Source organism: Occallatibacter sp. (assembly GCF_049582745.1).
Lineage (GTDB): Bacteria > Acidobacteriota > Terriglobia > Terriglobales > Acidobacteriaceae > Telmatobacter.
The window spans coordinates 1-43446 of the sequence record NZ_JBAUUO010000005.1 but is presented as its reverse complement, the minus strand read 5'-3'; the positions used below and the strand labels follow the sequence as shown (position 1 = coordinate 43446).

28 protein-coding genes and 1 pseudogene are annotated in these 43446 nt (G+C 56.3%); 15 read left to right on the top strand and 14 right to left on the bottom strand.

The genetic code is table 11. From position 1 onward, the window contains the following. Together WCA10_RS00700 and WCA10_RS00695 are read right to left on the bottom strand one after the other, a co-directional pair. Positions 1 to 910 (bottom strand): beta-ketoacyl synthase N-terminal-like domain-containing protein (locus tag WCA10_RS00700; protein ID WP_472820555.1); only part of this gene is annotated, 910 nt, incomplete at its 3' end. Positions 911 to 923: 13 nt separating this feature from the next. Continuing rightward, complete coding sequence (locus tag WCA10_RS00695) at positions 924 to 1712, bottom strand: thioesterase II family protein (RefSeq protein ID WP_472820554.1); 789 nt, start codon at positions 1710 to 1712, stop codon at positions 924 to 926. A 478-nt stretch (positions 1713 to 2190) separates the two neighbouring features. Between WCA10_RS00695 and WCA10_RS00690 the strand changes: the two genes are divergently transcribed. The 6 genes from WCA10_RS00690 to WCA10_RS00665 all read left to right on the top strand — a co-directional run bounded on the left by WCA10_RS00690 (position 2191) and on the right by WCA10_RS00665 (position 18392). After that, positions 2191 to 5559 carry a non-ribosomal peptide synthetase gene (locus WCA10_RS00690; RefSeq protein WP_472820553.1) on the top strand — a complete coding sequence of 1123 codons (3369 nt, stop codon included), beginning with the start codon at positions 2191 to 2193 and terminating at the stop codon, positions 5557 to 5559. A gap of 2 nt (positions 5560 to 5561) precedes the next feature. Beyond that, positions 5562 to 10142 (top strand): type I polyketide synthase, encoded by a 4581-nt coding sequence (locus WCA10_RS00685; RefSeq protein ID WP_472820552.1) that lies wholly within the window; start codon positions 5562 to 5564, stop codon positions 10140 to 10142. 109 nt (positions 10143 to 10251) lie between these two features. Continuing rightward, positions 10252 to 13878, top strand: coding sequence for a CRTAC1 family protein (locus WCA10_RS00680; protein ID WP_472820551.1), 3627 nt, complete (start codon positions 10252 to 10254; stop codon positions 13876 to 13878). After that, on the top strand, positions 13875 to 15671 hold the full coding sequence (locus WCA10_RS00675) for a CRTAC1 family protein (protein WP_472820550.1): 1797 nt from the start codon (positions 13875 to 13877) through the stop codon (positions 15669 to 15671). Before WCA10_RS00680 ends, WCA10_RS00675 begins: the two co-directional genes overlap by 4 nt. Beyond that, positions 15668 to 16564: an RnfABCDGE type electron transport complex subunit D gene (locus tag WCA10_RS00670; RefSeq protein WP_472820549.1), complete on the top strand. Its 897-nt coding sequence runs from the start codon at positions 15668 to 15670 to the stop codon at positions 16562 to 16564. Before WCA10_RS00675 ends, WCA10_RS00670 begins: the two co-directional genes overlap by 4 nt. A gap of 10 nt (positions 16565 to 16574) precedes the next feature. Further along, complete coding sequence (locus WCA10_RS00665) at positions 16575 to 18392, top strand: CRTAC1 family protein (RefSeq protein WP_472820548.1); 1818 nt, start codon at positions 16575 to 16577, stop codon at positions 18390 to 18392. On the opposite strand, the gene WCA10_RS00660 is transcribed toward WCA10_RS00665, so the two are convergent. From WCA10_RS00660 to WCA10_RS00650, 3 genes are read right to left on the bottom strand one after another with little or no spacing between them, the layout of a single operon-like run. Then, entirely contained in the window at positions 18367 to 19941 is a 1575-nt protein-coding gene (locus WCA10_RS00660) for an NAD(P)/FAD-dependent oxidoreductase (RefSeq protein ID WP_472820547.1), read from the bottom strand. The two genes, WCA10_RS00665 and WCA10_RS00660, sit on opposite strands and share 26 nt — an antisense overlap. After that, positions 19938 to 20918, bottom strand: a complete 981-nt coding sequence (locus WCA10_RS00655) for an archaeosine biosynthesis radical SAM protein RaSEA (RefSeq protein ID WP_472820546.1) — start codon at positions 20916 to 20918, stop codon at positions 19938 to 19940. Before WCA10_RS00655 ends, WCA10_RS00660 begins: the two co-directional genes overlap by 4 nt. Beyond that, positions 20911 to 22230, bottom strand: a complete 1320-nt coding sequence (locus tag WCA10_RS00650; RefSeq protein ID WP_472820545.1) for an asparagine synthase-related protein — start codon at positions 22228 to 22230, stop codon at positions 20911 to 20913. Before WCA10_RS00650 ends, WCA10_RS00655 begins: the two co-directional genes overlap by 8 nt. Positions 22231 to 22560: 330 nt before the next feature. Here WCA10_RS00650 and WCA10_RS00645 point away from each other — a divergent pair, with 330 nt between their 5' ends. After that, on the top strand, positions 22561 to 24072 hold the full coding sequence (locus WCA10_RS00645; RefSeq protein WP_472820544.1) for an alginate export family protein: 1512 nt from the start codon (positions 22561 to 22563) through the stop codon (positions 24070 to 24072). A gap of 9 nt (positions 24073 to 24081) precedes the next feature. Here the strand turns inward: WCA10_RS00645 and WCA10_RS00640 are convergent, their stop codons facing one another. From WCA10_RS00640 to WCA10_RS00615, 6 genes are all read right to left on the bottom strand, one after another. Beyond that, the gene (locus tag WCA10_RS00640; RefSeq protein WP_472820543.1) at positions 24082 to 24846 is read right to left on the bottom strand and encodes a DUF169 domain-containing protein; all 765 of its coding nucleotides are present in this window, start codon (positions 24844 to 24846) and stop codon (positions 24082 to 24084) included. 129 nt (positions 24847 to 24975) lie between these two features. Then, complete coding sequence (locus tag WCA10_RS00635) at positions 24976 to 25311, bottom strand: hypothetical protein (RefSeq protein ID WP_472820542.1); 336 nt, start codon at positions 25309 to 25311, stop codon at positions 24976 to 24978. 27 nt (positions 25312 to 25338) lie between these two features. After that, the gene (locus WCA10_RS00630) at positions 25339 to 26430 is read right to left on the bottom strand and encodes an ABC transporter substrate-binding protein (RefSeq protein WP_472820541.1); all 1092 of its coding nucleotides are present in this window, start codon (positions 26428 to 26430) and stop codon (positions 25339 to 25341) included. Beyond that, positions 26420 to 27202: an ABC transporter permease gene (locus tag WCA10_RS00625; protein WP_472820540.1), complete on the bottom strand. Its 783-nt coding sequence runs from the start codon at positions 27200 to 27202 to the stop codon at positions 26420 to 26422. Before WCA10_RS00625 ends, WCA10_RS00630 begins: the two co-directional genes overlap by 11 nt. Further along, the gene (locus WCA10_RS00620) at positions 27199 to 28002 is read right to left on the bottom strand and encodes an ABC transporter ATP-binding protein (protein ID WP_472820539.1); all 804 of its coding nucleotides are present in this window, start codon (positions 28000 to 28002) and stop codon (positions 27199 to 27201) included. Before WCA10_RS00620 ends, WCA10_RS00625 begins: the two co-directional genes overlap by 4 nt. Continuing rightward, the gene (locus WCA10_RS00615; protein ID WP_472820538.1) at positions 28002 to 28763 is read right to left on the bottom strand and encodes an ABC transporter permease; all 762 of its coding nucleotides are present in this window, start codon (positions 28761 to 28763) and stop codon (positions 28002 to 28004) included. The genes WCA10_RS00620 and WCA10_RS00615 overlap by 1 nt, the downstream gene beginning before the upstream one ends. 669 nt (positions 28764 to 29432) lie before the next feature. Between WCA10_RS00615 and WCA10_RS00610 the strand changes: the two genes are divergently transcribed. Further along, positions 29433 to 29858: a hypothetical protein gene (locus WCA10_RS00610; protein WP_472820537.1), complete on the top strand. Its 426-nt coding sequence runs from the start codon at positions 29433 to 29435 to the stop codon at positions 29856 to 29858. A gap of 94 nt (positions 29859 to 29952) precedes the next feature. Here the strand turns inward: WCA10_RS00610 and WCA10_RS00605 are convergent, their stop codons facing one another. The 3 genes and pseudogenes from WCA10_RS00605 to WCA10_RS00595 form a co-directional block, all read right to left on the bottom strand. After that, positions 29953 to 30255 (bottom strand): hypothetical protein, encoded by a 303-nt coding sequence (locus WCA10_RS00605; protein WP_472820536.1) that lies wholly within the window; start codon positions 30253 to 30255, stop codon positions 29953 to 29955. 470 nt (positions 30256 to 30725) lie between these two features. Further along, a pseudogene (locus WCA10_RS00600) lies at positions 30726 to 31948 on the bottom strand (IS4 family transposase). 65 nt (positions 31949 to 32013) lie between these two features. Beyond that, positions 32014 to 33618, bottom strand: coding sequence for a capsule assembly Wzi family protein (locus WCA10_RS00595; protein WP_472820535.1), 1605 nt, complete (start codon positions 33616 to 33618; stop codon positions 32014 to 32016). A 631-nt stretch (positions 33619 to 34249) separates the two neighbouring features. Between WCA10_RS00595 and WCA10_RS00590 the strand changes: the two genes are divergently transcribed. The 7 genes from WCA10_RS00590 to WCA10_RS00560 all read left to right on the top strand — a co-directional run bounded on the left by WCA10_RS00590 (position 34250) and on the right by WCA10_RS00560 (position 43269). Then, a complete protein-coding gene (locus WCA10_RS00590; protein ID WP_472820534.1) occupies positions 34250 to 35104 on the top strand; it encodes a glycosyltransferase in 855 nt (284 codons plus the stop codon). A 532-nt stretch (positions 35105 to 35636) separates the two neighbouring features. After that, complete coding sequence (locus tag WCA10_RS00585) at positions 35637 to 36779, top strand: LegC family aminotransferase (RefSeq protein ID WP_472820533.1); 1143 nt, start codon at positions 35637 to 35639, stop codon at positions 36777 to 36779. A 130-nt stretch (positions 36780 to 36909) separates the two neighbouring features. Next, positions 36910 to 37929, top strand: a complete 1020-nt coding sequence (neuB, locus tag WCA10_RS00580) for an N-acetylneuraminate synthase (RefSeq protein WP_472820532.1) — start codon at positions 36910 to 36912, stop codon at positions 37927 to 37929. 291 nt (positions 37930 to 38220) lie between these two features. Then, positions 38221 to 39384: a UDP-N-acetylglucosamine 2-epimerase gene (neuC, locus tag WCA10_RS00575; protein ID WP_472820531.1), complete on the top strand. Its 1164-nt coding sequence runs from the start codon at positions 38221 to 38223 to the stop codon at positions 39382 to 39384. Further along, positions 39381 to 41042, top strand: a complete 1662-nt coding sequence (locus WCA10_RS00570; protein ID WP_472820530.1) for an ATP-grasp domain-containing protein — start codon at positions 39381 to 39383, stop codon at positions 41040 to 41042. Before neuC ends, WCA10_RS00570 begins: the two co-directional genes overlap by 4 nt. A 672-nt stretch (positions 41043 to 41714) precedes the next feature. Then, complete coding sequence (locus WCA10_RS00565) at positions 41715 to 42770, top strand: nucleotidyltransferase family protein (RefSeq protein ID WP_472820529.1); 1056 nt, start codon at positions 41715 to 41717, stop codon at positions 42768 to 42770. After that, on the top strand, positions 42763 to 43269 hold the full coding sequence (locus WCA10_RS00560; RefSeq protein ID WP_472820528.1) for a cytidylyltransferase domain-containing protein: 507 nt from the start codon (positions 42763 to 42765) through the stop codon (positions 43267 to 43269). The genes WCA10_RS00565 and WCA10_RS00560 overlap by 8 nt, the downstream gene beginning before the upstream one ends. Positions 43270 to 43446: the final 177 nt, after the last annotated feature.

Genomic DNA, 43446 nt, shown 5'->3' with positions numbered 1-43446 from the left:
AACCCCGGATCACCGCCAGAACATGATCCCCATCCGACTGCGCCTCGCTCAGACGCTTCAGCACCACCATGCCGCAACCCTCACCCCGCACGAATCCGTCCGCACCCGCATCGAACGTCTTGCAACGCCCGTCCGACGACATCATGTGGGCCTTCGAAAAGGCAATTCCAATTTCCGGCGAGAGAACAACCGTCGCTCCGCCAGCCAAGGCCATGCGGCACTCCTGCATACGGAGCGACAGACAGGCCGAATGCAGCGCAACCAGGGAAGACGAGCAGGCGGTGTCGATCGACATGTTCGGTCCGTCAAGGCCGAGTATGTATGAAATCCGGCCACCAGCCACACTCCGTGCGACACCTGAGGCAAAGTAGGAATTGAATCGCGACAGATCACCATCGCGATAGCTCAACAGTGCGTATTCATCGCTCGTCAATCCGACGAAAACACCGGTTCGCGAGGAGGACAGATCACGAGGTCCCTGTCCGGCGTTTTCAAGGGCTTCCCAAGCGACTTCTAACAGGAGCCGCTGCTGCGGATCCATGGAAATCGCTTCACGCGGCGATATCCCAAAAAACTCAGGATCAAACTGGTCGACTCCGTCAAGAAATCCTCCCCAGCGAGTGGACATTTTTCCCGGCGCATCTGGATTCGGGTCATAATAGTCCTCGATCTTCCAGCGCGATTCCGGAATCTCGCTAATAAGGTCGCGTCCCTCGAACAGCAGTTTCCAGAAACTTGAAGGATTGTTCGCGCCCGGAAACCGGCATCCCAAACCGATGATGGCGATCGGTTCGTTGCGGCTTCGATCAGAAGCGGCGAGACGCGCCTGCATGTCCTCGAGTGCGAGGTACGCCTGCTTCAATGGCGAGAGCTGTGAAGAGCCGTCCGTGATCGATTCCGAGGAACTCATGTATTCGCTTCCTTCACATTCCACTCAAAGGCCGATCGTGCTCTTCGTGCTGTTGCGTTCCCATAATGTTGATCAACTCGGCGGAGATGAACTCAGGTAGCCGCGACTCGACCAATTGCGGGAAGAAGTGATTTCCGGGCACCATGTGCATGTGGAATTCGCCACGCGTCTGAACCCGCCATTGGTCTAAAGACGACTGGGACACTGTGTGGTCCTGGAGGCCGCCAAACGCGCTGATTCCGCAGTCCAGGGGCAGGCCGGGGCTGTAGGCGCACGTCTCGACCATTGTCACATCTGCGCGCAGGGCTGGCAGCAACAGACTGCGCAACTCTTCATCTTCAACAACTTGCCGAGGTATGGAACCGTACCGCTCCTGCACCTCACGCAAAAACTGAGAGTCTTCGAGGCCGCTCATTGGCGGATGTGGCCAAGGAAGTTGCGGCGCGTGGCACGCAGCGATAAAAAGGTGAGCTGGGCCGGGCGCGCCACGATGCCGGAGTTCCCGCGCCGCTTCGAACGCGATTCTTGCTCCCAAGCTGTGGCCGTAAAACGCAAAGGGTCGATCGATGTGAGCCGCAAGAGCATCTACCAGGTGCGGTATCAGTTCCACCATGGAAGAAAAAGGCTGCTCGCACAATCTGGATTCACGGCCTGGAAGTTGTATATAGCCCAGCTCGATCTCATCTCCGATCCGGTCGTTCCAGCCGCGGAAGGCTGCAGAGCCCCCTCCAGCATGCGCGAACAAAAAAAGCCGAAGAGGGGCGGCCCTTCTACCCTGGCAGAAGATAATCCACGAATTCATAACGGCTAATGGGTACCTCTAAGCAATTTGAATCCCACAAACGTGTGATAGAAATCCCGGCTCGGGTGTAGGTCGAAATCCGAGCCACCCCGAAAGCAAAACCTGCTCTCTTTCGCGCCAAAACTGGGCTGTTTTCTGCATAATATGACGAATGGCATCTTCATCTGGATCGCAAACTTCCGTGTTGCACTCTCTCAAGTTGTCTCTGTAAACTGCCTCCATCAGCCAGCATAATGATTGTTCGAAGAACTCGATCGACGGCGCTCCTGAGATTCAAACGGTGATACGGTTCATGAGTTCCGGAGCCCTAGAACAATCCTGACTTCCGCACTGTCTGGATCGAGTAGTGGCCTCAGAGTGACTGTTGATATCGGCTCTGGCTGGGCGATTTCGACGCGCGGATGTAGAGACTGATTCCTTTTGCCGTAAAAAGGAAGAACAATTTTGACACGTTGAGGGGATTAAGGGGATACCACAATTGTCTGATATCGTCGATTTTCTTTCGCATTTGCGCAGTTTGGACATACGGTTGACAGTTCAGGATGACCGCCTGGCTTGTACGGCCCCCAAGGGAGCCCTCGACGCCGAACTGACTGCGCAGTTGAAGGCAAGAAAGTCCGAGATCATTGAATTTCTTCGCACCAACACTCTAGTCTCAGGGGCCAATGCCCCGATCGTTCCGGTCAGTCGCGACGGATACGTGGTTCCCTCGCTTGCCCAACAGAGGCTGTGGTTCCTGCAAGAGTTTGATCAGAACAGCAACGCATACAACATCCCCGGCGGGCTGCGATTGCGAGGTGTTCTGGATCGTGATGTATTGAACCGCAGTTTCCAGGAAGTCATCCGCCGCCACGAGGTACTCAGGACAAAATTGATCAATGTCGAGGGCGCTCCGAAAGGGCTGGTCCGCTCCGCCGACGATTGGAGCATGGAGGTGCGATCGCTGCTTGAAACGCCCCCAGCTCAACAGGAAGATGAATTGAAACGAATCGCTTTGGCCGAAGCCCGGCGGCGGTTCGACCTGGCGAACGATATTCTCGTCCGCGCCTGCCTGGTTGTGCTTGGCGACGAAGAACACGCCCTTTTGGTTAACATTCATCACATTGCTGCCGACGGCTGGTCCTTGGGCGTGCTTACCTCCGAGCTGACCCAGCTTTACGAGGCATTCCGTAAGAATCAAGGTTCACCCTTGCCGGAACTCTCCATCCAGTACGCAGATTATGCTCATTGGAATCGCCGGCTCGGGGAAAGCGGAGCCTTTCAATCCGAAGTTTCTTACTGGAGAAAACAATTGCATGGGCCGCTTGCTGTGATCGACCTGCCCAAAGATCGGTCCAGGCCTGCGGTGACGAGCTACCGAGGTGCGATAAGCCGGCAAATCCTCGATGCCCATGTTCAGGAATCCATCCGAGCGTTTGCTTTAGCCGGGAAAGTCACGCCGTTTGTCGTCCTTCTGACTGCGTTCAAGATCCTCCTGTTTCGCTACACCGCTCAAAGCGATGTTGTCGTTGGATCTGCGACTGCTGGACGCAGCCGAACGGAATTCGAAAAGCTGATTGGTTTGTTTATCAACAATCTGGTTTTACGGACCGATCTTTCAGGTGATCCAAGCGTCAACGATGCGCTCTTGAGGGTCCGGGATACAGCCGTGAACGCTTTCGCAAACGAGAATGTATCTTTGGACCATCTGGTCGATCTTCTCCAGCCTCATCGAGAACTGAATCGCTCTCCGCTGTTCCAAGTGATGTTTCTCCTGCAGAATTTCTCTGCACCTATGCCGAAGCTGCCTGGTCTTGCCATTGAGCGGCTGGAGTTTGACCCAGGCACATCGCGGTACGACCTGACGCTCGAGGCTATCGAGGAAGAGCAAGGGGGAATTCGACTCAGCTGGGAATACAATACTGATCTTTTCAATGCCTCCACGATCGAACGAATGCAACGGAACTACTTCCACGTTCTCGATCAGATGATGGCGAACCCGCAGCTGCCGATTTCGGAATTGCAGATTGTAAGCCCGGCGGAGCGGCGCCAATTGGTTTCGACGTCCGCAGAGAGGACCGAGTATCCGAACCTCTGCGTTCATGAATGGTTTGCGCAGCAGGCGGCTGTCACGCCCGATGCGACGGCGGTGGTCTGCGGCGGGGAAATGCTCAGCTATCTGGAACTCCACGTGCGCGCTAATCGGCTGGCAAATCGCCTGCGCTCATTGGAGGTTGGTCCCGATGTCCTGGTCGCCGTCTGTCTGCAGCGTTCTGTCGACATGCTCGTTGGAGTTCTGGCTGTTCTGACCGCGGGAGGCGCCTACGTTCCTCTGGACCCCCAGTTTCCTTCAGAGCGGCTGGCGTTCATGCTGGAAGACAGCGGAGCCGCAGTGTTGATCACCGAGGAGTTGCTGCTGGACGTGCTGCCGAATCGCACTCTCCCGGTGATCTGCCTTGATCGCGAACGATCCTCTCTAATGACGGAGAGCCCGGTTTCGCCTGCTACTGGCGTAACGCCCCAGAATCTGGCGTATGTCATCTACACCTCCGGCTCCAGTGGAAAGCCCAAAGGTGTGGAGATTGCGCATCGCTCGGTGGTGAACCTGCTGGAATCCATGCGCCGCCAGCTATCCCTCGAAGCCCATGACCGGCTCTTGGCGGTCACGACCCTGTCGTTCGACATTGCCGGCCTGGAACTGTATCTGCCGCTCGTAAGCGGGGCTCAAGTGATCCTGGCATCTCAGGAGGCAGCCTGGGATGGAACGGTGCTGGCGGCATTACTGCAGCAATCCGGGTCTACGATAATGCAAGCCACGCCGGTGACCTGGCGGGTGCTTCTCGATGCAGGCTGGACAGGCTCGCCCGGGTTGAAGATTCTGTGTGGGGGAGAAGCCCTGCCACCGGATCTATCCAATCGCTTGCTGGCAACTGGATGCGAAGTGTGGAATCTGTACGGTCCGACCGAGACTACAATCTGGTCCACGGCATACCGAGTGGACTCGCGCACCGGTGTGCCACCCATCGGCAAACCCATCGCCAATACAGAAGCCTACGTATTGGACTCGCGCCGCGAACTGACGCCGATCGGTGTGGCTGGCGAGCTTTACCTAGGGGGCGACGGCCTGGCTCGGGGATACCATGGCCGGCCGGAATTGACGAAGGAGAAGTTTGTGGATCATCCCTTCCGCCCTGGAGAAAGTCTCTACAGGACTGGAGATCTGGTGCGCTGGTTGGGAGACGGGAATCTTGAATACCTGGGCCGGATGGATAACCAGGTCAAGCTGCGGGGATTCAGAATCGAACTGGGAGAGATCGAGGTGGTTCTGGAGCAGCAGCATGGGATTCAGCACGCGGTAGTAGTGGTGCATACGGATGATGCAGGGGAGCAGCGGCTGACGGGTTACTATGTGTCGCGAGATGGCGCGGCGATGGATCCGAGTTCCTTGCGCGAAGCTTTGTCGCGCAAGCTGTCCGACTACATGGTGCCCTCCGCGTTCGTCCGCCTGGACGCGCTTCCGCTTACTCCGAACAAGAAGGTTGATCGAAAGGCGCTCGCCGCACGGCCCTTTGAAGTTCCGGTTTCCTCGGTCTACGTTCCACCGCGAAGCGATGCCGAACAGAAAGTCGCTGCCATCTGGCAGGAACTCTTGCGGAGCCAGCGGATCAGCGTCCAGGATAACTTCTTCGATTTGGGAGGGTACTCCTTGCTTGTGGTGCAGCTACAAAGCCGTCTTCGCCGTCAATTTCAGAAAGAAATCTCACTCGTCGAACTGTTTCAGCACCCGACGGTAGCTTCTCAGGCGATGCTGGTTGTGCAGCCGTCCGCTACGCATACCAGCTCTGAACTTGCCATCTCCGAAAGCTAAACATGACAGCTTGGTCTTCGATCGCGATCATCGGGCTCTCCGGCCGCTTCCCGGATGCGCCGAATTTAAAGGCGTTCTGGCGAAACCTGGAACAGGGCGTCGAATCCCTTTCCGAGCTTTCAGATGAAGATCTCCTGGAATCGGGCGTTCCAGCGGACCTTTTTAGAAACCCAAACTACGTCAAAAAAGGAACCTTGCTTGAGAGAGCCGATCTATTTGATGCAGGCTTTTTCGGCTACAATCCACGCGAGGCCGAGATCATCGACCCGCAGCAGCGGATTTTTCTAGAGTGCGCGTGGGAAGCGTTGGAGGATGCGGGTTACGCTGGCGAGCCGGGCGCCAATATCATCGGGGTTTACGCAGGTTCCACGACCAGCAGCTACGCCTTCAGCAATCTGCTCAGAAACCCCTCGGTCTTAGAAGCCGCCGGTCGTTATCAGGTGATGATCGCCAATGACAAAGATTATCTGGCGACGCGCGTCTCCTACAAATTGAATCTCAGCGGTCCTAGCCTGACAATTCAGACAGCCTGCTCGACATCTCTCGTAGCTGTTCAAACAGCTTGCAATGCCATATTGAGCGGACAGTGCGATATTGCACTGGCTGGAGGTGTTTCTGTCGGGTTCCCACAGAAGTCCGGTTATCTCTATTCGGAAGGGATGATTTTCTCTCCCGACGGCCACTGCCGGCCTTTCGATGCCGAGGGCCGCGGCATCCGGGCCGGATTCGGAGCCGGCATCGTCGTTCTCAAGCACCTCGACAAAGCTCTTCGGGACCGGGATTGCATTCGTGCTGTGATTCGCGGGGCTGCCATTAATAACGATGGCGGGGTCAAAATGGGCTACACCACGCCCAGTGTGGAGGGGCAAGCCCGTGCGATCTCCGAAGCCCTGCGGCTTGCCCAAGTCGACCCGGATTCCATCAGCTATGTTGAGGCTCATGGAACCGCGACACCGGTAGGCGATCCGATTGAGATTGCTGCACTGAGCCGTATCTTCCGCGCCTCGACCGATAGGAAGCAGTATTGTGCTATCGGCTCGGTAAAAGGCAATATCGGGCACCTCGATGCGGCGGCGGGCGTCGCCGGATTGATCAAGACAGTTCTGGCGTTAGAGCACAGACGCATTCCGCCCAGCCTGAACTTCCACGAGCCAAACCCGGAGATCGATTTCGGAAACAGTCCGTTTTTCGTGAACGCTTCCTCAGCCGAATGGAAATCCGGGAGTGAACCGCGCCGTGCTGGCGTCAGTTCCTTCGGCATCGGCGGTACGAATGCGCACGTGGTGCTGGAGGAAGCGCCTCCGCGCCAGGAATCGAAAACGAATTGGCCAGCCCAGCTGCTTGTGCTTTCGGGTAAAAGTGCGGCGACTCTTCAGGCCGAGACTGCAAACATGGCCGAGTATCTCGCCGCGAACCCTGCGGTCTCACTGGCAGATGCCTGCTACACGGCGCAAGTGGGTCGCAGAAGGTTCCCATACCGTCGCATTCTGGTTTGCTCCGATCGCGAAGATGCCACCCGGATCCTTTCCAACTCCGATGGACGCAGAATCATCACGAAGTTCGAGGAAGCTGATTTTCGGCCCGTGGTCTTCATGTTTAGCGGGCAAGGCAGCCAACATGCCGGAATGGCACGTGGGCTCTATGACAGTCAGCCCGTATTCCGCTCAACCCTGGATGATTGTGCGGCTTTCCTGCAGGACGAAATCCATTGCGATCTGCGAAAAATTCTGTATTCGGCAGAAGCGAGATCGTCCCTTCTGACCGAGACGCGCTTCGCTCAGCCGGCTTTGTTTGCAATTGAGTATTCGCTTGCACGCATGTGGACGTCGTGGGGTGTGCAACCTGAAAGCATGATCGGCCACAGTATCGGCGAATATGTGGCCGCTTGCTTAGCAGGAGTCTTCACTTTGGAGGACGGCCTACGGCTGGTAGCGGCTCGAGGCCGCCTGATGCAGGAGATGCCCGCTGGCGGAATGATGGCCGTGCGGTTATCGTCGGATGAGTTGCGAGGTTGCATCAATGGCAATCTCGAAGTCTCACTAGCGGCTGTGAACGCTCCCGGTATGTGCACCGTCTCGGGACGATTGGAGGCAATCAGCGAGTTCCGGGCGAGCCTGGAATTGCGCGGTGTGGACTGTCGGCCTCTGCACACCTCGCACGCATTTCATTCCAGCATGATGGACGATGTGCTCCCCCGTTTCCACGAACACGTCTGCAAGTGTCGATTGTCAACGCCGAAAATTCCATTTCTCTCCAATCTCACCGGAAAGTGGATTTTGCCCGAAGAAGCGACAGATGCTGCTTACTGGACCAGCCACCTGCGTCAAACAGTTCGGTTCGCAGACGGAATACATGAGCTAGCATCGGATCCCTCGCGCGTGTTTCTCGAAGTAGGCCCCGGACAAGCGCTTACTGCTCTGGCTCGCGAATGTCTTCGCGGGATTCAGCAAAGCGAGGTATTGGGAACGCTTCCGCATCCGCAAGATCCACAAACCGAGACAGATCACGTTCTCGCAACTGTCGGCAGGTTATGGCTTAGTGGAGTTCCAATTGATTGGGATCGGCTTCACCAAGGCGAAACCCTTCATCGCGTGCCGCTTCCGACATATCCGTTTGAATCCAAGAGATATTGGGTTTTGCCAGAACCGGACGTCCCGAATCCGGCCAAGTCGACTTCAATCGGAAAACAAGAGCGCAGGGCAGAGTTCAAAGATTGGTTCTACTTCCCCTCCTGGCGCAGGTCGGTGCTCCCCACCGCAGTGGTACCCGCGGAAAGCTATGGCCCGTGGCTGATTTTCGCGGATGAAAAAGGGCTCGGCGACTCTTTCATTGAGACGCTCGCAGCACGCAACGAATCGATTGTGAAAGTCCGTCAAGGATCGTCGTTTTCCCGCCGAAGCGATCGAGAATACGCCGTCGACGCTGGCCGGGCCGAGGATTATCGTGCCCTGTTGAACGACATCGCAGCCGGGGGGCTCAATCCGCGTTCCGTGCTATACCTCTGGAACTTCGGAGACTCGAGATCCGGCAAAGGTCGCGCAGGGTTTCACAACCTGCTGCTGCTAGCCCGGTCGCTGGACGGACGGCCGTTCAGCGGCCGCATCGACTGTATCGTCGTATCGTCGGGCATGCATGTGGTCAACGGAAACGAAGCGGTGCATCCCGAGGCTTCGCTCCTGCTCGGACCGTGCAAAGTAATCCCACGCGAATATCCTCACATTGTTTGCCGCAGCATTGATCTTGTCGCGGGTGAAGATCCAGGCTCCGCCGTTCAAGACATCATCATGGAACCGGGAATGCCGCACGCCTCGCGTGCCATAGCCTATCGGTCCGGATATCGCTGGGAGCAGGTCTTCGAGCCCGGCCCCCTGCCGGCACGAACCGTCAAGCATTTGCGGGAACGTGGCGTCTACCTGATTACCGGTGGTATGGGCGGAATCGGTCTCACTCTGGCTGCGCACCTCGCCGAAACAACGCGCGCGCAGATTGCGCTAATCGGCCGAACGCCATTTCCGGATCGTTCTCTCTGGCCCCAGTGGATTCAGGCGCATGACGCAAACGACGAGACCAGCAGAAAGATTCGCGAACTTGAAAGAATTGAATCTCTTGGCGGCCAGGTGCTTCCAGTTGTAGCGGATGTGTGCGATCCGGACTCGATGCGGCAGGCGATCCGGCAGATCCGGGACCACTTCGGCCCGATCAATGGGGCAATCCACGCCGCCGGTATCCTAGACCTTGGCCTGGCGCAGATGAAGACGAAAGCCATGGCCGACCGGGTACTGGACCCGAAGGTGGAGGGAACCCTTATCCTGGATTCGATGTTGAAGGACGAGCCTCTCGATTTTCTGATGCTCTGCTCTTCCGTCAGCGCAATTTACGGCTTCGCAGGATACATCGACTATGCTGCCGGGAACTGTTTCCTCGATGCGTTTGCAATGTCCCGTTTCAAAGGCGGCCGTGCCACTGTCGTTTCAGTTAACTGGGACTCCTGGGGAGAAGTTGGTATGGCCGTCAAGAAACTCCCGGGCAACGATACGACCGGGCAGAATCGTCAGGAATACGACGAAATCGCAATTGCCCCCGCCGAGGGAATCGAGGCATTCCGGCGCGTTCTAGCTTCAGGACTGCCGCAGGTGGCGGTGATCACCCGCGATTTACGCCACCGCCTGGAGGAATCCGAGAACGATCTAGCTTCCTCGGTTAGCTTCCCTGATTCCGCGCCGGATTCGCGCCCCCGGAGCACAGCCGATGCGCTACATGTCCGGCCGAATTTAACGTCTGCTTATGCTGCGCCTGAAACCGACACCCAGAAGTTGATGTCGGAGATTTGGACTGAATCCCTCGGCATTAGCGACATCGGCATCGATGATAATTTCTTCGCGCTGGGAGGCCACTCGCTCCTCGCCACAAGTGTTCTTTCCCGCGTCCGGAACAATTTCCGTGCAACCATTCCCTTACGCGCAATCTTCGATGCGCCCACAATTCGACTGCTGTCCGAGCACCTGGATACCCTTCTCTGGGCCACGTCTCGACCCACGGCATCGCGCCATGAATCCGAAGAGCGCGAGGAAATCGAGCTTTGACTTGCTTGACTTGCTTGCCACGAGGACAATTCAACTTCGTTGCGTGGGTGTCCCTTGCACAATGAATTGATCTTCCATCTTTAGGACCCGAAAAGATTCTTCCCCATTTGTGAACAGACGTTCCCATCTTCGAACTACGGCCGAAGCAGATTCCCTGAAAATAGGACTGGCAATACTTGCGTCCGTCGGGCTTCGGGGAAATCTGCGTGCCAATTCGCACTCGATCAAGAAGCGCCTACGTAACGCAGCACATCGAGTCCCAACTCCTGCGTCATTCCTTCTCGCCATCATTGTCCTGCTTCTCACGGGATGTCGCTCGCACAGCGGCCTGCCCAACCCGTCCTCTGAAGCCTACAAACAATTCGTTTCAACCTTTTATATCGGCCTCTCGGCTCTTCAGGTCGGCAACGACGTGCTTGCCGACAGCAGTCTCCACCAAGCTACGCAGATTGCTCCCGGCGAGCCTGCCGCCTGGGCCGACTGGGGAATCCTGGCCTTGCGCCAGCGCAACTTCGATCCAGCGGCCGAGCGCTTCAATCGCGCCCTCAAGCTCGTTCCGCAGAACAGCGGAATCTATTTCCTGCTCGGCCTTCTCAACAGCGCGCGCGGTGAGTCCCAGGCGGCCATTGACGACTACCGAAAGGCAGTCAGTCTCGACCCCAAAGATCCCCGCGCACTCTATGCCCTCGCGCTTGCCATCGAGCGCCAAGGCGGCGCGGGCAACGAGGATCAGTTTCAAAACCTTATCCAGCAGATCCTCGCGACCAGGCCCGACAATCTCGCCGCGCTCCTCGAATTGAGCCGTATCTCCGCCAAACGTGGAGACTCCACCACACTCCGCTCTGCCATCCAGCGGATCGCCGCCCAGAGCTCTGCCTGGTCACCTGATGTCAGGCAGCAACTCATCGCACTCGAAACCGCAGCTTCGGGCCCTCAGCCCAGTGCGGCTGCGCTGCGCAGTGTCTTTCTGCGTAATGTACTCATGCGCGTCCCCGCCTTCCGCAATAGCCTGGCCGAAATCAGACCCGCAGAGGGTGACGAAGCTCAACCATTTACACAGTTCCTGCTTCTTCCCTCTCCACCGTCGACGCCGGCACCCGCCGACACTGGAATCACATTCAATGCGCAGCCCATACCTGAATTGGGAAGCGGCCACTGGGACTGGATCGGCTCGCTGTCACTTTCCGGAGAAGGCCCGCCTACGGTTGCCGTTGCGAATGCTCATGAAGTGCGGCTCGCGACCGGAGCGAGCTTTCCCTTTCCTGGTGGACCTTCCGCCGTCACGATTACGCCGGAAGGAATACTGTCGGCCGACATCAATTACGATTTCAAAACCGATCTCGTGCTCGCCGGAGCCGGCGGCGTCCGCCTGATGGTGCAGGATAGTCCCACGGCCTTCACCGACATAACTGCGAAGACCAAGCTGCCGAGATCCATCCTCAATGCCGCATATACCGGGGCGTGGGCCGTCGATATCGAAGCCGACGGCGATCTCGACATCGTTTTGGGGCAGACATCCGGCCTCCCTACTGTGCTACGCAACAACGGAGACGGAACGTTTTCTCCCATCCATCCTTTCGCAGAAATCTCCGGCATACGCCAGTTTGTCTGGGCTGACCTCAATGGCGACGGCATCCCCGATGCCGTCTTGCTCGACGGCGCCGGGCATTTGCATGTCTTTTTCAATCAGCGTTCCGGGCGATTCACTGAAGTGTCTGTACCCCCCGAATTTGCTTCGCCCAAGGCGATTACGGCAGCAGACGTGAACAGCGATGGACTGCTCAATCTCGTGAGTGTTCTGCCCGGCGGTGCCATCGCACGGCTTTCGTACGCACCCAACGGACAGGGCTGGATCTCCGCATATCTCGCCGATGTTCCGAATCCGTCCGCCACTCTGACTGGTGATGTCCGGCTTCATGCCGCTGACGTTGACAACAACGGCGCCATCGACCTTGTGCTCGGACGAGTTTCGCCATCTGAATCCGGACTCGCAGGCGCTTTCGTTTGGCTCGCTGACTCATCAGGGAAATTCAACCTAATCAATCATCAAGTCGGTCCATCGCAGGTCTTCGATCTCGCTGACATTCGCGACGATGGCCGGCTCGCATTGCTCGGTCTCACTTCAGACCGCCAACCGCGGGAAGACCTGAATCACGGGACGAAGAATTACGACTGGCAGACGCTTCGTCCACGGGCCAAACAGGCAACCGGCGATCAGCGCGTAAATTCCTTCGGAATCGGCGGCGAAGTTGAAATTCGCTCTGCGCTCCTTACGCAGAAGCTGCCCATCACCGGCCCCCAACTGCACTTCGGACTCGGCGCGCATACTCAAACCGATGTGGCCCGCATCGTCTGGCCTAACGGGACTGTAAGCGCCGAGTTCGCTCTCCGTGCCGACCAGGAGGTGCTCACCGAGCAGCGCCTCAAGGGCTCCTGTCCATTCCTCTTCGCTTGGAACGGCAGAGAGATGAACTTCCTGATGGACACCGTTCCGTGGGGTTCGGCCATTGGTCTTCGCATCAACAGCATTGGCACCGCTGCCATTGGCGCCACCACCGAGTGGTACAAGATTCCCGGCGACCAGATGGTTCCACGGAATGGCTTTTACGACCTGCGCATCACGGGCGAGCTGTGGGAGACTTACTACTACGATTCTCTCTCGCTCATGGTCGTCGATCATCCGCAAGGCACCGCAGTCTTCACAGATGAACGCTATGCCGTTCCGCCCGTCAAGCTCGCGATAACTGCGACCGCCATACCGCATGCGATCGCCAAGGCCACCGACGACAACGGGGATGACGTAACGGAGACCTTGCGCACACTCGACGGAAAGTACGTCGACAACTTTGCTCTGGGCCAATATCAGGGGGTTACTCGCGATCATTTCGTCGAGGTTGATCTCGGCTCTGGCGTCCCTACCTTCGGCCCGCTCTATCTCGTCGCCGAAGGATGGCTGCATCCCTCTGACTCGACCATCAATGTTGCGATCGGGCAAGGACATCATGAGTCGCCGAAACCGTTAAGCCTCTCTGTGCAGGACGCACGAGGTGCATGGCGCGTCGTCAAATCCAATCTTGGGTTTCCCGCCGGCCGCAATAAGACATGCCTCATCGACCTCACTGGAGTCTTCCACGCTGGCGAGCCGAGGCGTCTCCGTCTCAGTACTAACCTGGAGGTCTACTGGGATCAGATCGAGTGGGCCCAAGGCCTGCCCAACACGCCTTTGCAGATCACGCATCTCGCGCCAAACCGCGCGGATCTGCACTATCGCGGCTACTCCACGATTCATAAAGCCGGCGTGTCATCACCGGAAATCCCCGATTACAACCACCTCATGGCCAGCACGCAGATCTGGCGCGACCTGACGGGTTATTACACGCGCTTTGGAGACGTCCGCCCACTGCTCAGCAAGGTCGACGACCGCTACGTCATCATGAATGCCGGAGACGAGTTGGCGCTGCGTTTTCGAGCGCCCGCGCAGCCGCCTTCCGGTTGGGTGCGCGATTACGTGCTCGAAGGCGACGGGTGGGTCAAGGACGGTGACTACAACTCGGTAAATTCGGCAACGGTTCGTCCTCTGCCCTTCCACGCCCGTCGCATCTACGACACACCGCCTCAACCCTTGGAAGACGAATGGGTATATCGTCACCATCCCGAGGATTGGCAGACCTATCAGACGCGTTACGTCGCGTCCGACTACTTTGAGAAAGTATTGCGGAGCTCCTCCAGTCAATGAAACGCGGGCCGATCGCACGAGTCATTCTCTATCTGTTCTTTGCCGGGCTGATTGCGGTCCCGCTTCTCTTGAATCGAAGAGCGTCACGGCGCGAGGCAATGGCTGCGGAAGGCGGAACGAAGACCGCACTTAGCCGGTATGGCTTTTATCTGACGGAGGACTCCCAAAAGGCCGGAGTCAGCTTCATCCACCAGGCTCCGGTACTCGACTCGCAACTTGCCGCCATCATGCCCGAGGTTGCCTCGATGGGCGCGTCTGTTTCGATCGTGGACTACAACCGCGATGGCTGGCCTGACCTCTACGTGACCAACAGCCGCCAGGGCAGCATGAATGCCCTCTACCGCAACAATCACGACGGAACGTTCACCGATGTTGCTTCCCAACTTGGCATTGCCAATGTGAACCAGGCTGGCACCGGTGTATCCATGGGCGCAGTGTGGGGCGACTACGATAACGACGGTTACCCCGATCTGTTCCTCATCAAGTGGGGCAGACCCATGCTGTTCCACAACGACCAGGGACACGGCTTTACTGATATCTCCGCACAAGCGGGACTTCCGCAATGGATCAATGCAAACACCGCACTCTGGTTCGACTACGACGGAGATGGCAAGCTCGACCTCTTTGTCGGCGGCTACTACAACGAGGACATCGATCTATGGCATTTGAAGACCACCAGGATCATGCCCGAGAGCTTCGAGTACGCACAGAATGGTGGTCGCAAATATCTCTTTCATAATCTCGGCAATGGCAAGTTCGATGAAGTCAGCGAGAAGCTTGGCATCAAGAGTCGCCGCTGGGCGCTTGCCTGCGGGGCCGCCGACCTTACTGGAAGTGGCCACCCAGACTTATTCATCGCCAACGACTATGGCGTTTCCGAACTATATGTCAACGATGGCAAGCGCTTCCGCGAGGTGGGCAAAGAGGTTGGCGTCGGTTTCTCGCCCAAGAGCGGCATGAACGTCGCCTTTGGCGACATCTTCAACCAGAATAAATACGCCATCTACGTCTCGAATATCTCCGAGGCCGGAGTCTTGATTCAAGGCAACAATCTCTGGGTACCCCAGGATGGAACTTCCGGTAATTCGCTGCACTATTCCAATATGGCAAATGCGCTCGGCGTCGAACTGGGCGGCTGGAGCTTCGGAGCTCAGTTCGGCGATTTGAATAACGATGGCAACATTGATCTCTTCCTCACCAACGGCTACATCTCGCTCGATCGCAGTCGGAGCTACTGGTACGATTTTGCCAAAGTGGCCACCGGCAACAGCGCCATCATCGGAGACGCCAGGAACTGGCCGGCCTTCGACGGGCGCAGCCTCTCCGGCTACCAGCAAAAGCGCGTCTGGGTTAACGACGGAGCGGGACAGTTCGAGGACGTCGCCCGCAACGTTGGCGTGACGGACACACACGACGGACGTGCCGTCGCTGTTGGAGATCTTTGGAACAATGGAACAGTCGATATAGTCGTTGCAAATCAGAGCGGCCCGCTGCTTATCTACAAGAACCATGTCGACCCGGCTGAGAAGTGGATCGAGTTCCAGCTCGAAGGTACTATGAGTAACCGCGATGCTGTTGGCGCTGAAGTTACGCTTTTCTGGGATGGCAAGGAACAGCTTCAGCAGGTGGCCGCCGGTACAGGGTTTGCCGCCGAGAACGACCTCCGCTTGCACTTCGGCCTTGGCAAAGATCCCCATATCGAGAAGGCCGTCATCCATTGGTCATCCGGAACCATCCAGACGCTCGAACACCTCATGCCAGATCAGCTGTATCAGATCAAGGAGTCGCAATGAGCCAGCCCGTCGCCATCCCCGTGCCGAATCCGCCCCGGACACCGCAATGGAAAAAGTGGGTCTCGCTCGACAACCGTTACGTGCCGCCGCTCTTCATCACACTTATTCTGCTGGCCGGGCAGTTCTCTTACGGAATACTGGAGAGCTATGAGCGGACACTGCTTGCTATTGGTACGTCTATTGCCCTGGAGTTGATTCTCGGTCGCATTTTTCTCGGTAAATGGTTGAACCTGGCCAGCGCATACATCACCGGCATCAGTGTTGGAATCCTTGTGCGTTCTCCCGCTTTCTGGCCCTTCGCTGTCGCAGCCGCGCTCGCGATTACTTCGAAGTATGTGTTGCGCTACAAGGGCCGTCATCTCTGGAACCCGTCCAACTTTGGTATTAGTGTGTTGCTCTTCCTGTTGCCCGCCAGCGTAGCGATGCTCAGCATCCAATGGGGTAACAACATGGCCTCAATGGCGGTGATCTGGGTGCTTGGCTCGATCATCATCTGGCGGCTGCACCGTTTTCACATCAGCGCAACCTATGTCATCTCGTTCCTGGTACTGGCAGTCGTTCGCTCCTGGATCATTCATGAGCCCTGGCTCTCAGAGGTATCTCCCATCACGGGCCCCGAGTATCAGCTCTTCATCTTCTTCATGATTACGGATCCCAAGACCACCGTGCGGTCCAAGAAAGGTCAGTCCATCGTGGCCTTCCTGGTTGCGCTTCTAGAGATGTTTTTCCGTCTCGACCAAAGCATCTACGCCGAGCTCTACGCCCTGTTCTGGGTAGGACCGATCGCACTACTCATCGAGATGTGGCTCGATTTCCGTCGGGCGAAATCCGCGCCGGCCGAAACCCCGGCTTTCGCGACCGCCCCTGGCGCGTCGCAGCAATCCGTGCTCTGAAGGAGTGTTCTTGAACTCTCGGTTCCCGAAACTTGCATTCTGTGTCTTGGTTATTGTTGCGGCGTCGGTGGGCGGCTGCAAATCGAAACAGACTTCCACAGAGAAGCATTCCGCGGCAGCGGAATCAACTCCTGCGCCCCAAGCCCCAGCGCCGCCCGCCGGCGTTGCGCCCGATGCAACTCGCCCGTCGGGTCCGATTCAATTCACCGATATCACTGCGCAGGCCGGAATCCGCTTCGTCCGCAACAGCGGGGCCTTCGGCAAGAAGTATCTCCCCGAGACCATGGGCAGTGGCGTCTGCTTCATCGACTACGACAACGACGGCTGGCAGGATATCCTCTTCGTCAACTCAATGGACTGGCCGGGGCACAAGATTCACAAGTCCTACCCGGCGCTTTATCACAACAACCACGACGGCACCTTCACCGACGTTACTGCCAAGGCCGGACTCGACGTGGAAATGTACGGTATGGGTTGCGCCGTCGGTGATTTCGACAACGACGGCAATGACGATATTTACATCACCGCCCTCGACCACAACCACCTGTTCCACAATCTCGGCAATGGCCGGCTCGCAGACGTGACCGCGCAAGCCGGAGTTGGTTCGTCTGGATTCTCGACGAGCGCTGCCTGGTTCGACTTCGACAACGACGGCAAGCTCGACCTCGTCGTCGATCACTATGTTGATTGGTCCATAGCGAACGACAAGTTCTGCTCCCTCGACGAAAGCCACAAGTCGTACTGCACGCCGGAACTCTACAAGGGCGAAAGCATCACGCTTTATCACAACCTGGGCCATGGGCGCTTCAAAGACGTGACCACCGCGGCCGGTCTCAACGATCCAACGGACAAAGCTCTCGGCATCGCGCTCATTGATTACGACAATGACGGCTGGATGGATCTCTTAATCACAAATGACACACAACCTAACAAGCTTTACCGCAATAATCACAACGGAACCTTCGAAGAAACAGGCGTAGCTACTGGATTAGCTTACAGCGACGCGGGTAAAGCACGTGCCGGTATGGGAACTGATGCCGGCGACTACGACAACTCCGGGCGCCAGAGCCTCGTCATAGGCAATTTCACCAATGAGAGCATCGCCCTCTACCACAACGATGGAGACGGCCTCTTTACCAACGTTGCCTCGAATGAAGGCATCGAGCTCCCATCCGCAAAGTCGCTGACATTTGCAGCCCTCTTCTTCGACTACAACCTCGACGGCCTTCCCGACATCTTCGCCCTCAATGGTCACGTTGCCGACGACATCCGCGTCGTGCAGCCGTCACTCTCTTATGCCGAGCCGCCACTCCTCTTCCGCAATCTTGGCCACGGAAAGTTTGAGGATGTGTCAACGAAGGTCGGGTCCGATCTCCGGGAACCGATTGTCGGGCGTGGTGCTGCCTACGCCGACATCGATAATGACGGAGATCTGGACCTTGTCCTCACGACCAGCAACGGTCCTGCGCGCCTGCTACGCAACGATGGCGCCAACCAGCACGATATGCTTCGCGTGAAGATGATCGGCGCTCGTTCGAATCGGGATGCCATCGGAGCGCGTGTTCTGCTTACAACATCCACCGGTCAGCGCACGAGTGCAATGGTCAAAAGCGGATCGAGCTATCTCTCGCAGAGCGAGCTGCCTCTCACGTTTGGCCTCGGCAAGCCGGATCCGAACAGGCGAATTAGCCTGGAAATCCGTTGGCCCGGCGGTCAAAGGGAAACCATCAGCGATATTCACCCTGACCAGTTCATCACGGTAAAGGAAGGAGCAGGCATGGTTGCGGCACAGCCTATTCAATTCACGGTCGCGCCGGTGAAGAAGTAGCGGCGTTGAAGCCACACCGCTCCAACATCTCCAACACCTCGTCGCGGCTTGCACCCACCTTATGGGCTGCGCGCAACAGGTCCTCCGCATCCACCGGATACCAATTGCGACGCGCGGAGTTTGTCAGTCCCGCTACGTTCACCGGCTCAATCACCCGTCGAATCTCTTCGATGATTGCCTCTGAATCTGCCTCGCTATGGGCGGCGCGCGCCCGCTCCAACACTCGAGTACACGCTGCCCCAAACTGCGGATGATCTTGGAGCAAGAAGGAAGGTGCGAGCTGTGGCCGTCCCAGCCGCCGTGCTGTCTCGGCATAGCTCGCCGCAGCAAAATAGAGCAGAGACACCGCCGAGAACAGCGGAAAGTTTCCAAAATTTGCGTACAGTGCGCCAATCAGCCGCGCCGTAGCCAGGAGTTCCGCCTCAGTCTGCGTCGCATATTCATTGAGCCGGGTCGCGAAGCTCTCCGCCCCCCAATCGTCCTCGAAGATATTGGCCAACCGCGTTACGCCCAGCAACGTTAAGGGAAACCCCGTCGAAAACAGCGGATCGACAAATCCTGCGGCCGAAGGCAGCAACACCCAATTCCGCCCGCTGATTCTCGCACTGCGAAATCCCAGCCGCGGAATATTCCGGAAAGACTGCACTGCCTTTGCATCCTGAAACTGCTCGCGCAATATGGGAATGCGATGCAGCACGCGCTCCCAAGCCGCTTCACCATCTATCAGTCGCAACTCTTTCGCAAGTCCCTCCGTAGCAGCAATGCCCGCGCTGGTCACACCGTTGGAAAAGCGCAGCACCCAGATCCACCCGCCATCGAACACATGGTGGACCGCCGCATCATCCACTGGAAACGGCGGCTCGTCCTCCATTGTGACACCGCCAGTCTGATCAAGCCGGTGCACTCCAGAGAAATGGCTGTACAGCGCCGCTGTCGCGGGGGCGCCTGGCAGTTCAAGCTCCCCCAATCCCAGGGCACGATGAAGAAACCCGCGCGGTCCGGTCGCATCCACCACAAACCGCGCCGAAAACTCGATTACGCAACCGTGGCGCGTGCCGGTCAACCGAACATCCAGTCCCTCCTCGGCAATCGCTCGTAGCTCCACTTCGTCCAGATAAACGACGCCCAAACGCTGCGCTTCTTCCGCCAGGTACGCATCGAAGTCCGCCCGATACCAGTGCATGTCGGCGATCGCATCATGAGGACTTGCCGCGACCAGGAGCTGACTTTCTCGAGCGACCGGCCCTGCGTGTCCTGGCGCGTGATAAAAGAAGCTGAACCCTCTCTTCAATCCGCACGCCAGCTCCGGATGATTCTCCCGCCAGCTTCCCCATTTGCTCAGGGTGCGTATATTCGCGAGGTTATAGCGTGTTGCAAGTTCCTCCAGCAGCAGATTCGATAGAGGCGTCGAGGACTCTCCGATGACGACGCGGGGATGTCGCCCGCGCTCCAGGAGAATCACGCGCAGCCCAAGCCGCTGTGCGATCATCGCCATGAGCGACCCTGCAAAGCCAGACCCAATCACCGCGACGTCAAAGCGTTCCTTCAATCCGCCTCCCGAGATCGATCGCCGCACGCATCGCAATGCACTCCATCCGTCAAAGCCTGCAACAGGTTGATCTCCCTCATGCGCTGCACGCGCGCCTCAAAGCAGTGCACGCACTCCCGGCCTCGCTTCACATCCCAAAGATCTGTAAACACCCGCCCACGTCGCAGCCCCAACCCGTATGCCGCCGCATCCTCCAGTATTTTCAACTCGGGAGCGACGAACATCCCAGCCTCGGCCAGCGCTTCCATCGCGCCGTTGCCACCCCGCGTCGGAATCAGGGTCGCCGCAGTTGCAGCGCAATCAAACGCAAAATCCAGCGACCGCTTTGCCCAAAGTAGCGATTCTTCCACTTTCATGAATGGCGGCTGCACCAGGATAAATACGCGCAAGTCGATCGCGTAACTGCGCAAAAAAAGCGCAGCTTCACCAAACTGTTCCAGCGTCATCCGCTTGTTCAACTTCTCCAGTACATCCTGGTGAGCGGTCTCCAGCCCCATCGCCACTTCCAGCCGTCCTCGAAGAAAGTCGCGAAACGCAATACAGCGCCGGTTCACAAACGCCGGGTGGCACTCCACAATCACGCGCTCAAAACCGCGCACGCGGGACGCAATCGCCTCATAATCCTCTGGAGGAATCGCGCTTGGATCGAAGAAGCTGCCGCTGTTGTACAACTTCACGGAGCGCGCCGGCTCCAGGCGATTCAGTGCAAACTCAATCTGCTTCGGAATCGCTCCCACGGGCACTGATTTCGTCAGCGTGTTGCGCCACAGATCGCACATCGTGCAGCGAAATGGGCACTCGCGGTTGGTCAGAAAGATGGTAGCTACACGCTCAACCTGCCCGTCCGCACCACATTCTTCTTCCACGAAAAAGGCATATGGCTCATGAGCAGTCACCGCATTGCGCATTGGCCGCCGAAGCAGAATCCACTCGTCGCGGTTTGCTGCGCTCTCCGGAAAGACCGGCATCTCAAACATAAAGCGAAAGGAACTTCCGTCGATACTCTGCCTCTTGCCAAGGCAGCCGGCTTCGCAAGGCATCCTTTGCAATCGCTCCATGCTGAAAGCGTCGCTTCGGAAACACCGGCATCTTGAAGCCTGTGACCGCCGCGATTCCGCGCGATACGATGTCGCCTTTGAGCGCGTAGAGCTTCTCCACGCTGTATTCCGTCAGACTGATGAACGGGATCGCCTCTGCAACCGAAATGACATCCGGCCGCGTGTAGGGACTGAAGCCTGCAAAACCAAAATGATGAGCCGGAGCATAGGTCCGTGTATACGATCTGCTCAATCCTCCGCTGTATGTCAACGAATGCTTGATCTTGCCAACGCCCCAGCCTTCCTGGTAGAGCATGGGGTTGTTCACCACGCTGCGGATCGTCAGTTCCGGATTCTCCTCAATCGGATAGTCCTTCAGGTTCTCATCGCCGCCGTCTCCATCAATCAGGTACTTCCAGTCCGGGTACCGCTCGCGAATACCGCGGCAAAGCGCCACTGCCATCGTGGCCGATTCCACATCCAGCGACTTATAATCCTCCACGATTCGAATTGTCTCTTCCATGTTCAATGCCGCAACGTCTACTTCGATGAGTTCCAGGAACAGTCCCAATCCCAAAGAATCGAGGAATGCCCGCGCCTGCTCTACGTCCGGTCCGCGGCCCAAATCAAGCACAAACGCCTTCAGCCGGCTCGGACTCATCCCCAGCTTCTGCATCACGAAATATGTTGTCAGGAACACGCTGCCGCTATCGATTCCGCCCGAAAAGCAAATGCCGATCGGGTCCTGCGTCGGCACTCGCTGCAGCCACTGCGAAATCTCTTCCGCCAGCGCTCCGATATAGGCTTTTCCGATCTCATCCAGATTTGCCGGCAAAGAGCCGGATACCGGCGTGAAGAATCGCGTGTAGGTTGGATCGGGATCCGGACATCCCACTAATTGCAACTCCACGATGTAATGTGCTGGGACCATGCGGGTGTAACTCGGATGAAACTGTCCCGCGAGTCCTTCGCTCCTTAGCCAGTCGCAGATCGCGTCAATGCGTTGCGCCACAACCAGCACTGGTCCCTCCTGCCGCTTAGCCAGGAAATAACGCATAGGCCGGTCGAGCGACCGCGCCATCCTCACTGTCTTGCCATCGCGCACTACCAGCGCAAACGATCCGTGGATTCCACGCACGGACTCCGGAATACCTGAATGCAGTCGCACACGCGCTTCGTCCACCGTCAGATTGAATAGCTGATTCGCGTCCGGATCGACGAGGTCAACCACCCGTTCTACATAGTGATCCATCGTTAGAGCCCCCAAGGGATTCTTCCGTCTTCAGTTTACCCGCAGCAGCAGGACGATTTGCGCCGGTCAAGGGCCGCCCGGCCACTCCTTTCCTCACACGTCGTGCACCGCGCCAGGCACTTGTCTGTCCACCCTTCGGATGAGTCACGACTCCACCGAACCTCTCATGCCGACCGCACCTCTTTCTCTCTACAGTAAAAAGCGCCATCACATAGGCAGAAATGCACGCAGATAGATTAGTCGCAATCTAAGCGGCGAATCCTTGAACACAGGATGGCCACGTTTTCCCCGAGTAATCGTGCCGCATATTCTTTGGAGGTCCAGACTGCTATGAATCCCTTCCGGACGGGCGCTGGTTGCGCGCGCCGTATCTTTCTATCCACTGCGTGCTTGCCGTTGGCTGTCCTCGTAGCTTTGGCTGTTCCTCGTGCCGTGGCACAATCCGCATCGGCCTCCAAGTCTCCTGTCACTGTCTTTGTCTACGACCGGACCCGGATGGATGCATGGCAATGGTTCGCTGCACCGCCGTACGCGAACAGCTATGCCTACGTACAGACCTTACAGCGGCTGGGAATGTCACAGCATCTCCATCGCTGGGACTGGGAACTCGAACTTTCGCAGCCGAGCGTTCTGGACGCGCCCGATAACGCCGTTTCGCCGGTAACCGCTCAGGGCCAGTTGGGTCTGGGCGGAACCTATTATGCATCGAACGGCAACAACTCTTATCCTGCCGCCGCGTTTCTCAAACAGGGATTCGCGCGGTTCGACGGCGAAGGTAAAAACCTTCGCGTGGGCCGCTTCGAGTTCTTTGATGGCGAGGAGACGAAACCCAAAAACCCCGCTCTAGCCTGGCTGCAGAGCAGCCGCACCTCAAATCGACTGATAAGTAACTTCGGTTTCACCAACGCCCAACGTAGCTTCGATGGCCTTGATGGACAGTTGCAACTCGGTAGTTGGAATGTGACCGCCATGGCAGCGCGGAGCGACCAGGGTGTGTTCAATATGAACGGCAATCCTGAGTTGAATGTCGATGTCCAATACCTGGCATTGACTCACCCCGAGGCGCGGGAACATGTCCTTTGGCGTGCCTTCGCCATCGGCTACCACGACGGCCGTACGGGCATAGCCAAGACGGACAACCGCCCTCTGCCGGTGCGTTCGGCAGAGCACACGAACATTCGGGTTGGCACCTACGGCGGCAACCTTACAGCAGCCATTCCCGCGGGGCCAGGCCAGTTTGACTTTCTCTTCTGGGGCGCTGTGCAGAACGGCCGGTGGGGCTCCCAGGATCACAGAGCCGGAGCCACCGCTCTCGAAGGCGGTTACCGCTTCGGAAAGCAGGCTGCAGCGCCGTGGTTACGCGGAGGCTGGTTCCGTTCTACCGGTGACAACAATGCCGCCGACGGCACGCATAACACATTCTTCCAGCTGCTTCCCACGCCCCGCCTTTACGCGCGCTTGCCTTTCTACAACTTGATGAACAGCACGGACGAGTTTGTGCAGGTGATGGAGAAGCCGGTTAAGCGGCTCGCCTTCCGTTCGGATCTGCACTGGCTACAGCTCACCTCGGGAAAAGATCTTTGGTATGCGGGTGGAGGCGCCTTCGACAACAAGGTCTTCGGCTTCTCCGCACACCCTGCAAACGGCCACACTTCGCTTGCATCCGTGGCCGACATCAGCGCAGACTGGCAGACTACGAAAAATGTCAACGTAAACTTCTACTACGCCTATTCCCAAGGGAAGTCAGTGGTTGCTGCAATTTATCCGTCCGATCGCAACATGCAGTTCGGGTATGTTGAGTTCGTCTACCACTGGAGTTCCGCTCCAGCGGGAAAGAAGTAGCCGGAAGGATCAGCGTCGTGCCGCATTCATGGCGGCGAGAGACTCCTTCACCGTGGGCCTAGCGCCGGTCGAGATGTCCTGGCTGCGCCGCTTATGAAATTGTGACAGGATGGCGTTGGCGGAAGCCAGTGCTGCAATGCGCTCGACATAAGCGGCAAGCCTGGCTCCAGGTAAGGCACAAAGAACAAGATCGGCCGTGAACGCATCCACGTATGCGCGAGCTCCGCAGCAGCCGAGGCTTAGCGCGGCAAGGCCTGTGTTGGCGACGTGGGGAATTACCGCGCAGGCGGGGCGTCCCAAGGCAGGAGGGTTCCGATGCTCCACTTGCTGCACGGCTTCGCTGATGATCAGTGCCTGGCTCGCATCGCCGAAGAGAAGGACGACCTCCGGGGGAAGCGGCGACTGCGCCAGCGGTGCATAAACGACGTGCTTCGGACGCCTGTTGAGGACAGAGATGAGTGGCAGATCCTCTGGCGTGACGTAGCCGAGGCTGCCAAAAACAGCAAGCGACTCTTCCAGCTCACGCTGCTCCGCGTCGGACAATTCAAGGTTGTGGGTGTAGCTGCCCACTGCGCAAAGCGCATGGTCGGCGGACAAAGTGGCAAAGGGAGCCGTAGCCGCTTCACGCCAGAATTGGCATCCGGCGGGCGCATGCCCCTGGTGGGCGGGCACCGATGCGGGAACCGAGTCAGGGAAGCAGACGGCTACTGGCGGCTGGGCAAGTCGGAGGCTGCGGTCGAGTGTCTCAGCAAGTTGGGAGTAAGACGTATCCATGCCAGAATTCCTTTTTGTGTAATGGGTTATAAGTGGACGAGCGGTCTCTGGCCTATGAGCGCCAGATATACGTGCGACTGCTGCGAGTGAGATGTGAACCGGGTGATCGAAAACTCTCTCTCTGCTGATTCAGCTCATTTTGTCATCGGCGGTAAAGCCGAGTTCGGCAATTGTCGAGCGAAGCGCATTCTGACTCACAAGATCCGGATGATATTGAATTTTCACCATACCCTGCGGGTAGGTCGCAACCGCTGCGATTACGCCTTTCTCTCGGCGGAGCAACGTTTCAAGCCCTACGGCACAGGTCACGCAGGTGAATCCGCGGACATGCCATGTGACGGTCGGGACCTGCTCTGCGCCTGCTGTAGATGTTGGACCTTCGCGGACCGCGTCCAGAGCTCCGAACGACGCGAGGCCTGTGGCTCCGGTGAGAGTGGCGAGTTTAATGAATTGCCGCCGAATCATGGAAGTCTCTCCTGAGAACGGGGAATATTATTTGGCGACGGCGTCGCCGGGTTCATATTTCCAGGAAGTTTCGATGGTGGCATGATCGGCGAACCGGAGGTCCGTGTAAGCGCTGAACGGGATCTTGACGTTAAGCACGCCGGTCTGGATCATCATGTCGCGAACTTCGTCGAAGTCGTCTTTCTGCGGCTCGAGCAGGTTGTAGCGGATGCGGGACATTGGCTTGGTCAGCGCCCAGCGCAGCAGTTCCGGCTTCTGGTGATAGTAGTAGCGACCAACGAAGTCGGCGGCATCGACGCGGTGGGGCCGACTGGCATCCAGCCACAGACCTGAGCGCGCGATGCCGTCCACCAGCACCTGGACGACTTCAGGACGATTCTGAATCAGATCTTCGCGGGCCACCAGAATGCATGACATGTAGTTGGGCCAGTATTTATCTGCGTAAAACAGAATGCGGCCATAACCTCCCATTTCGGCCTGCGAGGGAAATGGCTCCCCCATCACAAAGGCGTCGATGGCCTTGGCCTCGAGTGCGCCCGAGACGTCGGGCGGAGCCATCTCAACCATCTTCAGAGAATCGGGCTTCATTCCATAAGCCTGCATGGCCCGAAAGAGCAGAAGCCGCTCGTCGGAGAACCGGCTGGGGATGGCGATGATCTTGCCGCGCAGCTGGCCGAAATTTGTGACCGGGCCATCCTTGCGCACAACCACGGCGCTTCCGTTGCGATGGCCGAGATAAACGACCTTGATGGGGACGCCCTGCGCCGCCAGCGCGACGGCCATGGGAGCCACAATGAAGGCGGCCTGTATCTTGTTGGCGATGAGCGCTTCCTTCAGTTCCGGAAATCCCTGGAACATGCGCGGGAGAAACATTTCGCCGCTCTCAGAGTATTTCGATATGTAATCGGTGACCGGACAGGTGAGCTGGCAGGTCACGGGAATATAACCGACGATGATCTTCTGTTTTGCGGGCGGCAGGTAGCCGTTGAGCACGGCTGGCCAGTTGACGTTCAGCCAGCCATGGAGGCTGGAGACAACCGCCAGCCACACGACGCCACCGACAATCACCTTGGAGCTGAGCTTCCAGGCCTGCACGCGGACAATGCTTTTAAGTTTCACTACGGAACCCCCAACGGATAGGCTTAATGGTTTCCAGCCGCCGGAACAGCGCATCGAGGATCAGTCCGATCACGCCGATCAGGAGCATGGCTCCGACCACCAGGTCGTAGCGCTTACCGGAGTTGCGGGAATCGATGATGAGAAAGCCCAGTCCTGAGTCGACGGCGATCATTTCGCCGGCCACTACAACGAGCCAGCCAATCCCCAAAGCGATTCGCAGGCCCACGAGGATCTGGGGAAGCGCCGCTGGAAACACAACATGGGCCAGGATCTGAGGAGGAGTAAGTCCGAAGTTGCTGCCGGCACGCCGGTAAATCAGCGGAACATTGGCCACCGAATCAACGCACGTGACGACAATGGGGAAAAAGGCGCCGAGAAAAACGAGGAAGACGGCGGCATCGTCGCCCACGCCGAAGAAGAGGATGGCAACCGGAATCCAGGCAATCGGGCTGATGGGGCGAAGGATCTGAACCACCGGATTCATAATCTGGTTCAGCACGGGATACCAGCCGAACAGCAGTCCAAGCAGGATACCAAGACCAACCGCGGCAAAGTAGCCGATGGCGACGCGGCGCAATGAATCAACAATGTCGTGCCACAGGACGCCCCCGTGGATCAATTGAGCCAGGCCTCGCTCGACCTCGCCCGGCGAAGGGAAGACTCGAGTACCCGTCCAGACCACCAAGTACCGCCACAACAAGAGGAAGAGAGCAGTGGCAAGGATTGGCCAGAGCCAGCGTTCCGTTTTGTGTACGCTGCCGAGGTCGCTCATAGCCGGTGCGCCAATCCAATCTGGCTGAGGATGCCGTCGCGCAACTCGAGATAGTGCGGTGAACTGATGTCGCGGGGATGTGGAACATCGATGGGGACGATCTGCCGGATGCGACCGGGGCGCGCACTCATCACTACGACGCGGTCCGCCAGTTGGACGGCCTCGTCAATGTCGTGGGTGACAAAAAGAATCGTCTTGCGCTCAGCCTGCCAGATCCGCAGCAGTTCGATGCGCATGATCATGCGGGTAATGGAATCGAGCGCTCCGAATGGTTCGTCAAGAAACATCACGTCGGGATTGACCGCCAGGGCTCGGGCCACCTCGACTCTCTGTTTCATGCCACCCGATAGTTCGTGCGGATACGACTTCTCGAAGCCTTCCAGCCCTACCATCTGGATGTAGTGATCCACACGCTGCGCCCGCTGTTGGCTGGAAAGTTTGCGCAGGCCAAAACCGATGTTTCCCTCGACGGTCAGCCACGGAAATACACCGCGCTCCTGGAAGACGAAGATGCGGCGCGGGTCGGGGCCACGCACAATCTCTCCATCGATGCGAATGGCTCCGCTGGTGGGCTTCAAAAAGCCCGCCATCGCACTGAGCAGGGTCGACTTGCCGCAGCCAGACGGACCCAGCAGGCACACAAATTCCCCGTCGTTAACTTCGAGATCGATGTTCTCTAGCACCGGCAGGATTCTCCCGTCGCGCAGGAAAGTCATGCCCACGTTCTCGGTCTGCAACTTGACCTGCTGGCCGGGCATTGGCGGCTCGGCTGCCGTTTCCACTCGTGTGGATGCACACATCACTGTTTCTCCTCAAAACCCCAGCGCAGCGCATTGGAGCGCTCCAGCGAGCGAACCCCATTGTCAAGCAAGAGTCCCACTACTCCGATAATGACCATGCCGGCCACCACCAGGTCGTAGCGATTGCCCGCGTTGCGGGCGTCCACAATCAGAAAGCCAAGCCCGGAGTTCACGGCGATCATTTCAGCCGCCACCACCACCAGCCACGCAATGCCAAGCGTGATGCGCAGGCCCGTCATCAGACGCGGAACGATTGCCGGAAACAGAATCTTTCGCATCAGGACAATCGGTCCCAGTCCGAAATTGCGACCTGCATTGATATACACGGCAGGCACGCTCTGCACCGCGTTGATGACAGTGAGAAGCAGCGGCAGGAAACAGCCTACAAAGATCAAAAAGACCGCAGCCAGATCGCCCACGCCGAACCAGAGAATTGCGATCGGAATCCAGGCCAGCGGCGAAATAGGGCGAAGGATCTGAAGGATCGGGTTCAGGGCCATTTCCGCGCGCCGGTACCAGCCGATCGCAAGCCCGAGCGGCACGGCAACCAAGACCGCGAGGAAAAATCCCCAGGTGACGCGAAATACCGATGCCACGATATATCGGACGATCAGCCCGCGCGGAAACAGGTCTGCAATGCCAAGTGCCGTCTTCCAAGGTCCCGGCAGCAGCATTTGAGGATGCAGAGAGACCGCCAACTGCCAGGCTCCCAGCAGCGCAAGAATGAAAATAGCAGGCCTCAGCCAGGAGAATGATTTCAAAGGTCTCTACCCGTTTCAGTGCTTTACACATCCCAAAAGAATGTGACCTAGATCACCGCGAGTGTAAACAGAAGTGCTGCTGACTGCCTCCTCCGAAGGGTGGAGACGTTGGCCGGAAAAGCAGGATAAACGAGAGCACAGATGGTGAGTTCGAGTCTGATCAACCACGTGAGTGAATGTAGCCGTGTCGATGGAGAACGTGAATTTTCCTGTTTCGCTCTCGACCGAGTTGGAGTGAGTCTCAGACACAAAGGCCGATAGCCAGCACGCGCTGGCCTCCGGCTAGGTCCTGTGAAATACTACAGCCGCACTTCAGAGTGTTCTTTCGCCCGAAAGGGACGTCTGAAGGTGGAGCTTTGGGAGTTCTGGTAATTCTGGGAAAAGGCAGTACAGTGACCGTACAGTAGATTTGGCAATTCTCGAAATCATGCCAATTCGTGCATTCTCAGAATCAATAAGTTGAGTGTTTTCAGCATTCATCTCCGGTTCGACTCCCGCCGCCTCCACCAACTCCTATCTCGTTCATATTAAGTATCTTACTTGGTATCATACAAAAAATCGGCCCAAGCAGGCTCCGTTTCTTGTACGAATGAAGAAATGTCACAATATCTTATTAATTCCATGATGGTTATCGCGCTTTGACGCGGACGGATTTCCGCTTGGAGTCAGATGGAGATTGCAGCACTACCGGCGATGCAATCTGGCTGCAGCACCTTGCCTGCGCCACTTTGCCAGCAACTCTTCAACTTTGCCTGCGATCTGACGGCGTGCATCGGCGCGGTTCACACCGCTTGCCAACAGCTCATCGTTGGGAATATGTGGTTGTGGCGAACTGCGCCAACCGCCAGGGTCAGCGCCTTTTCGTCAAGATTTCGACCCGCCTCCGAACGGCCAACGCGGCCACTTTCGCGGACAGCGGTGTGTTCGGCAGCGGCTGCAACTTCGGCCGCCCGACAACTTGGGGAACATCTCCGCAATCAGCTCGGTCATCTGCGCAACCAGTTTGCAGTTCTGTTCGCCACCCTGCACTACAGCCCGTGCCCTTGCTGCTGCCTGCTCGTTGGCGTCCTGAACGCATTCCTGCTCGGCCTCTGAAGCGCTTTCTCTTCTGCCAGAACGCCTTTTGTAGCTCGTAGCGCATACGAGCCCCGTTGAAGTGCACGACAACGGCGATTCGCTTGCTGCACTGTTAGTACCGTCGCGTCAGAGCTGTGTCGCCAGCCGGAAGAAACTCCAAGCCGCCAAAGCGCGCACAGTGAAGGCAAAGCGGCTGGTCCGCCTCCATCAAGAGCATGGAACCCTGCGCGATCTCCGCTCCGCATTCCGAGCATTGTGCGTCGCGCAGATTCAGAAACACGACCGGCTGCGGAACCTTTTCGAGCTTCTCCTGAAGTTTCTGCTGCTTACGTTCGGGGAGCGCGAGCGATACGTAGCACGTGCGGAAGATCTTTTCGATATGGGGGGCGGGGCTGCTGAAAAACTGCAAGGGCATAGTTTCTGACCGGACAGGTCGCACGTATCGGCTTCAATTGGCTTGAGGCCTTTTTTATGCGCCAAGCGCAGGAAGATCGCTATGCACGGAGAGATTTTGTTCGGATTTCCCTGAATCCCGGACTACAGAAAATCGATGCGGCCCTTGCGCCAAGAGTCGACCGCAGAGGATGCTAAAAGTCCCATCCCACACAACACATCGATGAAGCTGACGCCTCTGCTGCGCGATAGACGCGCTCTTCGAGCTTCGTCTGAATTCGAATTTCCATGGTGTGCCCCGTGAGAAATCGCGCCTAGCCGTAATACTGTTCACTTAACGATCCTAATGGCCTTGCGAATGTCCATCATAGGCAAGGGTTGACGTTGCGCGGGCGGACGGGAAGTTGCTCATCTTGCGCTTCACGCCGCAGGGATTGCGGCGATTGCGGCTGGAGACGACGCGTTCCTGATAGGATCTCGTCCAGAACCGCGTTATGAAATGTTCTCCTCTGCTGAGTTGGGAATAGCACCGTAGACGTTGAGCTTGCGCCGAATTACGCGCACCTCGTGAAGGAACGAGAGCCTGTCGGGATCTTTTGTCAGCCTTGAGAGCAGCCTCGTGCATCAGGCCGCGGATGGCGAAGTGGGCCATCATGAGGCCGTAAAACTCCTGACGCACCAGATCGGGGGTTTTGCTGCGCAGCACGATGTGGGCGCCGCGCAGATGGGTCTTGAGTTCGTCGAACGCGGTTTCTATTTCCCATCGCTCGTGATAGAGAGCCGCCAACTCGCCGGCTGGGGCCTTGCCGGGATCGAGGATGGTAGTTGCCAGACGATAGATCGGGTCGGAGCCCTCAATTCCCTCCAGGCGGTAATCGATCACCCGCAGCACGATCCCGTTGGTTTTATGCCGCCAGTCCCGCTCCGAAGGATAGACGCGGCTCAAATAGGAGCCATCAGCTAGAAGTTTTTCGTGGGCCATGCGCATATTCTTTTTCATCCGCCAGAGCAGGTCCGCGCCTGTTCCTCGCGCCAGTTTCCATATTTCGAAGCCAAAGAAACTTCGATCAGCCAGACAGAGCATGCCCTTTGCCAGGCGCGGAAGCACCGTTTTGGCTAAGGTGATCTCGCCCGTTCGGTAACTGTCCATCTGGCTGCCAAACAGTACGTGGGTGCCGTTCTCCACCAAGGATACGAAACGAATCTGAGGATATGCGCTCGTGCCACGGCTGGCTCCGGGGCGAGAGAAAGCCTCTTCGTTGGCCTTCTCGTCAGCTATATCGAAAGTACTGCCATCCAGGCTCACCAGCCGCCAGGTCCGATACCACGCGCCACGCGTAACCCGCACCGCGATGGGCTTAACCAACTCATCGTGCAACTGCTGCAGAGGCTCCCAGCCGAGACGCCGCGCGGGCCTGAGAGATGCTCGACTTGCCTGCCACACGCACCACGGCCGACGGATCCCGAAGCCTCTGCACTCCTTCCAATAGACAACGCAATACCTCGCGATAGGACGATTGCATGTAAAGCGCAAGGGCAATGACGTAGTAGACAACTACCTGGGCTGGAAAGTCGCGTTGACGAATGCTGGCCTTGTCCGTCCGGGCCAGCACCGCACCGATGGCCGAATCGGGAAACGTCTTGGTGATCACGCCAAGACTGATGTAGTCCGTGATCCGCGCACCCGGAGGAAGTTCCGCAACCGTACGCGCCAACGATGGCCTCCTGTCCTTGCCTTATACAGAAGGCCACAGATTTCATTAAGTAAACAGGATTACGGCTAGAAGTCAATCTTGCGGTTCGGATACCAGGTGAGTTGAATGTTGGTCGTGGTCACCGTCTGCTGGCCAGGAAGGTAGGTCGGCGCCTTGTAATGCTCAAGAGTAAAGCTTCCATTAATCTCAAAATCCTGGCGGATGCGTTTCACAACCCGCACACTCAGATCGTTCAAAGTTGTTCCGTACTCCGTCGTTGAGGTCGCGATGAAGTCTTTAGCGGCCTTTTGATTGCGGGCGCTCACCTGGATCCATTCCTTCCCGCTCAAGTGGTACGTAACCCAGGTCTGTCCACCTTTTCCTTCGCGGCCGATCCAGTCGCCAAAGATCTGGCCATTGTTTGTGTAGCCTTGCCTCTGAATGCCCTCCCAATACATAAAGTGTCCGCCGCTACTCGTAGAAACGGGCGGTTCAGTGTACACAGCCTCAGCACGAACATCGAGCCTAGGCGCGCCGGGAATGTGGGAGAGATAGAGGCCGGGGCGCCACGCCGCACGGCGCGGTGCATCGATAGGCGAGATATCGTCGTGCACCTCTCCGTCAGCGTAAAGCGTCAGCCAGTTGCGTAAGAAGGGAAGCCGGTACGAAAAATCAAAGGCACCGAAGCGAGCTCCAGGATCGGCGCGGCCGTTTTTTTCGTTGGGCCCGGTCGACCCCGGCCCTCCGGGAGCTGTCGTACTGAAGAAGCTCTTCAGAAAGGAATGGAGCGTGATCGGTCCATGGCCTTTGCCTCCCCAGATAGCGGTTCGCTCGAACCCGAATTCAAGATTGGCGGTTGGTCGGAAACTAAGCTTCTCCACGTGTACCCATGGATTGCCAGGATTGATCACATTGGGAATGTTGGGCGATGGGTTTGCCTCATAAGCGGGGTTGGGCATGAACAGGTGCCCGTGCAGTGCGCCTACCAGAAACTCATATCGGAATGGCCCAGTGAGGCTAGAAAGCAGCGGGACACGGAGTGGTTCGACGCGATTAATTTCGAAGGCATAGATATTCTCGGCATTATTCGAGTAGGCGAATGACGCTCCCTGCGCAGGTCCAAGCCACTGATCGACCTTGCCGAACGAGACCTCGTGATTCCATACATTTGCAGAGACGTACGCTTCCATCAAGCGGCCATGCGCCGTGGAAGAGATCGGCCCCATTGGAATCGTGGCTTGCGGATAGTAATGAGTGGTCTGGCCGGTCGAGGGATCGGTGTAGAGTGTCTGATCAATTGCCGAGAGAGTATTGGAAAGTGCGCTGGAGTAGCCAGTCGCCGATGGTGCACCCTGAAACTCGCTCCGCGCATACAGCGTGAAACGCCCAGCGGTCACATAGCCACTGAGGCCTGAATAGTTGTTCAGACCATTCTCGAAAGGTCGACCGTAGTCGTTGACCAGCGTCGAACCGAGATGGAAGCTGTCCCGAAGCGGCGTACCGGAAATACCGCGAAAAGCCGAGTAGGCGGACTCGAGACGTAGGTAATTTGCAGGCCCGGCACACGGATCCACAATGTCGGGCTTCAGTTCACGTTTGAGGGCGTCGTGAATTTGCTGTGCTTGAACAGTGATTGCGCTGGGACTCGAATCCGCAAGTCGGTCCTCAACATCGCTTAAAATCTCAAGCACGTTCTTCCGGGTCCACGGCCGCATACCAAGATAAACATGATCAACAAATCCTATCGAATAAAGCCGAACAACAGCTGAGTACATCCAGCTGTCATCTGGTATGTACGGGGATCCGATTACCGCTTCGTCGCAGTCGGCCGCGATGGCTGTTTGTTGGCCCGCCGTGTTGATAGCGGCTGACTGGGTACCTGATGGGAGCTGACTTTGACCTTCAGCCTGCAAAACGAGACCCGTACAGATAAACAGGCCTTCCCATCCAGCAATTCCAACCAAAAGACTCGTTGCAGCGCGGTTCGAATTCATACTCCCAATCTACCATTCGGGAAGCATGGTCCCGCGAGGTATGTTCCGTACAGAAGATTGATTGACACGGAGGCGCTGCCTGTTTTGGTTTGCTTTCGAGGGTGCTGCGAAGAGACCAAAATGGGATTTCTTAGCCGAGAGATTCTCCTCATTGAGATCCCCGGAATAAGGGAGATAGCTTAGCCAGAACGAAGTCGCAGTCAAGGGCGGCGCCGTCGCCGCAAAGCGGTATGGACCTTGACGGCGATTTTCAACTCTGGCGCATAATGAGTCATGCACCTGGATCCTTTGAAATTGTTGTGATATATCTATACAGATATCCGTCCATATGAATAATCAGCAGCAGACTCCCATCCACGGCTATGCTCCTGGCGAGGCACACAAAGATGCCGGTCTTACTACTTGGACAAGCTCAGGAGTCAGAAGAGATAATATTGCCCTATCCATAATAACTGTCAATTATAACTCTGCTTCTTTGCTCGCCACGACCTTGTCGGCACTTAAGCCTTTTGCGGAGAATCCATCTATTGAGCTGATCGTTGTCGATGGTGGTTCTACGGACGAAAGCAAGTATGTAATCAACGAGTACAGGCGTCATATAGCACAGTTTGTATGCGAAAACGATAAAGGCATCTATGATGCTATGAATAAGGGTATCAAACTGTGCCTGGGAGATTGGATTTGGTTCGTTAACGCCGGAGACATCCCTGCAATCAAGCCCGATGAAGCTCTGGAAACTATCAAACATTCCCAGCAAGTAGCTGCGAATTACATATACTCGGACCTGCTAGTGGGTCAGAATCTACTGCGTCAGCAAGTCAATCTACGGTTCTTGGCATACAATACGATAAATCACCAAAACATAGTATACAGTAGAGGACTACTCTCCGGAGGGTTCGATTCAAGTTATCGATTCTGTGCTGACTATTCCCATCTTTTGAATGTATATGGACGACTCCGACCACTCAAATCGGTCCATCCTATCTGCAGATACGACTACACTGGGATCTCCAGCTTACCGAGTCGCTCAAGGCGCATAGCCATTTGGAACGAGCGATTGCGGGCGCAGGTGGAGTCGCCTTTAAATGTGGTCGTAAAGGCTTTATTTGTCTCCATTTCTATTTTGGCAATACTGGGAAAGTTGGTTCATCCAAGTATGGGCAAAACTCGCATACGCCAGTGAGGCTAATCATCTAAATGGAGATCCGACCGGTCCGCATTCCCCAGCGAGGGCCTTCCTCGTGACCTAATGGATGAGTCGGCCTCGTAGAAGCGAGTTGGTAAGCCCGCGACAAGGAAGAGAGGCCATGAAGATGGTTGCAAGCATCGGGCTGACAGGCTGACACTCCCAAACAGGACTTTCAGGTGCATGGAGCGGACAACTAGAGAACTCGGGTCGGCCGGTGCCGAGACGCAAGCTGGGGTGACGTTGTCATAAGGACGCAGTTAGTGAATGCTTCAGGTCCTGCCCTGCACTGCGCAATCTGAAGGTTAGGGGTCCAGGGGAAGCGCACTGACCATGCCGGAATCGTTTATACCTCGACGGAAGAGACTGTAAATGATGTGGACCCTGAGAGGTAGCGGCTGCGCAGCAGCGCAACCGCTACCGGGCATCACGCCTGATATCAACAATTTGCAGGCGGCGAACTGAGAACACGCGGACATGCCTGATACCCCTATATACTTGACCTTCAACATCTTTGGAAATGATGACCATGATCGATTCACTAATTTGCTTCATTCGAGAGCAGTATCGCAGCAACGGTTTCATTCCTCTGCATGCGCCAGTGTTCGGTGAGCGAGAGCAAAGGTATGTCTCAGAGACGATAAACTCCACACTCGTATCAAGCGTGGGACCGTACGTGGACCAGTTTGAGAAGGATATGGTGGAGTACACCGGTAGCGAGCGCACGGTCGCAATGGTGAATGGTACTGCGGCGCTTCATTTAGCGCTTCTGCTATCAGGAGTCAAAAGTGGGGATCTTGTCGTAACTCAACCATTGACTTTCATCGCGACTTGCAATGCGATTAGATACTGTGGCGCAGAGCCTTTGTTTATAGATGTTGAGAGACGCACGCTGGGTCTCTCTCCTGTGGCCCTATCGGAGTGGCTTGATGAGAACGCCTATCTTAGTGAAAACGGAGAATGTCGCACGAAGAACGGCAATCTTGTAATTCGAACCTGTGTTCCGATGCATACATTTGGCCATCCTGCTGATTTGGACGGCTTGGTTCGTGTATGTGGACACTGGAACATCGTTCTTGTGGAGGATGCAGCTGAGTCGTTGGGGAGTTTTTATAAAGGACGACATACAGGAACAGTTGGCGCGCTCGGTGCGTTGAGTTTCAATGGCAATAAAATTATTACCACCGGCGGCGGGGGGATGATTCTAACTAATGAGACACTCGGAGCCCGAGCCAAGCATTTAAGCACGACTGCCAAGAGACCGCACCCTTATCTATTTAGTCACGATGAGGTCGGCTACAACTACCGTCTCCCAAATTTGAATGCAGCATTAGGCTGCGCGCAGCTCGAACAACTAGAACAATTTATCGCTAATAAAAGAGATCTCGCGAATAGATACAGAGAGTTTTTGGGTGGAAGTGATATGAAGTTTATTGAAGAGCCTGAAAATTGTCGTTCCAATTATTGGCTGAACGCAGTCATCTGCGAAAGCGAAGCTCAACGGAATGCTCTTCTAATCGGAACTAACGAAAAGAACGTGATGACTCGTCCGATCTGGACATTGATGACACACTTGCCAATGTATGCAAACTGTCCAAAAGGAGAGCTACTAAATTCGGAGTGGTTAGAAGCCAGGATAGTCAACCTGCCGAGTAGCGTGCTGCCCAGTTGAAAGAGTAATGGGTGAGCATACAGTCAAAATACGACAGGCGAACAGAGTGCGAACATTGTAGTGAAAAGTGTGCGCACTATGATCGTAGCACTGTTCGACAGAATGAAACCAGGGATCGGAAAATGAAAGTATGAATGAGAAAAAGAGCACACTCATCATTGCAGAGATCGGCGTAAATCACAACGGTGATATAGGTTTGGCTAAAGAGATGGTAGCTGCTGCCAGGGAAACAGGTGTCGATGTTGTTAAATTCCAGACCTACAAAGCAGAAGAGGTGATGACAGACCAAACTCCGTTGGCCGGCTACATGAAGGGCCGCGATGAGAACTTTTTGGAACTCGCACGACGGCTAGAATTATCCTTCGAACAAACTCTTGAACTGCAGGCTTATGCAAATGATCTTGACGTGGAGTTTCTCTCGTCTCCGTTCGATGTCCCATCCTGCGATTTTCTTGGTGGTATAGGAATGCGACGTCTGAAGATCCCTTCGGGAGAAGCAGTCAATCCATTCTTATTGCGTAGCGCGGCGGCTACTAAATTACCACTAATTGTTTCAACCGGAATGGCTACGCAGTCAGAGATCCGCCGCTCACTAGATTTTCTGCAGTTTCACGGGAGTGGACCGATTACACTGTTGCACTGCACTACGCAATATCCTGCAGATCCAAAATTTTGCAACCTGCGCGCAATGGAAACAATGACACGTGAGTTTGGCTTGCCGGTTGGATTTTCTGATCACACATCAGGCATCGAGATTTCGCTAGCAGCCGCAGCACTGGGTGCAACTGTGATTGAAAAACACTTTACTCTCGACAAAAAATTGCCGGGACCTGATCAATTGGCCTCACTCGAGCCGCAGGAAATGCAGGCTCTGGTGATGGGAGTTCGAAAGATTGATATGGCACTTGGCAATGGCGAGAAGAGTCCATGGCCAGTAGAGATCGAAATAGCCAAAGTCGCCCGTAAGTCTGTGGTTGCTGCCCTTGCATTGCCTAAAGGGCACATAGTCAAAGAATCAGACTTAACGGCTAAGCGTCCAGGAACAGGTATACCGGCAATGGACGCTGATCGAGTTATCGGTCGAATTCTTGCACGTGATGTTGAAAAAAATGCCCTGATTGAGTGGTCTGATCTGGAACCGGTCTCATAAACATTTGAAGCGCAACATGGTGTCATTCTGGAGATGCTCTGAGCAACTCCGAGTGCGCTGATGGCATTGCGGCCAGCGCGTCGCGCGGATAATCGCGGAGTGCAAGTGCCCCCTTGCGAGGACGTAGCTTGCCTTGGCGGTCCAGATGAAGGTACTTGGGAGCTGATTCACATGTGCTTGGAGGAAGGACTTAGCCCGACGCGATCTCGTCAAGTTGTCGGATTTGCCGAAGCGGTATAAATGAGGAGACTGGCGGCGGGTTGTAATAGTCTATAACCACAGGGATTTTATATGCCTATTACGCTTGCTGCGCTTACGGTTGCTCGCTCGGATTTCGGGCGTATGGAAGCTTTATATCAAGCATTGAACACTTCCGGCCGTTACCGTCTCTCGCTGGCAGCCGGCGCAGGCCATCATGATCCTGGATTAGGGCGCACGCTCATCGATGTGGAACGGAGTGGCCTTCCATTGGACTACATCTTGCCGGTGGTTGATGGCGACAATGCCGAGCAGAGTGCCGCAGTATTAGGAGGTGTAGCCAAGTGGCTGGAACAGCGAAGACCTGATGCTCTGATGCTTTTGGGAGATCGCTTTGAAATGCTCTCTGCAGCGCAGGCCGCCACGCTAACACGTGTGCCTGTGATTCACATCGGCGGAGGCCACCTGACCTTGGGTGCAATTGATGAGCGTGTCCGTCATGCTCTATCCAAGCTGAGTGCACTGCACTTGGTAGCCTCAAAGGCGTGTGCCGACAGGGTGGCGGCACTGCACGAAGACCCGGCGACGATTTTCATTACCGGCGCTCCAGAGCTTGATGTCCTGGTAGGCGCAACGGTAATGTCGCGTGAAGCCTTTTGCGCTGAGGTCGGACTCGAGGCTGCACGGTCATTTCTGTTGGTTACAATTCATCCTGAAACGAATATCTCAAAGCAAGGGAATGAATGGTTTGCGCGCGAAGCGGCGTGTGCACTTTTCTCCTTGCCTCAGCAGATATTGATCACGGCACCGTGTGCGGATCCTGGTAATGAACCCTTTCTTGCACTATGCAAGGACCTTCCGCGTAGACGTAACGACTGTCGATATATCCCAAATTTAGGCCTGCGCAAATACGTGGCAGCTTTACATCACGCAGTTGCGATGCTCGGAAACTCCTCCTCCGGTATTATCGAAGCGGCGTCTGCTGGATTGCCCGTCGTGAATATCGGAGAACGTCAAGCCATGCGCGATCGGGCAAATAACGTTATTGACTGCGCGTTTGACTCCGCAGCGATTGTACAAGCAGTTGCTGCTGCTACAGACCAGACGTTTGTGCAACAGAGCCGTACAGTCGTTAATCCCTATGGCGATGGCAAGTTTGTAGAGAAAGCTATCGAGATCTTTGATCAACTCAACTGGCCTTTACGAGTCAGTAAACCTTGGTGCATCTCTCAGGCAACGGCTCATTTTCGCTCATGAATCTCTATTTTCTGAATGTCGGGCGGCGCTGCGAACTGGTGGAGGCCTTCTCGCGCGTGCTGCCCGCAGTCTCGCCGGGACTGATTTGGGGAAGTGATCCAAATCCGCTGGCACCGGGACTGGCTGTCGTCGATCGCCGCGTCAATTTAACCGAAATGATCGATAGCGATGAGTTTCTGAATTGCCTATGCGATTTTTTGGTCAGAGAAGGAATTGATCTTGTGATTCCGACAATCGATCCAGATCTGGTAAGGCTGGATCGATGGCGTTCTGTTTTGACTATGCGAGCACCCCGCGCTAGGCTATTATTGTCGTCTTCAAACGTTATTCGAATCGCGCGGGACAAGCGTCTTACTCGTGATGCGTTTGCTGATCTATGCGCAGAAACTCCAAGGGAGGTTGATCCCACAGCGGCGGACCTCAATTTCCCGTTATTCATCAAACCTGCCGCAGGTTCGGCTTCAGTCGGGGCGATGAGGGTCAACAGTGCCGAAGAACTGAGAGATCGTTTGGGCAAAACCACAGATCCTATGGTTGAGAACCTGGTTCTTGGCGAGGAGATTACGGTCGATGTGTTGCTAGATTTATACGGGAACCCACTGTGTGCCTCACCGCGTCGCCGACTTCAGGTGAGAAATGGGGAGGTGACGCGCGCGGTGATCGAGCGCAATCCCGAGTTGGAATCTCTTGCCATGTCGTTGGCCTCCGGCCTCGGTTGCATAGGTCCAGTCACGTTGCAGTTCCGAAATCCAGAGCGTGGACGCTGGGTCGCGATGGAAATCAACGCTCGCATGGGTGGCGGGCTTCCGCTAACGATTGCAGCAGGCGGCGATTGGCCTCGATGGATTCTTCAAATGGTGAATGGCGATAAGCCGAAGGTGGAGCCTACGTCCGTACACGACGGCACGCGCATGACGCGTGCTGACAGGTCTTTCTTTCTTCCGGCAGCCAATCAGGGAACTCCCCGCAAGCGTCTGGATAGATCACTGCCTCGCATCATCATTTTCGATATGGACGACACTCTGTACCCGGAAGCAGATTTCGTGCGCTCAGGCCATCGTGCGGTTGCCCAGCGCGTTTGGCAAGATCTGCGGGTCGATATCGAGCCAGAGCTGCGCCGCAGGTTTGCGGAAGGCCAGCGCGGAGATTTGATGACAGCAGCGTTGATATCACTGGGCATTGAAGTACCTGGGGACTATGTTGCTTCGGTCCTGGTTCCCACGTATCGGGAACATACGCCCGCGATCCACCCCTATTTGGAAACCATTCCAGTGCTTACCGAATTGCGTGCTCGCAACTATAGGCTGGCTCTTTTGTCGGATGGCTGGGCTGGGGTTCAGCGCCGCAAGCTGCAGGCGCTTGGCTTGGCCAGTTTTTTCGAAATAACGATGTTTACTGACGAGTTGGGTCGAGATGCATGGAAGCCGTCGCCCAGAGGATTTGAGTGTATTCTGGCATCGCTTGGTGCTGATGCCCGCGATTGCATGTATGTGTCGGATAACCCTCACAAAGACTTCGCAGGACCCCATAGCTTGGGTATGCTTACGGTGCGCGTGCTTCGGCTTGGTACTGAACATGCAAATTCCATTGCCCCGACTCCTCAGCATGAACCACAAGTGACTATCGGAGCGCTGACGGATTTGTTGTCAGGATGTTAGCCAATGGAGTCCTCCATAGCTATAACAGAGAACCTAACAAATGAGCTCGCTGCTGAGAGATCTATATCGGTCAGCAGAGATGCCCCAAAATTCCGGCGGGCGAGAATGGGTTCAGTTTCTCATGCAAGTTACGAGGTTCACGTTCGTGAAATGGCTGCATTTGGCAGCGAGACTGCCGAGATCCAGCACATCTTGCCAGCCACGTGACCTCAGGTTCCTTCTAACAGGTGCGGACACATCCCGGTCGGCTGACGCCACCTGCGCAGCAACCGATGACGACGGGCTGCGCACGTGCACCGCGGTTTAGAAATTGAAGGCCTAGAGCCGGTCTCGCAACAGCGCAGGCCACAACACGGAGAACTGTTATCTCGTATGAATCGCTGAACCGGTATGTGAGTGAGAACCCCATGTGAATGCTCGACGATCACGGTATGATGCAATTGGGTGACCGGGCGAGCCGTTGCATCCTGGAGTTTTCCAGCCCTGCGAGTACAGACAACACTGGATCAAGCAACGGGCTGGCGTGCGCCTTGAATCGCCTAGACAACCAAGCGGCTTGAGTATGGACTTCGAAGCAATCGACTTCACATACCACGTCCAAACAAGTACCACGAGCTTGGGTCCATCTTGACACCAAGCGTTTTGGGGGGTACGCATTCTAAGGGTTAGGTTATGAAGAATCTGGAATCCATTCTCGTGTCGCCGCATTTAACTCTTCGTGAAGCCATCGACGTGATTGATCGAAGCGGGTTGCAGATCGCGATCGTCGTGGACGAGCAAAGGCACGTTCTGGGCACCTTGACGGACGGCGACATTCGGAGAGCCCTGCTCCGGCAGCTTTCAATGAGTGCTGCTGTTTCCGAGGTTATGCAACGATCGCCGCAAACGGCATTGGCATCAGCCTCCAGAGAAGAAGTTTTGGCCCGGATGGAGAGTCGAAGGATTCTGCACATCCCGCTAGTCGACGAGCAGAATCGAATCGTCGGCATTCAGACTTTGCGCGATTTGGTCTTCTCCAGGCGTAAAGACAATGCTGTCTTGCTGATGGCCGGAGGATTCGGACGTCGGCTCCAACCCTTGACGAGCGATTGTCCGAAACCGTTACTCAGTGTGGGGGGCAAACCCATCCTCGAGATCATAATCGAGAATTTTGTTACGGCCGGATTCTACCGCTACTTCATCTCAACGCATTACCATTCTGAAATGGTTCGCGAAAGAATCGGTGATGGTAAGCGGTGGAATATCGATATCCAATACGTTCACGAAGAAGAACCGCTGGGTACTGGAGGGGCATTGGGACTGCTGCCGAAGGATCAGATTCGGGAGCCGATGTTCATGATGAACGGCGACCTTCTGACCAATCTCGATTTCAATAAGCTTCTGGATTTTCACAACAGTCACGAAGGTGTGGCCACAGTGTGCGTGCGCGAATACGAACACCGTGTGCCATTCGGCGTAATCGACAGCGACGGTTTGCACATTTCCTCGATGGTAGAGAAACCAACCTACCATTATTTCATCAACGCAGGGATTTATATGCTGGCGCCAGAGATACCTCAGTCTGTTGAATGTGGCCGGTGTGTTGACTTGCCCACACTGCTCCAACAGCAAATGGCTGCTAACAAGTCGGTAAACATGTTCCCGGTGCACGAGTATTGGCTGGATATAGGCCAAATGGAAGATTTCCAGCGTGCACAGCGAGAAGTTTCGGGGGTATTCGATGTGTGACGCGCGATTGTTGGCGATTATTCCGGCGCGAGGTGGCAGCAAGAGGTTGGCGCACAAGAACATTCGCCTACTTGGCGGTCGTCCTTTGGTAGCTTGGTCGATTACGAGCGCTCTGGAAGCCGAACTGTTTTGCGATGTCCTTGTGAGAACTGAAGAGCAGCGAGTTGCCGAGGCGGCCAAGGCAGCGGGGGCCTTTGTGCAGTGGCTGTGTCCAGCCGATCTAGCATCGGATGAGGCGGCCACAACGGATGTGTTGCACCACGCGGATCCGCTCCTTGGGTGGGAGCAGATTGGCCTCAAGTCCCAAGATATTGAGCCATCGTTTAAGCTCAATGGTTCGATCTACGTGATTCCCGCGCCCACGATCAGGAATGGCGGAAATCTGATTGTCCCAGCAACCATTGCGTTTACGATGAGTGAGGCTGAGGAGGCAGTTGACATCGATACAGAACGGGATTGGCAGATGGCAGAGTTTTTCCTCGTACCTCGTCAGTGCTGAGCGAGTCCGCCGTCCTTGTTCAGCGCGCGACCGCAAATCGCGCCCCGGGGGCGTTTCAGGTTTCAATCTCGGGTAGAGCAGATGCAGCGACAACGCCGCATAAGTGAAAGTCACATCCGATCGTCTAGAAATTTTCCCGTTTCTTTGTGATTGAAGTTGGGAAGCAGAGTGTTGAAT

Excerpts from the sequence above, each read along its gene's own strand:
- WCA10_RS00675 (WP_472820550.1), top strand. The coding sequence starts at position 13,875 with ATGAAACGCGGGCCGATCGCACGAGTCATTCTCTATCTGTTCTTTGCC.
- WCA10_RS00610 (WP_472820537.1), top strand. The coding sequence starts at position 29,433 with ATGGAGATTGCAGCACTACCGGCGATGCAATCTGGCTGCAGCACCTTG.
- WCA10_RS00685 (WP_472820552.1), top strand. The coding sequence starts at position 5,562 with ATGACAGCTTGGTCTTCGATCGCGATCATCGGGCTCTCCGGCCGCTTC.
- WCA10_RS00570 (WP_472820530.1), top strand. The coding sequence starts at position 39,381 with ATGAATCTCTATTTTCTGAATGTCGGGCGGCGCTGCGAACTGGTGGAG.
- WCA10_RS00655 (WP_472820546.1), bottom strand. The coding sequence starts at position 20,918 with ATGTTTGAGATGCCGGTCTTTCCGGAGAGCGCAGCAAACCGCGACGAG.
- WCA10_RS00670 (WP_472820549.1), top strand. The coding sequence starts at position 15,668 with ATGAGCCAGCCCGTCGCCATCCCCGTGCCGAATCCGCCCCGGACACCG.
- WCA10_RS00650 (WP_472820545.1), bottom strand. The coding sequence starts at position 22,230 with ATGGATCACTATGTAGAACGGGTGGTTGACCTCGTCGATCCGGACGCG.
- WCA10_RS00695 (WP_472820554.1), bottom strand. The coding sequence starts at position 1,712 with ATGAATTCGTGGATTATCTTCTGCCAGGGTAGAAGGGCCGCCCCTCTT.
- WCA10_RS00560 (WP_472820528.1), top strand. The coding sequence starts at position 42,763 with ATGTGTGACGCGCGATTGTTGGCGATTATTCCGGCGCGAGGTGGCAGC.
- WCA10_RS00585 (WP_472820533.1), top strand. The coding sequence starts at position 35,637 with ATGATCGATTCACTAATTTGCTTCATTCGAGAGCAGTATCGCAGCAAC.
- WCA10_RS00590 (WP_472820534.1), top strand. The coding sequence starts at position 34,250 with ATGAATAATCAGCAGCAGACTCCCATCCACGGCTATGCTCCTGGCGAG.
- neuB (WP_472820532.1), top strand. The coding sequence starts at position 36,910 with ATGAATGAGAAAAAGAGCACACTCATCATTGCAGAGATCGGCGTAAAT.
- WCA10_RS00605 (WP_472820536.1), bottom strand. The coding sequence starts at position 30,255 with ATGCCCTTGCAGTTTTTCAGCAGCCCCGCCCCCCATATCGAAAAGATC.
- WCA10_RS00640 (WP_472820543.1), bottom strand. The coding sequence starts at position 24,846 with ATGGATACGTCTTACTCCCAACTTGCTGAGACACTCGACCGCAGCCTC.
- WCA10_RS00625 (WP_472820540.1), bottom strand. The coding sequence starts at position 27,202 with ATGAGCGACCTCGGCAGCGTACACAAAACGGAACGCTGGCTCTGGCCA.
- neuC (WP_472820531.1), top strand. The coding sequence starts at position 38,221 with ATGCCTATTACGCTTGCTGCGCTTACGGTTGCTCGCTCGGATTTCGGG.
- WCA10_RS00635 (WP_472820542.1), bottom strand. The coding sequence starts at position 25,311 with ATGATTCGGCGGCAATTCATTAAACTCGCCACTCTCACCGGAGCCACA.
- WCA10_RS00645 (WP_472820544.1), top strand. The coding sequence starts at position 22,561 with ATGAATCCCTTCCGGACGGGCGCTGGTTGCGCGCGCCGTATCTTTCTA.
- WCA10_RS00565 (WP_472820529.1), top strand. The coding sequence starts at position 41,715 with ATGAAGAATCTGGAATCCATTCTCGTGTCGCCGCATTTAACTCTTCGT.
- WCA10_RS00620 (WP_472820539.1), bottom strand. The coding sequence starts at position 28,002 with ATGTGTGCATCCACACGAGTGGAAACGGCAGCCGAGCCGCCAATGCCC.